The organism is Aeromonas enteropelogenes, assembly GCF_000819845.1.
Taxonomy (GTDB): Bacteria; Pseudomonadota; Gammaproteobacteria; order Enterobacterales; family Aeromonadaceae; genus Aeromonas; species Aeromonas enteropelogenes.
In genome coordinates this window covers 93287-150957 of sequence record NZ_CDCG01000040.1, presented here as the reverse complement: position 1 = coordinate 150957, position 57671 = coordinate 93287, and the positions used below count along the sequence as shown (strand labels likewise).

The window sequence follows — 57671 nt, the reverse complement described above, 5'->3', positions numbered from 1 at the left end:
ACGCCTCCCGCGGCACAGTCGTGGACATCGATGCTCTGGCTGACGTCATCAAGAGCGGCCACATCTCCGGCGCCGCCATCGACGTCTTCCCGAGCGAACCCAAGTCCAACGACGAGGAGTTCATGACCCCGCTGCGCGGTCTGGACAACGTGATCCTGACCCCGCACATCGGCGGCTCGACCCAGGAGGCACAGGAGAACATCGGTCTGGAAGTGGCCAACAAGCTCATCAAGTACTCCGACAACGGCTCCACCCTCTCCGCCGTCAACTTCCCGGAAGTCTCCCTGCCGGGTCACAAGGGCTCCAGCCGCCTGCTGCACATTCACCGCAACCAGCCGGGCGTAATGAACAAGATCAACCAGATCTTCGCCGAGGAGGGGATCAACATCGCCGGTCAATACCTGCAGACCAGCAGCCACATCGGTTACGTGGTGATCGATGTCGAGACCGAGCACAGCGAGAAAGCGCTGGCCAAGCTCAAGGAGATCGACGGCACCATTCGTGCGCGGATCCTGCACTGATGGCGTGAGTCTCGCCCAGCAAAAAGCCCGTCATGATGACGGGCTTTTTTTATTTATATGCATCTCTACACATGTCAAATTCAACTAAATAAAATTTTCTTAGCAATCAATGTTTATTCACATCTATGTTATTACAAATGCCGTCAATCTCTTTAATTAGTTTTTCATACAATTCTCTGAGTTGCTGCATTGTCAGATCGTCATGAACTCTATGAGTATAAACCCAGTCAACTAGATTCTGATTTACATCGGATATTGCTGGACCTTTATGACTAAATATATATGGCAATACTAAAAGATCCTCATTAAAGGATAGATGCCCCTTTGATCTAGCCCAATGAACCTCAGAAAATTTTATAGCAAGCTTCCTGTACTCTGCCCATGCTGGAAATATCATTCTTTTACCAAATTCAAAGTGGTCTTTCTCATCAGCAATGATCTCACACAGAATGTCCCTGTGAATTGGAATCAAATCTTCATCAGACCAATAACATTTGGATTGGCAAGGTGGTGTTGCGGTCTGCTCTTGCCAATAAAAACCATCTTTGGTTGCCAACAATTTAATTAGCTTAAGACTTACTCCTGGCGCACCATTAATTAATACAACGGTGTCAGATGGGTATGCATAATGTGCACTTTCAGATGGAGAAGACTGAAAATTATCAATCCTATGCAACTCGACATATTTAATAGATTTGTTTTTTATTAATTCTAAAAAATGCAAGATGCTCATGCTTTCTTTTTTTTCAATCTCGACTTTGAAATCCATCAAGTCTTTATTATATATTGCGCTATCAGAATCCTTTTGTGAATATAGATAATAAAAAGCAGCAGCACATTGACGCTGAGAATCATCTAACTTTTTAAAATTATCCTCAATAAATGAAAGCAACGCATCCTTTACATCATCGGCAGCTTGTGACCTCATGTGAGGCAATATTTTATCTCTGTTGTAAGTAAGAAAGTTGATAGCGTCATAACCATAAAAATCAACGTCACAATGAACTAATGGTATATTAACACTTAGGCCTGAAAAGCTCTGCCCTCTAAATGACGTGGAAATTCTACTATAATCAGAATAATTAAAGACAATGTTACTTAAACACATATTTTGTTTACGAGAAAAATATATGTCTTTTCTTTCCCTCGGTAAGGTATGCTGAACTGAAGATATTTTCACAGGGCTGCCATCATTAAATTCTCGTATGGCTGAAAAAATTTTTAATTGCTCGTAGACTTTTAAATCTGAACCTGGCTCAGTAAAATCATAGCTACTCATATTCTCCATGAGAATAGAGTGGTCTTCCCCCCATGGAATACTAATTGTTTTAGGGAAATCTTCAATTGTGATATCGATTGAAATAGTTGCACCATAATCAACTTTTTGTTGATCAATGCTCTCTACAATTACGGAAGTACCCGCTCCCATGTCAAATGTTATATTGAATGCTTCATTGGTAGCTCTACTTTTTGTAATAATAGTAAATCGCTCTGATAGCAAACTAATACTCTGTAAACCAATCCCAAAATTTCCAGATGGTTTAAACCATTCAGGCATCTCTCTTATCAATCGAGAACGGTTGCTATTTTTTGTTGAATTACCAACCTTTAACATACGTTCCAAGTCAGTTTTACTAATACCTGTTCCAGAATCTTTGACTGTTAGAGTGAATTTATCACTGCTGGACTTGCTTGGCAAAAAATCAACAACAATCGGCTTTTGATCATAGTACTCTAATAAGCGTTTAGAGGTTGGTTCCATATTAACGATCTCGTCTTTATGTTGTTCCCATATTGCGATAATCGTTGAGTCAACTGCATTTTGCAAAACTTCGCGAATACAATCAGCCTTAGATGTATATAGTCCAGTTCCTCTGAGGAGCGTTAGCATAGCCGTTTGATCTACTTCAAAACTCGGCCGTTTCCCTTCATTCAATATTAAATAAGGGGCTTGAAGAGTTACTTTCGGTGGTGATAATGTTGGAAGTCTGCCCAACTTTTTATTAGGTACTATCTTTGGCCAATGCTGCGATTGACTATGATATTCTTTTTCTAACCACTTAAACCAGTCATGAGCAACTTCATAAGATTCTGGAGAAGGACAAATTACTTCAATCTTAATTCGCTCTGAATCTAATCGAAAGTGCTTTATCCCTTGATGCTTTTCGAGATGAATATGACTGCTAGGAGGCAATGATGATCCATTCATCCGCATCATAACTGGACAAAATCGATTGTCATCCACATCCAATAGATCGGCCATTCTCAATAAAAAAGCTACATATCGAGGGTGACAATCTTCAGTTGCCATACCTGCTTCAGAAAATGGAAGCGACATGACCTCCTCAAAAGTCGAACCATGAGCATTACAAATCGCAGCCAACGCTCCAAACAATCTCTTAGGTAACAATTCATTGCGAGGTGAAGATAATCCTATTTCATCCAATGGATCTCGTATTATTTTCGCCGCATTTTGCGGGTGTTTTCTACGATACCACTCTGCAAGTATTTGTCTGTACTCGTTAAAAAAAGACTGCGCCGCAGATCCACTAGGAAGATTTGCTTCGCCATTTTTCCATTTTACTGCAAAATCGTGGAGTTCGTGTTCTGACTGCGCAGCAATATCATTCACAAAAATCTTAAACTCTGGCGTATCCATATCTTGGATTTGCTTATGAGTTATGACCATTCCGATATCATGACAGTATGCTGATTCTAAAATCAACCACATATCTGTTGCAGTTAAGTGATATATACGTTCACCAAGCATCCTTTCAATGTTGACTATTATTTGTTTTGAGTGCGATGCATCATGTCTACTGTAATGAGGAAATACTGAGCTTATGTTTTGCAACGCTTTTGCTATTAGCTCTCTATCAAATCGCCATTGAGATTGCAGAAGCTTTAGATGTTCATGTTTTTCACATGCCTCTTCAAATATTTTTTCCAGCCCTATTAATCGCATCCCCATCCCCTATACCATCAAAGTCATTTCTAGATAATCCAATAAGTCAAATGACAAATAAGTTACTAGGCTATCATAGCTATGACTTGACATAAAGTATTTCAAATGCAGTCAGAAATTATCAATCAGCCTATTTGATTTTTGGGGAAGATATAACTCTCACGTAAGTACATGTATTTGTTATCTAACACTGAACGAACCACTACAGCTCTAAATTTCAGCTGTTTCATGGTCGTTGAAACGGCGGGCTTACCCATTCAATACCATTACCACCAACCCAACAGATTACGGCCAACCAGCGCTCCCCACACCAGGGCGTTGAGGGCCAGCGCGATAAAGACGGCGGCGGAGCCCAGATCCTTGGCGCGGCCGGAGAGTTCATGGTGCTCGGGGCCGATGCGATCCACCACCGCCTCGATGGCGGAGTTGAGCACCTCGACGATCACCACCAGCCAGCTGATGATGACCAGCAACAGGATCTGGTTGAGGGTCTCCCCCACCCAGAACGTCAGCGGCATCAGCAACAGAATAAGCATCAGCTCCTGACGAAATGCGGCCTCGTTGACCCAGGCAGACTTGAGCCCTTTCATGCTGTAACCGGTTGCCTTGATGATACGGGTGACCCCGGTTGCCCCTGGCTTTGCCACGCTATCTACCTCATTTGGTATCGATTTTGGCCTCACATCCTATCAGAGCCCCCCAAGGTTTCAATCGGTGGACTTTTGCTTTATTTTATCCCTTTGCATTTTCGCCCCTGCGGCTGACACCACCCACTCGAGACTTGAGTTGTATGTCCATTCACACAGATGAATTGCGCACCCGTCGCCTGGAGTCACTGATCACTCCGAGCGAGCTCGCACACGCTTTCCCGATCAACGATACCATTGCCCAGAATCTGCTGGATGCCCGTCGCGAAGTGGAAGCCATTCTGGCCGGAGAGGATCAGCGCCTGCTGGCCATCGTCGGCCCCTGCTCCATCCATGATCCTGCCGCCGCCCACGAGTATGCCCGTCGCCTCAACCGCCTGCGCGAGCAGTATAAAGAGAGCCTGTGCATCGTGATGCGCACCTATTTCGAGAAACCGCGCACCATCGTCGGCTGGAAGGGGCTGATCAACGATCCGCGCCTCGACGGCAGCTTTGACGTCAATGAAGGGCTGAAGCTGGCCCGCAAACTGCTGGTCGACATCAACGAGATCGGCCTGCCCACCGCCACCGAATTCCTCGACATGGTGACCGGCCAGTACATTGCCGACCTCATCACCTGGGGCGCCATCGGTGCCCGCACCACAGAATCCCAGGTACACCGCGAGATGGCCTCAGCCCTCTCCTGCCCGGTCGGCTTCAAGAACGGCACCGACGGCAACACCCGCATCGCCATCGATGCGGTGCGCGCCGCCCGTCACAGCCACATCTTCTATTCCCCGGACAAGGACGGCAAGATGACCATCTACCGTACCGCCGGCAACCCCTATGGTCACGTGATCCTGCGTGGCGGCCACCGCCCCAATTACGATACCGCCAGCATCGACGAGGCGTGCGAAGCCTTGGCCGACGTGGGACTGCCTGAACGTCTGGTGGTGGATTTCAGCCACGGCAACAGCATGAAGGATCACCGTCGCCAGCTGCTGGTGGCTCAGGATATCTGCGATCAGCTGCGCCGCGGCCGCACCGGCATCGCCGGCATCATGGCCGAAAGCTTCCTGGTGGAAGGGCGCCAGGATGTGGAGAACGGCTGCGCCGCCACCTTCGGCCAGAGCATCACGGATGCCTGCCTCTCCTGGGACGATACCGAGACCCTGCTGGCCATGCTGGCCGAGGCCGCCCAGGTGCGTCTGCACAAGTTGGGCTGAACCTCGTCAGAACGTAAAATAAATAAAAAAGGGCCAGACATCCTGCATGTCTGGCCCTTCTCTTATTAGGCAAACCCCGCTTACAAACTGGGCATAAACCAGACCCGGCCACCCGCCTCTATGCGCTCTGTTCTTATCTGGAACACCTGCTCCAGCAGCGCCTGGTCCACCAGCTCGACCCCGCCCTCGCTCACCACACGCCCCTGCTGCAGGCAAAGGATGCGATCCGCCCAATCGATGGCCAGATTGATGTCGTGGATGGCGATCACCACCAGCAGCCCCTGACGAGCCACCGTCTTCAGCAGCCGCAGCAAGGCCAGCTGATGGTGCAGATCCAGCCCTGCCAGAGGTTCATCCAGCAGCAGGATGCGCCCCGCCGGGTTGAGCCCAGGCCACACCTGCAGCAGGGTACGGGCGATCAGCACCCGCTGCTGTTCGCCGCCGGACAGCTGGCTGAAATCCCGCGCCAGCAAATCATCCAGCTCCAGTGCCTCGCACAGGGCCTGGATCGCCTCGCGCTGACGGGCGGGCTCGCCCCCCTCGTCCAGCCCCAGGCTCAACACCTGAAACACCGGGATATGAAACAGCTGGGGCTGGCGCTGGGGCAACATGGCGCGGCGACGGGCGAGCGCCTGCCAACCAAGGTCAGTAAGCACTTCCCCATCCAGCAAGACGTCTCCTTGCGCGGGCAAAATGCCGGCCAGGGCGCCGAGCAGGGTAGATTTACCGCTGCCATTGGGGCCGAGCAGGGCCACCAGCTGGCCGCCCGTCCAGGCGAGATTAAGAGGGGCCAGCCGCGCTGGAATGGCGAGGGCGCGGGCCTCAATCAGAGGCGCGGCATCATTGTGGCACTCAGGTGTTGGCATGGGCATCTTGCCTCAACAGCAGATAGATAAAGAGCGGGGCCCCGACCGAGGCGGTGATGACGCCAATAGGCAACTCACCGGCACTCAAGGCCGAGCGGGCAACCAGATCGGATGCCAGCAACAGGGCGCCGCCCCCCAGCGCCGAGGCAGGCAGCAAGAAGCGCTGATCGCTGCCGCCACACAAGCGCAGCAGATGGGGCACCACCAGGCCGACAAAACCGATGACGCCGCACAGCGACACCGCCACCCCGGTGAGCAGACAGACCGCCAGCACCAATCGCACTCGCATCCTGTCCACATCCAGCCCCATCAGGCGGGCCTGGGTCTCTCCCAGCAGCAGTTGCTGCAGCGCCTTGCCCTGCCAGCAGAGCCAGCCCAGGGTGAGCGGCAACAGCAGCCACCACCAAGCGATCTGCTGGCTGCCATAAGAGAGACTGCCCATCATCCAGAACATGAATTCGCGCAAAGAGGCATCGTCGGCAAAGTACATCAGCCAGGTCATGGCCGCATTGGTGAGGATGCCGATGGCGACCCCGAATAGCAGCAGCCTGGCATGGCCAAGCCTGGCACGGCGCGCCAGCCGGATCAGCATCATGGTCACCAGCAGTGCCCCGCCAAAGGCGGCAAGGGACAAGCCCCAACCCGGCAGATAGACGCCGAGGGATTTGGCAACCGCCATCGATACCATGGCCGCCAGCCCCGCCCCGCTCGAGACGCCGAGCAGGCCGGGTTCGGCCACCGGGTTGTGCAGCATCACCTGCAGCACGGCGCCGCCACAGGCGAGCGCGGCTCCCGCCAGCAGGGCCAGCAGGGCGCGTGGCAGGCGCAGCTCCAGCAGGATGCGTTGCTCCAGCTCGCCAAGGGGTTGCCAGGGCAGCAGCACAAACTCCCCCCAGGCGAGGGAGCAGACAAAGAGCAGCAGGGTCAGCAGGGCGAGGCCAAAGAGCCAGCGCCGCTGCCAGCGCTGCTGACGGGCGAGCAAAGAGAGGTACACGCAAGATCCCCGAACATGAAGGCACAACCTTGCCACCGCTGTCGGCCAGACAGGGCAAGGTTGCAGGAAAAGGGCATGATAACAGTGGCTTGCCACCCAAGGTCAAGGCTGGTAGTGACTGGCCATCTGCTTTATATCGCCGCTCTCCACCAGACGCTGCAAGGCGGTGCTCAGGGCGGACTTTTGCGCCTGATGGGGTGAGCGCTTGCTCATGCCAAGGTAGAGGGTCACCGGACTGTCCGGGCGGTAGTCCGCCTTGCCAAGGGGCTTCCCGTCCCCCTGGCGCAGGGCGTAATCAACCTGGCAATCGGTGCCTATCATCAACGGCAGGTGGCCCCGCTGCACCATGCGCAGCAGCTGATCCTCGGTCGGCACCCCGTGCTTGTTGAGTGCGGGATCGGAGTCAAAGGGTTCGAAGTAGGCGGACTTGAGCACATAGCCCACCTCCATTCCTGCCAGGTCCCGATACTGGCGGATACCGGCCACCGTGGCGGGCTTGCCATAAAAGGCGGGCCAGCACTGGTAATAGGCGGGTTGCAGATAATCGATGAAGGCGGCGCGTTCGGCGGTATGAGCCAGACCAATCATGAGATCGACCTGGCCGGATTCCATCTGCTTGAGAGCCCTGCCCCAGGGCATGCGCCGGATCTGCAACTGGATGCCGCTCTCCTTCTGCAGACGCCGCAGGATCTCTACATCGAGTCCTTGCAACTCGCCATCCGGTTGCAGGATCCGAAAAGGGGGCCAGAGATCGGTGGCGACCGTCAGGGTCGGAGCACCTTGAGCCAGGCAGGCAAACAGCAGACCAAGCACACCCCAGCTTGTCTTGCCCATTCGGTTGGATCCTTGTGTTGCGCTATCCATGATTGACTAAAAATACCCTGACCGCCCACTTATGAAAACCCATGGTTCGGAGATAAAATGCAATTGATTTTAAAGGAGAACCTAATGAACCCAATCTTTACCAGTATCGGTCTGTTGCTGTGCAGCAACGTTTTCATGACCTTTGCCTGGTATGCCCACCTCAAGAGTATGAACCACAAACCCTGGATCATTGCGGCGCTGGTGAGCTGGGGCATCGCCCTGTTTGAATACCTGTTGCAAGTGCCCGCCAACCGCATCGGCCATACCGTCATGAGCGTGGGGCAGCTCAAGATCCTGCAGGAGGTGATCACCCTCACCGTATTCGTCCCCTTCTCTATCTTCTATCTCAAGGAAGATCTGAAATGGGACTACCTCTGGGCCGGGCTGTGCATCCTGGGGGCGGTCTTTTTTGTTTTTCGCGAGAAACTCACCGGCGCCTGACGCTGTACACTCAATAACATCCCCGTTAACGGCATCTCCTTGATAGACGAGGCAAAACAATGGAATTGCGAGACATGCTACAGATCCTGGCCAAGCAGGATGGCTCAGACCTTTATCTGTCAACCGGCGCTCCCCCCTGCGCCAAGTTCAACGGGGTGTTGCGCCCGCTGACCGAGACGCCCCTCAATCCGGGAGATGTGGCGAGCATCGCCGACGCCATCATGGACAAGGAGCAGAAGGAGCAGTTCGAGCGGGAGCTGGAGATGAACCTCGCCATCTCCCTGCCCCAGGTAGGCCGCTTTCGGATCAACATCTTCAAGCAGCGTAACGAAGTCTCCCTGGTGGCACGCAACATCAAAACCGAGATCCCGCGCTTTGAAGATCTCAAACTCCCCCCCGTGCTGCTCGACACCATCATGGAAAAACGGGGCCTGGTGCTGTTCGTCGGGGGTACCGGCTCGGGCAAATCCACCTCACTGGCGGCCCTTATCGATCACCGCAACCGCAACAGCGGCGGCCACATCATCACCATTGAGGATCCGGTAGAGTTCGTTCACCGCCACCGCAAGAGCATCATCAACCAGCGCGAGGTGGGGGTCGATACCCGCAGCTTCCACGCCGCCCTGAAAAACACCCTGCGCCAGGCGCCGGACGTGATCCTCATCGGGGAAATTCGTGATCGCGAGACCATGGAGCATGCCCTGGCCTTCTCGGAAACCGGTCACCTCGCCATCTCCACCCTGCACGCCAACAACGCTAACCAGGCGCTGGACCGCATCATCAACTTCTTCCCGGAAGAGCGGCGCCCGCAATTGCTCAACGATCTCGGCAACAACCTCAAGGCGTTTGTCTCCCAGCGGTTGGTGAAGACCACGGACGGCGGTCGCCGGGCGGCGGTGGAGATCATGCTCGGCACTCACACCATACGTGACATGGTCAAACGGGGTGAATTTGGCGGTCTGAAGGAGGTGATGGAGAAATCCAAGGCCCTCGGCATGGTCACCTTCGACAGCGCCCTGTTCGATCTGGTGGTGGAAGGGGTGATCGATGAAGAAGAAGCGGTGAAGAACGCCGACTCGGCCAATAACCTGCGCCTCAAGATCAAGTTGTGGCGGGAGAAGGGCCAGATCGCCAGCAGCAGCGATGCCACCGGCTGGAGCCTCGAACCCACCAAGGACGAGAAAGACGACCTCTTCTGATCCAGCGCCGTTCAAGCACAGCCTCGTCAACCAAGGGGTTGTGCTTCTTTCCTCTTCTGTCACCGCCGCCCTAGCACCAGCGCCGCACCCGCTGACAGTAACGGGCATACTCATCCCCAAAGCGAGCCTGCAACAACCGCTCTTCCGGGATGATCTGGAAGCGGGTCAACCAGGCCACCAGCAATACCGGTCCCAGCCAAACCCAGACGCCCCCCAGATAACAACCCCAGGCCAGCAGCCAGCAGAGCAGCCCCAGGTACATGGGATTGCGGCTGATGCGATAGACACCGCAGGTGACCAGATGGCGGGTATGATGCGGCCGGGTCGGACTGACGGTGGTCTGGTGGTGGCGAAAGCGCTGCAGGGCCCCGAATCCAAACAGGGCGCCCAACGCTACCAGCAGGGCCCCCAAGCCCCATTGCCAGCCCGCAGGCTCCCCACCACCGCGTATTCCCCACATGGCAGCAGCAGATAGGGTAAAGATCAGCGGGGGTGGCAGACGTAACTCCAAATTGACCATTTTATTCCTCTGACAAGTGTCGCACGACGCTCGGTTGCGATAGACTCTCCATCACTCGGCAATCGCCGAGCCGTCGCCAAGATCATAATAATAACAACAAGTTGTCGCTAAACCGCTACGCTAGTATCGGCACTATCCCAACTCGAATAAAAAAGGAACGTCTATGCACAAGAAAACCCTACTCGCTACCCTGATCTTCGGTCTGCTGGCTGGTCAAGCCGTCGCCGCCCCCTATCTCCCTCTTGCCAATGACCATCGCAACGGTCAGGAGCAGACTGCCGCCAATGCCTGGCTGGAAGTGGATCTGGCCGCCTTCGAGCACAACATCCAGACCCTCAAAGAGCGCCTGGGTGACAAGGGCCCGCAGATCTGCGCCATCATGAAGGCCGACGCCTACGGTCACGGCATCGATCTGCTGGTGCCCTCCGTGGTCAAGGCGGGCATCCCCTGCATCGGCATCGCCAGCAACGAAGAGGCCCGCGTGGCCCGCGAGAAGGGCTTCGAGGGTCGTCTGATGCGGGTCCGTGCCGCCACCCCGGATGAGGTTGAGCAGGCCCTGCCCTACAAGATGGAAGAGCTGGTTGGCAGCCTGGCCAGTGCCCAGGGGATCGCCGACATCGCCAAGCGCCACAACACCAACATTCCGGTGCATATTGGTCTCAACTCCGCCGGCATGAGCCGCAACGGCATCGACCTGCGTCTGGCCGATTCCAAGGAAGATGCGCTGGCCATGCTCAAGCTCAAAGGGATCACCCCGGTCGGCATCATGACTCACTTCCCGGTGGAAGAGAAAGAGGACGTCAAGCTGGGGCTGGCCCAGTTCAAGCTGGACTACCAGTGGCTGATCGACGCCGGCAAACTGGATCGCAGCAAGCTCACCATCCACGCCGCCAACTCCTTCGCCACCCTGGAAGTGCCGGAAGCCTACTTTGACATGGTGCGCCCGGGCGGCATCATCTATGGCGACACCATCCCCTCCTACACCGAGTACAAGAAGGTGATGGCGTTCAAGACCCAGGTTGCCTCCGTCAACCACTACCCGGCGGGCAACACCGTCGGCTATGACCGCACCTTCACCCTCAAGCGCGACTCCCTGCTCGCCAACCTGCCGCTGGGTTACTCCGACGGCTACCGCCGTGCGCTCAGCAACAAGGCCTATGTACTGATCCAGGGCCAGAAGGTACCGGTCGTCGGCAAGACCTCCATGAACACCATCATGGTGGACGTGACCGATCTGAAAGGGGTCAAACCCGGTGATGAGGTGGTGCTGTTTGGCCGCCAGGGTGATGCCGAGGTGAAACAGGCGGATCTCGAGGAGTACAACGGCGCCCTGCTGGCGGACATGTACACCGTCTGGGGCTACACCAATCCCAAGAAGATCAAGCAGTAAGCATCGACCTTAAAACAAGGGCTCCCTAGGGAGCCCTTTTTACTTGTGCCTTTTGATATACCTTACGCCGTCTTCTTACGGGTCACCCAGAAGCTCAGCCCCATGGAAGCCAGCAGGATCAGCGCTACTACGCTCAGTGCGATGCCACTCAGGGGGATCTTGAACAGATCCCCCCAAATTATTTACAGCGCCTTCAAGCGGTCTTTTTACGAGTCACCCAGAGACTCAGTCCCATGGAAGCCAGCAGGATCAGGGCCACGACACCCAGCGCAATACCGGTCGGGATCTTGAACACATCCAGCAGCAGCATCTTGACCCCGATAAACATCAGGATCAGCGCCAGGCCATATTTGAGCAGGGCGAAGCGCTCGGCGACACCGGCCAGCAGGAAATACATGGCGCGCAGCCCCATGATGGCAAAGATGTTGGAGGTGAGCACGATGAAGGGATCCGTGGTCACCGCAAAGATGGCCGGGATGCTGTCCACCGCGAAGATAAGATCGCTCACCTCCACCAGCACCAGGATAAGCAGCAAGGGCGTCGCGTAGCGCACGCCATCACGCCAGACGAAGAAGTGCTCCCCCTCCAGGGTCTCGGTCACCTTGAAACGGCGGCGCATCCAGCCGAGCAGGGCATTGTTCTCGAGATCCGGCTCCTTGTCGGCCGCCCACAGCATCTTGGCACCGGTCAGCAGCAAGAATGCGCCGAACAGATAGAGGATCCAGTGGAACTGCTCGATGAGCCAGCTGCCCGCGAATACCATGCCAGCGCGCATGACGATGGCACCCAGTACCCCGTAGAGCAGTACCCGGCGCTGCAGCTCGGCCGGAATGGCAAAGTAGCCGAACAGCATCAGCCAGACGAAGACGTTGTCCACCGCCAGCGCCTTCTCGATGAGGTAGCCGGTGAGAAACTCCAGCCCCTTCTGGTTGGCGATTTCGCGCCCGGCACTGTGATCCAGCCAGAGCCAGATGGCCAGGTTGAACAAGAGCGCCACGCTCACCCAGACGAGGGACCAGATACCCGCCTCCTTGAGGGATACCTTGTGTGCCTTGCCGCCGCCGACAAAACGAATGTCAATCCATAACAGGACCAGCACTATGCTGAAGAAACCGGTCCACATCCACCATTCACCCATGTTCACTTCTCCCCAAAACGACAAAACCCACGGCCGGGAGGCAGTGGGTTTGCGTCTGGAGCAGATACACCTTGCCTCTCGGCAAGGTCTCACTTACAGCCAATTTGCATCGACTGCCCGGCTGCCGGGTGCACTGCAGGAAAAGGTGTGCACCGTAATGACGACAAACCGGCGAGAAGTTACTCCCCTTGTTGCGGCGGATAGTAACAGCCTCGAAAGGTAACGCCAAGAGGCATCTTCACCCCCACACAAAAAATAAAAAGGGCGCCACATGGGCGCCCTCTTCTCATGCTCCAATCAGAGCGGATCCACCTTGAGGCAGGAGACCGCGTGGTCAAAATTACCTTCAAGCTGGGGACGGGTCTTGGCACATTCGGGGCCCGCCACCGGGCAGCGGGTGCGGAACACACAGCCGGACGGCGGGTTCATGGGCGACGGCAGATCCCCCTCCAGGATCTGAATGGTCTTGCTGCGCTCCAGATCCGGGTCCGGGACGGGCACCGCCGACATCAGTGCCTTGGTGTAAGGGTGCAGCGGATTGGCGAAGATCTCCTTGCGGGTTCCCAGCTCAACCGCGTTGCCCAGATACATCACCAGCACCCGATCCGAGATATGTTTGACCACCGACAGATCGTGGGCGATGAAGATGAGCGACAGTCCCATCTCCTTTTGCAAGGATTTGAGCAGGTTCACCACCTGGGCCTGGATCGAGACGTCGAGTGCCGAGACCGGCTCGTCACAGATGATCATCTTGGGCTCCAGGATCAAGGCCCGGGCAATCCCGATGCGCTGGCACTGGCCACCGGAAAACTCGTGGGGATAGCGGTTTACCAGGTTTGGCAACAGGCCCACCTTACTCATCATGGCGCGCACCCGCTCCTTCACCTCCTCCTTCGCAAGATTTGGATAAAAGGTGATGAGGGGTTCAGCGATGATGTCGCCTATGGTCATGCGCGGGTTGAGGGAGGCCAGCGGGTCCTGGAAGATCATCTGGATCTCTTTACGCTTCTCCCGCAGCGCCTTCTGGTCGAGCTTGGTCAGATCGTTGCCAAGCCACACCACCTTGCCGTCGGTGGCCGGCACCAGGCCGATGATGGCGCGAGCGAAGGTGGACTTGCCGCAGCCCGACTCCCCAACCACCCCCAGGGTCTCCCCCTCGTACAGGCGCAGGGTCACTCCGTCCACCGCCTTCAGGGCCGAGGGTTTGGCCCAGGGCCATGCCTTGCCGCTCTTGATGCTGAAGTGAACCTTGAGGTCGGACACTTCCAGCAGCAGTTTCTTGTCAGTACCCATTTAGTTCACTCCCTTGATGATGGCATCCGAAACCCAGTGGCAAGCCCGCTCCCGCCCGTTGTTGAACGGGGTCAGGATGGGAGATTGCTGGCCGCAAATCTCGCTCACCCGGTGGCAGCGCTCCTGGAAGGGGCAGCCGGTGGGCAGACGCAGCAGGTTGGGCGGATTGCCCGGGATGGTGGGCAGCTCCTCCCCTTCGGTATCGAGGCGGGGAATGGCGCGCAGCAGACCTTCGGTATAGGGGTGGCTCGGGCGATAGAAGATATCGTCCACCTTGCCGTACTCCATGGTGCGACCGGCATACATCACCAGCACCTTGTCACAGATGCCGGCAACTACCCCCAGATCGTGGGTGATCATGATGATGGCGGTGTTGAACTCGCGCTTGAGTTCGTTCATCAGAGTCATGATCTGGGCCTGCACCGTCACGTCGAGCGCCGTGGTCGGCTCGTCGGCGATAAGCAGCTGGGGCCGGCACAAGAGAGCCATGGCGATCATCACCCGCTGGCGCATGCCGCCGGAGAACTCGTGCGGGTACATGCCCATGCGCTTGCGCGCCTCTGGGATCTTCACCGCATCCAGCATGCGCACCGACTCTTCAAACGCCTCGGCCTTGCTCACCCCCTTGTGCAGCATCAGCACTTCCATCAACTGATCCTGCACCTTCATGTAGGGGTTCAGCGAGGTCATGGGGTCCTGGAAGATCATGGCGATCTTCTCGGCGCGGATCTTGTTGAGCTTGGCCTCCGGCAGGTTGAGGATCTCGTCGCCCTGAAACTTGGCGGAGCCTGTGATGACGCCGTTCTTGGCGAGCAGCCCCATGATGGCAAACGCGGTCTGTGATTTGCCCGAGCCGGACTCGCCGACGATGCCCAGGGTCTCGCCCGCCGCCAGTGAAAAGTTGAGGTCGTTGACCGCCACCACATTGCCGTCCGGGGTCTTGAACTCGACCCGCAGATCTTTTACATCCAGTAACTTCATAAAAACTCCTTATCGATCTTTCGTGACGTATTCCTGTCGATCCGGTGCGCTGCCAGCGTATTAGCCGCTGTCTTGGCGCTCTCTCGCCATTTTCTCAGCGCTCCTTCGGCGCTTTTTTTAGCGATCCTTCGGATCGAGGGCGTCACGCAGACCATCCCCGAGGAAATTGAAACAGAACAGGGTCACCACCATGAAACCGGCGGGGAACAGGAGTTGCCAGATGGCCACTTCCATCGACTTGGAGCCTTCATCCAGCAGGGCACCCCAGCTGGTCATGGGCTCCTGGACACCGAGGCCCAGGAAGCTCAGGAAGGATTCAAACATGATCATCCCCGGCACCAGCAGGGTAGCGTAGACCGCCACGATGCCGAGCACGTTTGGCACTATGTGGCGGGTGATGATCTTCCACTTGGAGACGCCGCAGACATGGGCCGCCTCGATGAACTCCTTGCTCTTGAGGCTCAGGGTCTGGCCACGGACGATCCGCGCCATGTCGAGCCAGCTCACCGCCCCGATGGCGATAAAGATAAGTGCCAGATTGCGGCCGAAGAAGGTCACCAGCATGATCACGAAGAACATGAAGGGGAAGGCGTTGAGGATCTCGAGTACCCGCATCATCAGGCTGTCGACGCGACCGCCGATAAAACCGGAGGCGGCGCCATAGAGGGTGCCGATAATGACGGCCACCATGGCCCCCATGATGCCGACCATCAGCGAGATGCGCCCGCCGAGCAGGGTACGCACAAACAGATCGCGCCCCAGGCTGTCGGTGCCAAAGTAGTGACCCGCCTCCATGTCAGGACCGGTCTGCATGGCGCCCCAGTCCGGATCGTCGAAGGTGTATTGGGACAGGTGCGGCCCGAAGATCACCGCCAGGCCAATCAGGCTCAGGATGATGAGGCTGGTGAGCGCCGCCTTGTTGCGCAGGAAACGGCGGCGGGCATCCTTCCACAGGGAACGCCCTTCCACCACGTCCACTTTCTGGGCGAACGCCTCGACGGCCTCGCGTTTTTCAGTTGAAACAACCATGGTCTACTCCCTGATTAATAACGGATCTTCGGATCGATAAAGGCATAGAGAATATCGACCACGGCGTTAAAGGTGATGGTGAGGGCACCGACCAGAATGGTCAGGCCGAGCACCATGGAGTAGTCACGGTTCAGCGCTCCGTTGACGAACAACTGACCTATCCCCGGCAGGCCGAAGATGGTCTCGATCACCACTGAGCCCGTAATGATGCCCACAAACGCCGGCCCCAGGTAGGAGACCACCGGCAGCATGGCCGGGCGCAGGGCGTGTTTGAGGATGATGTGGCGCAGGGGCAAGCCCTTGGCGCGAGCGGTGCGGATGAAGTTGGAGTTCATGGTCTCGATCATGCTGCCTCGCATGATGCGCGAGATGGCCGAGATGTAGTACATCATCATGCCGAACACCGGCAGCACCATGAACTGGATGCCGCCCCCCTGCCAGCCACCGGCCGGGAACCAGCCCAGATAGATACTGAAGAAGAGCACCAGCAGCGGCGCCAGCACAAAGCCGGGTATCACCACCCCCGCCATGGCCGACGACATCAGCAGATAATCGATAATAGTGTTCTGTTTCAAGGCCGCTATAGTGCCGAACGTCACCCCCAGTGTCACCGCGAACAGAAAGGCGAAGGAGCCTATCTTGGCCGAGACCGGCAGGGCCTGGCTCACCAGATCGTTAACGGTGAAGTCCTTGTATTTGAAAGAGGGCCCCAGATCACCTTGTACCAAGTTGCCCAAGTAGGTGAGGTATTGCATGCCGATGGGCTTGTCGAGGCCGTACTTGGCTTCGATATTGGCAATGACTTCGGGGGGGAGCGAGCGTTCGCTGGTGAAGGGGTTACCCGGGGCGAAACGCATCATGAAGAAGGAGACGGTGATCAAGACCAGCAGAGTCGGGATCGCTTCCAGTAGACGTTTTAGAATAAATTTCAACATAGACAATTCCTGTCCTGTACTGCTTCCAAAGGGTCGCGATTGTAATAAAGGCCCGCCGTCTGGCGGGCCCTGCTTGTTATGCGACTTGTTGCTTTACATCATCAGTGGGCGACGATGTACATGTCCTTGCTGTAGAGGTTGTCCAGCGGGTTGGCCGGGTAGCCACCCACATAGGGTTTCACCATGCGGGCAGTCACGTACTGGTAGATGGGGGCGATCGGCATGTCCTTGGCCAGGATCTCTTCGGCCTGGACATAGAGCTTGTTGCGGGCTTCCACATCCACCTGATCGCGGGACTCGCTCATCAGCTTGTCAAACGCCGGGTTGGAATATTTGCCGTCGTTGTTGCCATGGGTGGTCTGCATCAGATCCAGCATGGAGGAGGCTTCGTTGTAGTCGGCGATCCAGCCGGCACGGCCCACGTCAAACTGACCCTGTTTCTTGGTCTCGAGGTAGGTTTTCCACTCTTGGTTGACCAGGCTCACCTGCACGCCAAGCTTCTTCCACATGGAGGCGACGGCCACAGCCACTTTTTTGTGGTTGTCGTCGGTGTTGTAGAGCAGCTCGAACTTCAGCGGCTTGCTGGCATCGAAACCGGCTTCGGCCAGCAAGGCTTTCGCCTTGGCATCGCGCTCGGCCTGGGTCATCTTGGACCACTCGGGCGCCACCGGCTTGAAGCCGTCCACGAAATCAGGCACCAGGGTGTAACCCGGGGTCTGGCCCTGGCCCATCACCTTGTCGGCGATCACGTTGCGATCGATGGCGTAGGAGAGCGCGGTACGCACGCGCACATCGTCAAACGGCTTGCGCTTGACGTTGTACTGGTAGTAGTAGGTGCCCACATAACCGGTCACTTTCAGCTCGTCCGGCTTCTCTTTCTTCATCTGCTTGAAGCGCTCGATGGGCATCTGGTAGGTCATGTCCACTTCACCGGCCAGGTAGCGGTTCAACTCGGCGTTGGTGGACTGGATCGGCAGATAGGTCACCTTGTTGATGACGGTCTTGGCGTCGTTCCAGTAGTTTTTGTTGCGCTCCACATCGACGCGCTCGTTGACCACCCAGTCTTTCAGCACATAGGCACCGTTGGACACCATGTTGCCGGGCTGGGTCCACTTGTCACCAAACTTCTCGACCACTTTCTTCGGCACCGGGTAGGTGGTGGTGTGGGAGAGCATGCTGACAAAGTAAGGGATCGCCTTCTCCAGTTGCACCTCGAAGGTATAGTCATCGACCGCCTTCACACCCAGGGTGTCGGCAGGCTTCTTGCCAGCGATGATGTCGGAGGCGTTGACGATAGTCGGGATCTCCAGATACCAGGAGTAGGGAGAGGCGGTTTTGGGGTCGACGGCACGCTTGAAAGCAAATTCGAAATCGTGAGCGGTGACCGGATCACCGTTGGACCACTTGGCGTCTTTACGCAGGTGGAACACATATTTCTTGTTGTCCGCGGTTTCCCAGGACTCGGCCACGCCGGGCAGCACTTCGCCCTTGGGACCGGAGGCGACCAGACCTTCGAACAGATCGCGCAGGATATTGGATTCGACCGTTCCTTCGGTCTTGTGCGGGTCCAGGGTGGCGGGCTCGGAGCCATTGCCTTTGACCAGCTGCTGCACCTCGGCCAGCTTGGTACCGGCGGGTACATCGGCGGCTTGTGCCATTGTGGCGCCACCAAACAGCGCGGCCACCAGGAGGGTGTTAATCATTGTTTTTTTATGAGTCATTTCCATACTCCAACAAGAACATTCCATGCAATTTTTTCAATGACGGGGTAACAACCCGCTCCCAGCATAATTCCCTGCTTATTGTGATGATGCAATAGATATTATCAGGAGCAACGGCCATCCATGGTCAAAAAAACAGCTTTTGACAAGAATTTCAGTATTTAAACGCCCCGTAACCGACGCTTTTTTATACAAATCGCTCGATTCTAGAAAATGGCATTCAAAAAGCAACCAATAAAAAGCCGGTCACGAGGACCGGCTTTCATAAAACGGATCTGGCTCACATCAGGCTGGGGAAGACACCCTTGATCCCGGCCACCATGATCTCGATACCCAGCGACATCATGATAAGACCCATGATACGGGTCACCACGTTGATGCCGGTATTGCCCATGATCTTGAACAGCAGGGGGGCGGCGCGAAAGATTAGCCAGGAGCAGAACGAGAACACCACCACCACCAGCGACATGCCGAGCATCTGCTGCCAGTGGCTCTGGCTGGCGTAGACGATGACCGACGAGATGGCCCCCGGTCCCGCCATCAGTGGCAGCGCCAGCGGCACGACCGCGATGGATTCGCGCACCGCCAACTCCCCTTTCTCCTGCTTGTTGTGCTTCACCTCACCCAGCTTGCCTTGCAGCATGGACCAGGCGATCAGGGTGATAAGCGAACCGCCGGCGATGCGAAACGACGCCAGCGAAATACCAAAACCGTCCAGGATCAGCTGCCCCATGGTCATGGAGACCAACAGGATCACCATCACGGCGATATTGGCGGTCGTGTTGGTCTTCATTCTTTCGGCCGGGGTATGGTGACTGGTCAGACTGACAAACACCGGCAACAGACCAAGCGGGTTGATGATCGCAAACAAACCGACAAAAAACTTCAGATATAAAGAGACGTCAATTGCCGCCATAGACCCCTTCCAATAGTGTGCAAGCCCGCGGGCTACTCCATATCAATGCGTGCGTAAATTTACACCATAGCCAGGATCCGCACCAATTAAATAATCTCACCAATATCGGGGTTTTTTAGTTAGTTCCGCTAATGATTCCCCCTCTTCCCAACAGATAAGCCAGTGCGAAACGATCTCCGCGGCGCAAGTCGCTACCTCCTCTAATCCGTGGTCCAGGTACACCCCCCTGTCGCCGCGGCTGTTTTTCCGGCTCCTGTTCCGACGTTTTCCTGACGCGGCGTTCAACACCAGAAACCGAGGGTCATGATTGCCTATCAGATACCAGCCACACATCCGCCTGCCAGCCACTAAACCGCCTTTGCAGAAGCCCGGCAAGGAGGGGCATCCCAACCACTTCGCACCACGATAAAGGTAATAACGAGCTCCTTACGGGTCATACCTCTTCCCCCTCTATCCAAGGTAAAGGAAATGCGAAATTGCGTGTAAAAAAGCGCCAAAAACGGTGGGGAGAAACGGCAAACCAAACGGTCAAAATACACAAATCGATAACAGACAGTGGAAAATCTGCCACCACTCCAGTGTCAAAGGTTAAGTTTGATCACAATGACTGTGTGATGGCCGTCATGCAGCGGTTTCCTCCAAATTGTTTATCAAGCCTTAACTTGATGAAAAATCTGGACTAAAACCGTTCATTCCGGGTTCATAAAGGATTTGTTCAACTCCACAACTTGATAACATCCGACCAGAAAAAAATTGTGAAATAAAATTTCTTTTGTTCTTTTGCAACACTTGATCGAGATCAAGTTTTTCTGGGTCTACCCCGCTCTATAATCGACTCGGAAAACAATTTAGTAAGGCATGTAAATACCCCTGTTGCAGTAATTGTCGCCTTGACAGGCCAACTATAATTGCCGGGCATTGCCAACGTCTTACTAAACAGTTTTCAAATAATCAGGAGATAAACATGGCAGTAACCAATTTGGCAGAACTGGATGCACTGGTCGCCCGCGTTAAGGAAGCACAGCGTGAATTCGCCAGCTTCTCCCAAGAGCAGGTAGACAAGATCTTCCGTGCCGCCGCCCTGGCCGCCAACAACGCCCGTATCCCTCTGGCCCAGATGGCCGTCGAAGAGTCCGGTATGGGTATCATCGAAGACAAGGTTATCAAGAACCACTTCGCCTCCGAATACATCTACAACAAGTACAAAGAAGAGAAGACCTGCGGCATCCTCAGCGAAGATGACGAGATGGGTACCATCACCATCGCCGAGCCGGTAGGCATCATCTGCGGTATCGTACCGACCACCAACCCGACCTCCACCGCGATCTTCAAATCCCTGATCTCCCTGAAGACCCGCAACGCCATCATCTTCTCCCCGCACCCCCGCGCCAAAAACTCCACCAATACCGCAGCCAAGCTGGTACTGGATGCAGCCGTTGCCGCCGGTGCGCCGAAAGACATCATCGGCTGGATCGATCAACCGTCTGTTGAACTCTCCAACGCCCTGATGAAGCACAACGACATCAACCTGATCCTGGCCACCGGTGGCCCGGGCATGGTGAAAGCCGCCTACTCCTCCGGCAAGCCCGCCATCGGCGTGGGTGCCGGTAACGTACCGGTGGTCATCGACGAAACCGCCGATGTGAAGCGTGCCGTCGCCTCCATCCTGATGTCCAAGACCTTCGACAACGGCGTGGTCTGTGCCTCCGAGCAAGCCGCCATCGTGGTTGACTCCATCTATGACCAGGTCAAAGAGCGTTTCGCCACTCACAACGGCTATGTGCTGAGCAAGGACGAAGCTGACAAGGTTCGTAAAGTCATCCTGATCAACGGCGCCATGAACGCCAACATCGTGGGCCAGCCTGCGGTCAAGATCGCCGAAATGGCCGGTGTCACCGTGCCTGCCAACACCAAGATCCTGATCGGCGAAGGCGTGAAGATCTGTGAAGAGGAAGAGTTCGCTCACGAGAAGCTCTCCCCGACTCTGGGTCTGTTCCGTGCCAAGAACTTTGAAGAAGCCGTTGAAATGGCCTGTGACATGGTCAACCTGGGCGGTATCGGCCACACCTCCGGTCTGTACACCGACCAGGACCGCAACGCCGACCGCATCAAGTACTTCGGCGACAAGATGAAGACTGCCCGTATCCTGATCAACACCCCGACCACCCAAGGTGGTATCGGTGACTTGTACAACTTCGCGATGGCACCGTCCCTGACCCTGGGTTGCGGTTCCTGGGGTGGCAACTCCATCTCCGAAAACGTGGGTCCCAAGCACCTGATCAACAAGAAGACAGTCGCAAAACGGGCAGAAAACATGCTGTGGCACAAACTTCCGAAATCCATCTACTTCCGTCGTGGTTCCCTGCCGATCGCCCTGAGCGACCTGGAAGGCAAGAAGCGCGCCATGATCGTGACCGACCGCTTCCTGTTCAACAACGGCTACGCCGACGAAGTGGTTCGTCTGCTCAAAGGCCTGAAGATGGAAGTGGAAGTGTTCTACGAAGTAGAAGCCGACCCGACCCTGACCGTGGTACGCAAGGGTGCCGAGATGGCCAACTCCTTCAAGCCGGACGTGATCGTCGCCCTGGGCGGTGGTTCACCGATGGATGCCGCCAAGATCATGTGGGTGATGTACGAGCATCCGGACACCGCGTTCGAAGATCTGGCCATGCGCTTCATGGACATCCGCAAGCGTATCTACAAGTTCCCGAAAATGGGCGTGAAGGCCGAGCTGGTCTGCATCACCACCACTTCCGGTACCGGTTCTGAAGTGACCCCGTTTGCGGTCGTGACCGACGACGCCACCGGCGTGAAATACCCGCTGGCCGACTACGAGCTGACCCCGAACATGGCCATCGTTGACGCCAACCTGGTGATGGGCATGCCGAAATCCCTGTGCGCCTTCGGTGGTATCGACGCCGTGACTCACGCCATGGAAGCCTATGTTTCCGTGCTGGCCAACGAGTACTCCGACGGTCAGGCACTGCAAGCCCTGAAACTGCTGAAGGACTACCTGCCCTCCAGCTACCAGAACGGTGCCAACGACCCGGTCGCCCGCGAGAAGGTGCACAACGCCGCCACCATCGCCGGTATCGCGTTCGCCAACGCCTTCCTGGGTGTGTGCCACTCCATGGCCCACAAACTGGGTGCCGAGTTCCACATCCCGCACGGCCTGGCCAACGCCCTGCTGATCAGCAACGTCATCCGCTACAACGCGAACGACAACCCGACCAAGCAGACCGCGTTCTCCCAGTACGACCGTCCGCAGGCTCGTCGTCGCTACGCCGAAGTGGCTGACCACCTGGGTCTGACTGCCGCCGGTGACCGTACCGCCGCCAAGATCGAGAAGCTGCTGACCTGGCTGGACGAGCTGAAAGCGACCTTAGGGATCCCGGCTTCCATCCGTGACGCAGGTGTCGCCGAAGCCGACTTCCTGGCCAAGGTTGACCAGCTGGCCGTTGAAGCCTTCGATGACCAGTGCACCGGCGCCAACCCGCGCTACCCGCTGATCAGCGAGCTGAAAGCCATCCTGCTGGATACCTACTACGGCCGTCCCTTCTCCGAAGAAGCTCAGGTAGCTGACAAGGTGGAAGTGAAAGCCGAAACCAGCAAGAAAAAATCCAAGGCCTGATCACCGGTCCCGAGATTAAAAAAGCCCGCGCCACTGCGCGGGCTTTTCTTTGTCTGAAAGCCGGCACCTTCTTTACCGGACAACAGAACCTCCCCTCCCCCCGCATTGCCAGCCGTATGCTCCCATTGGTCGCCATGACATCCGCAGCCAGTGCCAGGTGCAGCCCGTCCCCCACAGACAGGTCACAGCATTTGCCCCCCTCTCAATCAGACGAAGGCGAAGGCACAACCACGACGAGCGCATCTACCGCCAGCGGGCAAGAAGAGTCCGTAGGACTGGCATGTTAAGCGGGGGATAAAAAAGGAGAGCAGGCGTTACCGGCGGGATAAAAAATGGCAGCCATCTGGCTGCCATCGGGAGAGCATGATCGGGCGATCAGAGGGTCGCGGCCACTTCGTCGGAGATGGAACCGTTGTGGTACACCTCCTGCACATCGTCCAGATCTTCCAGCATGTCGATGAGGCGCATCAGCTTGGGCGCGGTCTCGGCATCCAGTTCGGCTTCGGTGGAGGGGATCATGGTCACTTCGGCATTCTGGGCCTTGAAGCCGGCGGCTTCCAGACCGTCGAGTACGGTACCGAAATCGTTCGGGGTGGTGTATACCTCGATGGAACCATCTTCTTCGGTCACCACGTCGTCGGCACCCGCTTCCAAGGCGGCATCCATCAGGGCATCTTCATCGACGCCCACGAAGGTCAGCAGGCCCTTCTTGGTGAAGAGGTAGGAGACGGAACCATCGGTACCCAAGTTGCCACCGCTCTTGCTGAAGGCGTGACGCACTTCGGAGACGGTGCGGTTACGGTTGTCGGTCAGGCACTCCACCATGACGGCGGTACCGGCCGGGCCGTAGCCTTCGTACACGATGGTCTCGAGCTGCTCGCCGTCACCACCGCCAGCGCCACGCTGGATGGCACGGTTGATGGTATCGCGAGTCATGTTGTTGGTCAGGGCAGCCGTTACCGCCGCACGCAGACGCGGGTTGTTGGCCGGATCGGCATCACCCAGACGCGCGGAGGTGGTGATTTCGCGGATCAGCTTGGTGAAAATCTTGCCACGCTTGGCATCCTGAGCTGCCTTGCGGTGTTTGATGTTGGCCCATTTACTGTGACCTGCCATAGGGACTCTCCGTTATATTTTTAACTTTCAGTAACACAAGGGGAAACGTGAAAGGCCGCATTGCTGCGGCCTTTGGTGCCGGATTACGGCTTATTCATCACCCTTGACGGTGGTCGCAATCGCCAATTCACCCAGTTGTGCCGGGTTGGCGAAGCTGGGGGCGTCTGTCATCAGACAGGCGGCCGCGGTGGTTTTCGGGAAGGCAATCACGTCCCGAATGTTGTCGGTACCGGTCAGCAGCATGCTGAGACGGTCGAGGCCAAAGGCCAGACCGGCGTGGGGCGGGGTACCGTATTTCAGGGCATCCAGCAGGAAGCCGAACTTCAGGCGCTGTTCGTCCGGGGTAATACCCAGGATGTCGAACACGGTGGCCTGCATTTCGCTGTTGTGGATACGCACGGAGCCGCCACCTACTTCATAGCCGTTGATCACCATGTCGTAGGCGTTGGCGTAGGCACCCAGCGGATTGGCTTTCAGCTGTTCCGGGCTCAGGTTGCTCGGCGCGGTGAAGGGGTGGTGCATGGCAGCCAGACCGCCTTCGCCATCTTCCTCGAACATCGGGAAGTCGATGACCCACAGGGGCTTCCAGCTGTTCTCCAGCAGGCCCAGATCGCGGCCCACTTTCAGGCGCAGGGCGCCCATGGCGTCGCACACCACTTTCTTGGAGTCGGCGCCGAAGAAGATGATGTCGCCATCGGCCGCGCCGGTACGGGCCAGGATCTCGCGCACGATCTCGTCGGAGAGGAACTTGGCAACCGGGGACTGTACGCCTTCGATGCCGTTGGCCGCCTCGTTGACCTTCATCCAGGCCAGACCCTTGGCACCGTAGATGCCAACGAACTTGGTGTACTCGTCGATCTGCTTGCGAGACAGCTCGGCGCCGCCCGGCACTTTCAGGGCAGCCACGCGGCCTTTCGGATCGTTGGCAGGGCCGGCGAACACGGCGAACTCGACGGCGGTCAGCAGATCTGCCACATCAACCAGCTCCATCGGCAGACGCAGATCCGGCTTGTCGGAGCCAAAGCGGCGCATCGCCTCGTCGAAGGTCATGATCGGGAAGTCGCCCAGATCCACGTTCAGGATATGCAGCCACAGTTTGCGGATCATCTCTTCCATCACCTCACGCACCTGCGGCGCGGTCATGAAGGAGGTCTCCACGTCGATCTGGGTGAATTCCGGCTGACGGTCGGCACGCAGGTCTTCGTCGCGGAAGCACTTGACGATCTGGTAGTAGCGATCGAAGCCGGACATCATCAGCAACTGCTTGAACAGCTGCGGGGACTGCGGCAGGGCGTAGAACTTGCCCTTGTGCACACGGCTCGGCACCAGGTAGTCACGGGCCCCTTCCGGGGTAGCCTTGGTCAGCATCGGGGTCTCGATGTCGAGGAAGCCGTGTTCGTCCATGAAGCGGCGCACGAAGGCACTGGCCTTGGCGCGGGTCTTCAGGTACTTGGCCATCTCGGGGCGACGCAAGTCCAGGTAGCGGTACTTGAGGCTGATCTCTTCGCTGTTGACCTGGTTGAAGTCAAGGGGCAGCGGCTCGGCGCGGTTGATGATGGTCAGCTCGTGAGCGAACACCTCGATGGCACCGGTGGCCATGTCGCTGTTGCGCTGGGACTCCGGACGGGTGCGCACCACGCCGGTCACCTGGATGCAGAACTCGCCACGCAGCTCGGAGGCCAGAGCGAACGCTTCCGGCTTGTCCGGATCGAAGAACACCTGCACGATCCCTTCGCGATCGCGCATGTCGATAAAGATCAGACCGCCGAGATCACGACGACGGTGGACCCAACCGCACAATGTAATGGTCTGCCCTTCATGGGCCTCATTGACCTGTCCGCAATAGATAGAGCGCATGGACTTCTTCCTTCGAAATTGTAGAGAGACGGTTAACCTTGGGCCGCCGGGCACGACTGGCAAGCACCGTCTGTCTCACAGCTGGCCAGATTCTTTTTCTTACCCGGTTTGAAATCAGTCTCGTACCATCCGGTTCCCTTGAGCCGGAAGCCTGCCGCCGATATCAGCTTGACCAGATTCGGCTTGCTACAGGCCGGGCAGTCGGTCAGGGGGGCATCGGAAAGCTTTTGCAGTTTTGCCAATTCATGGCCACAGACGTCGCAACGATATTCGTAGATAGGCATGGGTCACAAGAAATTGAAAAACAAAAGGGCTGGCATTATAGAGGAAAACCCCCATTTGGGTAAAATGGCCAGCAACCCCCTTTGCCCAGTTTTTTTGCCTCCGATGACAAATTTCGGCCAAAAAAACGTCGCACCTTCTCCATGAGCGGAGCAAACAACCAGCATGAGCCTCTATCTGGGCCTGCCGCAATGGTCCCACCCCGCCTGGCCGGGGCAACTGCTTGGCCTGGGCGCCAAACCCGCCGAGCACCTCGCCCACTACGCCAGCGTGTTCGACTCGGTGGAAGGAAACACCACCTTCTACGCCCTGCCGGCACCCGAGACGGTGCAGCGCTGGGCCGATACGGTGCCAGCCCGTTTTCGCTTCAACTTCAAGTTTCCGCAGACCATCAGCCACCAGAGCGATCTGGTGAGCGTGGACAAGCAGGTCGCGGACTTTATCGCGCTGCTCGCCCCGCTGCACGACAAGCTGGGGCTGCTCACCCTGCAGCTGCCCGCCCGCTTCGGCCCCGAGGGGCTGCACCGCCTGCAGGCCTTTTTCAACCGGCTACCGGGCGAATTTCGTTATGCCCTTGAGGTACGCCATCCCGATTTCTTCGCCAAGGGTGAGGCCGAACGCGCCCTGAACAGGATGTTGATGGAGAAGGGCATCAACCGCATCATGCTGGATAGCCGACCGCTCTTCTCGGTACCGGCCACCACAGCTGCCATGATCGATGCCCAGAGCAAGAAGCCCAGGCTGCCGGTCCATCTGCTGGCCACCGCCCAGGCCCCCGTGGTGCGCCTTATCGGCCTGCCGGATCCGGCGGCCAATCACCCCTTCTTGCCGGGCTGGCTCCCCCACTGGCAGCAGTGGCTCGCCGAGGGCAAGGATCTCTACCTGTTCATCCACACCGCCGACAACGCCAGAGCCCCGGAGCTTGCTCGCCAGATCAGCCATCTGCTTGGTCAGGAGATGGCCTCCTGGCCGGGGGAAAACGATCGCGCACGCCAGGGAGTGCTGCCCTTTTGAGCGCCATCGGCTGACGCGTAAAAAAAGCCGCATTTTTCTGGTCTGGCGGGGCCTGGCGCCAAGACAAATGGCCTGCAATCCTCTACACTAGCGCCCCAAGCGAGGGGCCCGAATGTTTCGCATTGCAATCCGTTGCAACCGACGACGGGACTCCGGTTCAAGGGTCCGGAACATGACCCGTACGAACAGGGCCGGTCCAGGGAGCTCATGACCCGTCACCCGTTCGTAAAGCAGGTGATATATCAACTCTGATGGCTATCACTCAACGACTCAATTGAACAATGCCGTCGGTTTATTCAACGACGGTCAGGTTGCGCCAGCATGCATACCAAAGATCAAATTTTTGCCGCCCCCATCGCCCGACTGGGGGATTTCTGTTTTGACGAGCAGGTCGTCGACGTCTTTCCCGACATGATCCAGCGATCGGTACCGGGTTACAGCAACATCATCTCCGCCATCGGCATGATGGCCGCCCGCTACGCCCAGCCCGAGAGCCGACTCTACGATCTCGGCTGCTCCCTCGGGGCCGCCACCCAGGCGATGCGCCGCCATGTCAATCAACCGGGTTGTCACATCACGGCGGTCGATCTCTCCCACCCCATGATCGAGCGGGCCCGCGCCCACCTATCGGGCTTCAAATCCGAGGTGCCGGTGGAGCTGGTGGAGGCGGACATCTGCGACATCGAGATCGAGAACGCCTCCGTGGTGGTGCTCAACTTCACCCTGCAGTTCGTGGATCCCGAAAAGCGGGCCGCCCTCATCCAGCGCATTCACGACGGCCTGCGCCCGGGCGGCATCCTGATCCTCAGCGAGAAGTTCCGTTTCGAGGACGAACCGGTCAACGAGCTGCTCATCGACCTGCACCTCGACTTCAAGCGGGCCAACGGCTACAGCGAGCTCGAGATCAGCCAGAAGCGTACCGCCCTCGAGAACGTGATGCGCACCGACAGCCTGCCGGTACATCAGGCCCGCCTGCGGGAGGCGGGCTTCGCCCATCAGGATCTCTGGTTCCAGTGCTTCAACTTCGGCTCCATGATCGCCATCAAATCGAGCGGGAGCGAACAGCCATGATCGACTTTGCCAACTTCTATCAGCTGATCGCCAAGAACCGCCTGAGCCACTGGCTGCATACCCTGCCCGCCCAGCTGCACGCCTGGCAGCATGACAACCAGCACGGGGATCTGCCGCGCTGGAATCGGGCCCTCAACAAACTGCCCCAGGTTGAACCTGGCCAGATCGAGTTGAACGCGCGGGTCGAGATTGGCTCGGCCGAGAGCCTGGGGGAAGGCGAGCGCAAGAAGGTCGAGAGCCTGCTGCGCCACTTCATGCCCTGGCGCAAGGGCCCCTTCACCGTGCACGGCATCCACATCGATACCGAATGGCGTTCCGACTGGAAGTGGGATCGGGTGCTGCCCCACATCAGCCCGCTGGCGGGACGTTATGTGCTGGATGTTGGCTGCGGCAGCGGCTATCACCTCTGGCGCATGGTGGGTGAAGGGGCCAAACTCGCGGTCGGCATCGATCCGAGCCCACTGTTCCTCTGCCAGTTCGAGGCCATTCGCCACTTCGCAGGCAATGACCAGCGTGCCCACCTGCTGCCCCTTGGCATCCAGGAGCTGCCGGAGCTGCGTGCCTTCGATACCGTCTTCTCCATGGGGGTGCTCTATCACCGCAAATCCCCCATCGAGCACATCGAGCAGCTGCGCAACCAGCTCAAAGACGATGGCGAGCTGGTGCTGGAGACCCTGGTGATCAACGGCGGCGTCAATGACGTGCTGATGCCCACCGACCGCTACGGCAAGATGCGCAACGTCTGGTTCATCCCGTCCAGCGCGGCGCTCAAGCTCTGGGTTGAACGCTGCGGTTTTACCGATGTGCGGATCGTCGACGAGAATATGACCAGCACCGACGAACAGCGTCGTACCGACTGGATGATTAATGAATCCCTGAGTGATTATCTGGATCCGGACAATCCGGCGCTCACGGTAGAAGGACACCCGGCTCCCAAGCGGGCCGTACTGATTGCGCGCAAGGCCAAAGACTAGCCGATGGCTGCTGTGGACGTTACACTGACCAAATTCCAGGAAGCACAGTTAAATGAATGACATGAAAAGCAAATTAAAAGGAATGACCCTGCTCTCCCTGCTTAGTCTCGGCGGGTGTGTCAATATGGAAAAACCTCCCCAGGTCCCCGCTCTGACCCTGGCCGAGCTGCGTAGCGAGCTCAGCCAGAGTGAACAGCGCCTGCAAACAGCCATGGAACAGCAGCAGAAGCAGTATGCCCAGCAACAGCATCTGCTGGTTCAGCTCAACACCGATGTCACCAAGATGAAAGAGTCCGTCAAGCACGTAGATCACAAGCTCGCGAGCCTCCCGACCGAACCGCCCAAACCCCTGCCAATTCCGGCGGCAAAATGCCCCGCCCCGGATCAGGGCCACACCATAGATGGCAAACTGCTGGTGGGTGAAGCGGAGTGGATCTGGGTCGATGCCGCCAACGACGCCTTCCAGGCCCGGGTCGATACCGGTGCCACCACCTCCTCCATCAGTGCCCAGGAGATCACCATCTTCGAGCGCAACGGCAAGAATTGGGTGCGCTTCTTCCTGAGCCATCAGGAGATGGACGACAAGATCCAGATTGAAGCACCGCTGGTGCGTCACGTGCGGGTGCGTCAGGCCTCCGCTGACGATCTGGACCGTCGCCCCGTGGTTCGTCTGGCGGTGCGTATCGGCGATATGACCGAGAAAGCCGAGTTTACCCTGAAAGACCGCAGCGACATGACCTTCCCCGTGCTGCTGGGTCGTGAGTTCCTCAAGGATATCGCCGTGGTCGACGTGGCCCGCGAATATATCCAGCCCAAACCCAAGCTCAAGGATGTGAAATAATCCATGGTTTCTCGCAAGCCGTTCTATTTGCTGGTTGCCCTGCTGTACATTGTCGGCCTGGGGATGACCCTCTATCACCACATTGCTCTGGACGTGCCCCTGACGCCGGGTGAAAAGCGCCAGATTTGGTCCATTGAGGCCAAACTGGAGTTCGATGCCACCGGTGAGCCGGTGATCGCTTCCCTGGCTATTCCTGGCACCCAGCCCGGTTTCACCCTGATGAACGAGAATGCCGCGAGCCCGGGCTACGGTCTTTCGTTTGTTGAAAAAGATGGCGATGCCCGTGCCGAGTGGTCAATTCGCACTGCTTCCGGCCGTCAGGAGCTCTACTACCGCGTCGACATGATGGCGGATGCTCACGCCAAGCCGGCTGCCAACCCGCAGCCGCCCGCCATCGAGAAGCAGATCGAGAGCGAGCCCTATGCCACCGCGATGAAGCAGATCCTGGAACGTGCCCAGGAGCGCTCCGCCGACGGCTATACCCTGACTCGCGAGATCATCAAGGAGATCGAGAAGCAGGAACAGAACGCCGAGCTGCTGAAAAAGAACAAGTCTCGTGCCAACCTGATCGCCGAGCTGCTCAACAACGCCGACATTCCGGCCCGTGTGGTCCATGCCCTCAATCTGGAAGACGGCCGCCGTCGTCAGGAGCTGGTGGATTACCTGCAAGTCTTCAATAGTCCGACCGACTACAAGCTGTTCAACCCGCAGACCGGTGAACAAGGCCGCCCGGCCAACCTGCTGCTGTGGGAGTACAACTCGGGCGCCCTGCTGGACGTGACCGGCGGTCACAACTCCCGCGTCACCTTCTCGATGATCGAGCAGGAGCAACCGGTGAGCGTGGCGCTGGCCCAGAAGTTCGAAAAATCCGAGATGTTGAACTTCTCCATCCACAGCCTGCCGCTGGAAGAGCAAGCACTGTTCAAAGGCCTGCTGCTCATTCCTATCGGCGTGCTGATGGTGGTGTTCCTGCGGGTACTGGTAGGGATCAAGACTTCGGGCACCTTTATGCCGGTGCTGATCGCGGTCGCCTTCATCCAGACCTCGCTGGTGACCGGTCTGGTTGGTTTCCTGCTTATCGTGGGCACCGGCCTTATCATCCGGTCTTACCTCTCAAGGCTCAACCTGCTGCTGGTAGCTAGGATATCGGCGATCATCATCATGGTGATCTCGATGATCGGCATCTTCTCCGCATTCGCCTTCAAGCTGGGGCTGACCGACGGCATGAAGATCACCTTCTTCCCGATGATCATCCTCTCCTGGACCATAGAGCGGATGTCCATCCTGTGGGAAGAAGAGGGTCCGAAAGAGGTGTTCCGCCAGGGCGGCGGTTCCCTGCTGGTGGCCGTCATCGCCTACCTGGCCATGGATAACGAACTGATCCGTCACCTCACCTTCAACTTCCTCGGTCTGCAACTGGTGCTGATGGCGACCGTGCTGCTGATGGGTAACTACACCGGTTACAAGCTGAGCGAGCTCAAGCGCTTCAAGCCGCTGGTGGACGAGATGAAGTCTGGCGCCACGCCGGGTAAGGACAAGTAACAGATGTGGTTCTGGGAAAAGTACACCACCCCGTGGAGCCTGTCTCAGTCAGGCATCCTCGGCATGAACAAGCGCAACCACTCCTACATCAGCCGCTACAACCCGCGCCGTCTCTACCCGCTGGTGGATGACAAGCTGCAGACCAAGCGCATCGCGCTGGATGCAGGCGTGACGGTGCCGGATCTCATCGGCACCATCCGCGAGCAGCACGGGGTGGGACAGATCACCGAGCTGGTGAAAGAGTGGCCAGGCTTCTGTATCAAGCCGGCCCGGGGTTCCGGCGGCAAGGGGATCCTGGTGATCCTGCGTCAGGAAGATGGTCTCTTCTACAAACCCAACGGCAGTGCCTGCAATGGCCAGGATCTGGAGCGCCATGTCTCCAACATCCTGGCGGGGCTCTACTCTCTGGGGGGCAAGCCGGACGTGGCGCTGGTAGAAGGGCTCATCAACTTCGATGACGTGTTCGACGGCTACTCGTTTGAAGGGGTGCCCGACTCCCGGGTCATCATCTTCAAGGGCTTCCCGGTGATGGCCATGATGCGCCTCTCCACTTCTGCCTCCGACGGCAAGGCGAACCTGCACCAGGGCGCCGTGGGGGTGGGTTTGTGCCTGCGTACCGGTCGCGCCCTGCGGGCTGTGCAGTTTGGCTCACCCATCCGCCACCATCCGGATACGGGACTCGACCTCTACGATCTCAGGGTGCCCCACTGGGATACCCTGCTGACCCTGGCCGCCTCCTGCTACGAGATGTCGGGGCTCGGCTATATCGGGACCGACATGGTGCTGGACAAGTTCCGCGGCCCTATGCTGCTGGAGCTCAACGCTCGTCCGGGCCTTGCCATCCAGATCGCCAACGGCCGCGGCCTGGTGCCCAACCTCAAGACCATCGAGAAGCTGGGGCAGGTCAAGATGAACGTGGATCAGCGGGTCAACTTCGCCAAGGATCACTTCGGGATCTTCGACGAATAATCCGGTTGCTACCCGATGCCAAAAGCGCGCCCATGGCGCGCTTTTTTATACCTGCCCTACAAGCTGTTACTGCATCCACCATCCAAATAACAGGCATAAAAAAAACCGGCGCCTTGGCACCGGTTTTTTACTTCGCATCAACCCATTACAGGGCGTCGGCGTTCTCGGACAGGTATTTGGCCACGCCATCCGGAGAGGCCTGCATGCCTTTCTTGCCCTTTTCCCACTGAGCCGGGCACACTTCGCCGTGCTCTTCGTGGAATTGCAGAGCGTCGACCATGCGCAGCATTTCGTCGATGTTGCGACCCAGCGGCAGATCGTTCACCACCTGGTGACGAACCACGCCGTTCTTGTCGATCAGGAAGGAGCCACGGAAGGCCACACCGGCTTCCGGATGCTCGACATCATACGCCTTGCAGATCTCGTGCTTCACGTCGGCGATCAGCGGGTACTTGACCTGACCGATGCCGCCATCTTCCACCTTGGTGTTGCGCCAGGCGTTGTGGGAGAACTGGGAATCGATGGAAACACCGATCACTTCCACGCCACGCTTCTGGAACTCTTCATAGCGATGATCGAAGGCGATCAGCTCGGACGGGCAGACGAAAGTGAAGTCGAGGGGATAAAAGAAGACAACGGCGGCTTTGCCTTTGATGTGGGATGACAGGTTGAAAGAATCAACGATTTCGCCATTACCCAGAACGGCTGCGGCAGTAAAATCGGGTGCGGGACGGCCTACCAATACCATATTCAATTCCTCTTTTGTGAAGTGAACAATCCGCTCAGGATTGGGCCACCTTGGGCCTGGTCCATCTAATTCAAGCGACAAACTATATGCCCGATGGTAGATTAGTCAAATCAAATTAAATAGATAGCATTAATCGGGTTTTTCTATGCAACGTTGGCCCAGCCTCAAACAGCTGCAATATCTGGTTGCTCTCGACGAGCACAAAAACTTCAACCGCGCCGCCAAGGCTTGTCATGTCAGCCAGTCGACCCTGAGTACCGGGATCCAGACCCTGGAGGACATGATGAACCTGCAACTGGTGGAGCGGGACCACAAGAGCTTCATTATGACCCCGGTCGGCATGGAAATCGTCGAGCGGGCTCGCAATTTGCTCTCCGACGCGCGGGATCTGATGGAGCTCGGTCAACATCAGGGGGGAGTCATGCAGGGGACAGTGCGCCTCGGCTGCATCCCCACCATTGCCCCCTTCCTGCTCAGCAAGCTGCTCAAGGTATGCAGCAAGACCTATCCTGACCTCGAATTGTTGCTGCGTGAAGACACCACCAGCAATCTGCTCAAACAGCTGGAGCAGGGTCAGCTCGATCTGCTGATCCTGGCCCTACCCATCGAGATCGGCGGCTTTCACTGCAAGACCGTCGGCCAGGATCCCTTCCACATGGTGATGCCTGCCAGCATGGCGGCCGGGTTGCATACCCCGTTCGACTACAAGGAATTGCCCAACCAGAGCATCTTCCTGCTGGAGCGGGAGCACTGCCTCACCGAACATGCGGTCAGCGCCTGTCGCCTGCGGGACAAGAGCAAGATCAACCCGTTCGCGGCCACCAGCCTGCACACCCTGGTGCAGATGGTAGAGGCGGGCCTGGGCACCACCTTCCTGCCCCAGATGGCCATAGATGCCGGCATTCTCGACAACTCGGATCTGGTGGCCATCCCGCTGCCCGGCGAAAAATCCTACCGCGAGATAGGCCTGGTGTGGCGTCCCAGCACCACCCGGGTGCAGACCTTCTACAAGCTGGCCGAGCTGCTCACCCCGCTGATCAGCCCGGCCAAATAAGCTCAAACGCCAGCCCTCCGGCTGGCGTTTTTTTTAACGCAGCCCCGCATTTTTGCCATTTGAGACTAGGTCTTGGGCCAGATCCCTGTTTATGATGGAAAAGTTGTCGTGCCGGTCATCTTCTGACGCCGGTGTCCAAGCCTGATCTGTAGAGAGAGCACCGATGTATCGTTTCTTGCTGCTATCCATACTGACCCTGCTGCTGGCTGCCTGCTCCAGTACTCCCGAACCCACGCCACCCGCCCCTCGCCAGAGCAGTGCCTTCGACGGCTTCTACCAGCAGTGGCGCGGCGTACCCTATCGCATGGGGGGCTCGACCCGGGCCGGCCTCGACTGCTCCGCCTTCACCCAGCTGGCCTACCAGCAGGTAATGGGGTTTTCCCTGCCCAGAACCACAGAATCCCAGGCCACCCTCGGCACACCGGTCGAACGTTATCGGCTGCAACACGGGGATCTGGTCTTCTTCAAGACCGGCTGGCGCCAGTACCACGTCGGGGTCTACACGGGATCGGGGGAGTTTATCCACGCCTCCACCAGCAAGGGGGTGATCCGCTCCCGTCTCGACAATGTCTACTGGAACAGCCGCTACTGGCAGGCTCGCCGCCTGACCCAATAAGGTACCAAGCCCACTTACCAGTCCTTTCATCTTCCCGTGAAGGGCCATGGATCATTGCTTATAACCCAATTGAACCCAAAACCTGCGTTTCTGCTCATTTTGTGATAAAGTGGTGACCCTTTTTCAGGCATAGCCCTGTTGCGCCGGGTTTCTCTTCGTATGAAAACAATGCCCCAGACAGGCAAACGCAACAGCTGTGGTGTGGCAGGAGCAGCCACGCAGCGTCAGCGCGGGACGAGCGACTGGCCACACAACACGGGTTTCAATCGTCAATTTGATAAGGAGATCGTGCAATGAAGCAATATCAAAGCTGGTTGGGACAATACCTGATGAGCCGTCGTGACGGTGACCATGCCATGGCTTCCGAGCTGGCCAGCTCCATCTGCGAGTTCTGGCAGCAGCAAGGAGATGAGGCCGAGCTGGACAAGTGGCAGCAGATCTACCAGCACCATCTGGAAAGAACCACTTAATCATCCGATTCCTTGCCTTGCAGCACCCGAGCTGCAAGGCTTTCTTTTGTTTACCCTTGCCAGCTCCCCTCTTCATCTCCGTTTTATTGCCAATCGCGGCAACCTGATGTCGATATCATCCCTGTGCCATCAGTTCGCACCAGATGACAGAAGCCTCGGCTCTAGCCCTTGCATAGCCAACGCATACAACCATGAAACTCTCTTTCGCCTCTCCTGCGGCATGTCGCCTCAACGGTTCAACTACCCAAACACGATTGAAATGAGCGGTACGCCGCCACATCCCCCCACTTCCGCCTTGCCCCTGCCCCTCCCCTTTGTTAGAGTCGCGCGCCGCGCGGCGACCGCGCCCATAACGACAACGCGTGCCCAGAGCGCCAGCAACGAGCGAAAACAATCCATGCGTGAGCGCATCAGACAAGAGTGGTTTGGCAACGTCAGGAGGGATCTGCTGTCGGGCACGGTCGTAGCCCTGGCCCTGATCCCGGAGGCCATCGCCTTCTCCATCATCGCCGGCGTCGATCCCAAGGTGGGGCTCTACGCCTCCTTCTGCATCGCCGTCATCATCGCCTTCACCGGCGGCCGCCCGGCCATGATCTCCGCCGCCACCGGTGCCATGGCCCTGCTGATGGTGACCCTGGTGCGCGAGCACGGGCTGCAATACCTGATGGCCGCCACCCTGCTCACCGGCTTGCTGCAGATCCTGGCCGGCTACCTGCGCCTCGGCGCCCTGATGCGCTTCGTCTCGCGCTCGGTGGTGACCGGCTTTGTCAACGCCCTGGCCATCCTCATCTTCATGGCCCAGCTGCCGGAGCTGACCGATGTCAGCTGGCAAGTCTACGCCATGACCGCAGCCGGGCTCAGCATTATCTATCTGTTCCCGCGTCTGCCGCGCATCGGCACCCTGCTCCCCTCGCCGCTGCTGTGCATCGTGCTGCTCACCGCGGTGAGCGTCGGCCTCGGCCTCGAGGTGCGCACGGTCGGCGACATGGGAGCCCTGCCGGACACCTTGCCGGTCTTCATGTGGCCCGAGGTTCCCTTCAATCTCGAGACCCTGGCCATCATCTTCCCCTACTCCGCAGCTCTGGCTGTAGTGGGACTGCTCGAATCCCTGATGACCGCCGCCATCGTCGACGATATGACCGGCACCCGCAGCGATCGCCACCGCGAGTGCAAGGGCCAGGGGCTGGCCAACATCGCCGCCGGCCTGATGGGCGGCATGGCGGGCTGCGCCATGATCGGCCAGTCGGTCATCAACGTGAAATCCGGTGGCCGCGGCCGCCTCTCCACCCTGGTGGCGGGGGCCCTGCTCATCGTCATGGTGGTATTTCTGGACGAGTGGATCCGCCAGATCCCCATGGCGGCCCTGGTGGCGGTGATGATCATGGTATCCATCGGCACCTTCTCCTGGGGCTCCTTGCTGCGTATGCACAAGACGCCGCTGGCCACCAACCTGGTGATGCTGAGCACGGTGGCCGTGGTGGTGGTGACCCACAATCTGGCCCTCGGGGTACTGACCGGCGTGCTGCTGGCCAGCCTCTTCTTCGCCCACAAGGTGGCGCGTACCCTGCTGGTGCACAGCGACAGCGAGCGCCACGGTGCCACCCGCACCTACCGGGTGCACGGTCAGGTCTTCTTCGCCAGCACCGAGCAGTTCTGCGCCGGCTTTGACATCGGCGAATCCCTCGAGCGGGTGGTGATCGATGTAAGTGATGCCCACTTCTGGGATCTCAGTTCCGCCGAGGCCCTGGCTACGGTGCGCCGCCGCTTCGAGGCGGCCGGCACCGAGGTACAGCTGACGGGGGTGAGCGACGCCAGCGCCGCCCTGCTCGGCCGTTTCGCTCCGGCGACCTGACCGCGCGCCTCTTCAGGCGCCACACGCCCATAAAAAAGGCCAGCCCCATGGGGCTGGCCTTTTGCATCTGTACAGACTTACATCTGGTCGATCATGTCCTGAGCGAACTGGGAGCAGGAGCGCAGGGTAGCGCCTTCCATCAGACGCTCGAAGTCATAGGTGACGGTCTTGTTGGCGATGGCCGCTTCCATCCCCTTGACGATGAGGTCAGCTGCCTCGGTCCAGCCCAGGTGGCGCAGCATCATCTCGGCAGAGAGGATCAGCGAGCCCGGGTTGACCTTGTCCTGACCGGCGTACTTCGGCGCGGTGCCGTGGGTTGCTTCGAACAGGGCCACACCGTCGCCGATGTTGGCGCCCGGGGCAATACCGATACCGCCGACCTGGGCCGCCAGGGCGTCGGAGATGTAGTCACCGTTGAGGTTCATACAGGCGATGACGTCATACTCGGCCGGACGCAGCAGGATCTGCTGCAGGAAGGCATCGGCGATGACGTCCTTGACGACGATGGTCTTGCCGGTCTTGGGGTTCTTGAAGGAGCACCAGGGGCCGCCGTCGATGAGCTGGGCGTCGTACTCTTTCTGGGCCAGGGCGTAGCCCCAATCCTTGAAGGCACCTTCGGTGAACTTCATGATGTTGCCCTTGTGCACCAGGGTCACGGAGTCGCGATCGTTGTCGATAGCGTACTCGATGGCGGCACGGACCAGACGCTCGGTACCGGCCTTGGACATGGGCTTGATGCCGATGCCGCAGGTCTCGGGGAAGCGAATTTTCTTCACGCCCATCTCGTTTTGCAGGAAGGAAATCACCTTCTTGGCTTCATCGCTGTCGGCCTTCCACTCGATGCCGGCATAGATGTCTTCGGCGTTCTCGCGGAAGATCACCATGTCGGTCAGATCAGGACGCTTGACCGGGCTCGGGGTGCCCTCGTAGTAGCGTACCGGGCGCAGGCAGACGTAGAGATCCAGCTCCTGGCGCAGGGCCACGTTGAGGGAGCGAATACCGCCGCCGACCGGGGTGGTCAGGGGGCCCTTGATGGCCACGCAGTATTCACGAATGAAATCCAGGGTTTCGGCCGGCAGCCAGGCACCTTCGCCATAGACGTGAGTCGATTTCTCGCCGGTATAGATCTCCATCCAGGCGATCTTGCGCTCGCCTTTGTAGGCTTTCTCGACCGCGGCATTCACCACATTCAACATGGCCGGGGTCACGTCCACGCCGATACCATCCCCTTCGATAAACGGAATGATGGGATTGTGGGGAACCTGCAGCTTGCCGTTGGCATCGACTGTGATTTTCTGGCCCTGGGTCGGGATAACTACTTTGCTTTCCATCGGCATCTCCTAACTTCCGTTTGTTATCAATCTGATCGTTGCGCGCGGCCATCTTAGCCCATTCATTTTCATAATAAAATGGCGATCACCCATGTCAGACCAAAGAGGTAGCCCCCGGGCGATCCGGGTCACAATCCCGCCCCGGCCGCGGCTCTGGCGCCAGTCGCTATCCTTCGGCCTCGCAGGCCAATGTCTGGGGCTGGCTCAGGGCGCGGTATTGGGACGGCGTCAATCCCGTCTTCTGCTTGAACACCCGGCAGAAGTAATTTACATCGGTGTAACCACAACGGCTGGCCACCTCCTCCAAGCGGAAGCGGTACTTTTTCAGCATGAATTTGGCCCGGTCGATGCGCACCCAGCTGATGTAATCGGCCAGGCGCATATGGCCCTGCTCACGAAACAGGTGGGAGAGATGGCTGGCGGAGACATTGAAGCGGTGAGCGATGGAGTCGCGGGTAATGGGGCGGTGAAAATTTTCCTGAATATAGATGCAGATGCCGTGGAACAGATCCGCCCCCCGCGGCCTGTCCACGGCGGACTCCGCCAGCAACTGACGTGTACTGGTGAGCAGCGCCTGCAGCAGCAGATCGTCAGTGGGCGCACGACCGGGATCCTCGGCCAGCACATTGAGCGCTCCCAGAATATGCTCCGTCACATGACCCGCCCGAGCCATGATGCTGTGTTTTTGCACGTCGAAAAAATCAGGTTCTTCCCGGCGTTTGCTGACCAGACTGAACCCTATCTGGCGCTTGCCAAACAGCAGGCTCAATACGGAGCAGTCGGTGGTCCAGAGCGGCTTGTTCCAGCCGTTGGGAGGGATATAGAGCGCCTGCCCGGGCTGCACACCAATCTCCTTGCTGCCAGCCTCCCTGTCCCACACCTGGTTAAGGTACTCGCCGCTGAACACCAGCTCGAGGCGGGGAAAGTTGACCTGATAGCTGAAGCTTGGGGGCAGACCCTGTTCACTGGCGAACCAGATTTGGTCGAACGGAACCTGTTCACCGAGGGCACCATCAAGCAACTGGCTGAAAATGAGTGACATGCTGATCCTGATCAAGAGAGAGGCAAGCGGTTGCGGCGCACGCAATGGCCCATGTTATAGTCCGGCTCGGACTATCAATGCCACCCTTTTCTTCACCCGCTCCTCTTCATCTTAAAACGAGGCATTCTTATGAGCAGTAGCGTCTTGCCCTCCTTTCTGTTGATGCAAAACCCGATTCAAGGCTACGACTGGGGCAGTCATGACTCCCTCACCACCCTGTTCGGGATCCCCAATCTGGAGGGCAAACCCCAGGCCGAGCTGTGGATGGGGGCACACCCCAACGGCTGCTCCGAGATCACCTGCGGCGATCAGGTACAAAAGCTCTCCACCCTGATAGAGAGCGCCCCGGCCGCCGTGCTGGGTGAGGCAACCCTCGCCCGCTTTGGCAGCCTGCCGTTCCTGTTCAAGGTGCTGTGCGCCGAGAAGGCTCTCTCCATCCAGGTGCACCCGAGCAAGGCGCAGGCCGAAGCCGGTTTTGCCAAGGAGGAGGCCGCCGGTATCTCGCCCAAGGCAGCCAATCGCAACTACAAGGATCCCAACCACAAGCCGGAACTGGTGTTCGCGCTCACCCCGTATCAGGCGATGAACGGCTTTCGCTCCATTCCCGCCATCCTGGCGCTGTTCGAGCGGGTCAAGCTGGCGGCTATCGCCGATCTGACCGGGGCCCTTGCCGCCGCTTACGCAGCCAATCAGGGCGAAGCCGGGTTGCAGCACTTCTTCCAGCAGTTGTTGATGCTGGAAGGGGTACGCAAAGAGGCGGCGCTGACCGATCTGCTGGCTTACGCCAATGAGCATCAGGACGAAGAGACCTTTGCCCTCATTACCGCCCTCGCCGCCCAGTATCCGGGGGATGTGGGGCTCTTCTCGCCGCTACTGCTCAACGTGGTAACCCTCCAGCCCGGTCAGGCGATGTTCCTTGATGCCTGCACCCCCCACGCCTATGTGCGCGGTACCGGCCTTGAGATCATGGCCAACTCCGACAATGTGCTGCGCGCCGGGCTCACCCCCAAGTACATAGACGTGGACGAGCTTTTGGCCTGCACCCGCTGCCTGCCCAAGCCGGACGACCAGATCCTGCTGGCCTCCCGCCGCGAGGGTGCGGTACAGCACTTCGACGTGCCGGTGCCGGACTTTACCTTCAGCGTCTATCCGGCGGGTGAGCATGCGCTCACCACCGCCAGCGCCGAGATCCTGTTTGCCATCGACGGCCCCGTCATCCTCAAACGCGGTGATGACACCCTGCGTATCGAGAAGGGACAATCCGCCTTTATCCCCGCCGCCACTGGTCACTACCAGCTGCTGGCCGAAGGCCGGGTCGCCCGCGCAGGCAACCGCAACTAAGGCACGAACCGGCGAGTTCAAGAGCCGATACACGCACAAGGGCCATCATGGATGGCCCTTGCTGTTGTTCTCTGCGTTACTGCTCACCTGACTTAACTGATATGCCCTCGCCCCATCGACCACACAGGAGGGGCGTCTTTTGACCCATGTTTAGATACTGCCGGGACTATTTTCTGGATCAACCAGCGGCCATTAACTGTCAGCGTTTTGAACCGGGATATCGCCGTTTTTGCCAAGCGACATCTAATGATGACCCTATCCATGGCTGCGACCTAAAATAATACGTTAGTTAATAACAGACAGCTCCTGTTAATCCATATTATTCCTGCCGCATCATTGTAAGAGCTGGCTCACGCTTTCGACTTCAACGTATCGACAGCATGAGACATTTAATTATTTCCAATCAGAATAAGACCCCGTCCAATATAACTCTCAAAAAAACTCATAAATTAATATATCCATCTATTAAAAATCAATATAAAACAATGTGTTATATCAAAAAAATGATAAAAATATCAATATAAGAATTCCACACAAAAGGAAGAAGTATATAGCTGCACACTGCAATTACATGAAAAACCCTCTCTATCCATTTGTCGCATTAAAACCAATATTTGTAGTTATTGTGATAATAATGACTAGATGCGATAATCAAAGACATAGATTACACCTTTATTTGTTTTAAATAGAGTGTGATCCTACTCGCAACCAAATACTATCTGACTCCTATACCCTGCATCTGAAAAAGTTTTCAGCCCCCCTATTTTCCATCACACACCAATCACAATATAACGGAGTTTATTATGAAACAGGCTCCTCTCCTGCTCGCTTGTACGACCCTCGCCGGGTTGATGGTCATTGCCGGATGCAAGGAGGACACGCAAGATCCTGTCAGCCCTCCTGACGCGGGTGTCACCCGCTACGTCAATCCATTAATCGGTACGGGTAACCTCGGCAATACCTATCCTGGCGCAACCACCCCTCACGGCATGATCCAGCTCTCCCCGAATAATGGGGCTGTTGGCTGGGAATATACGTCCGGCTATTACTATCACGACAGACGCATCGCCGGTTTCTCTCATACCCATCTCTCTGGGGCGGGTGCCACCGACTTGAATGATATTCTGGTGATGCCCATCAACTCGCGATCCGATTACAAGATAGAGAAGGGGGGCAATCTCGAAGCATCCCGTTATCGTCACAAGGATCAACAGGCGACGGCGGGCTACTACAAGGTGGATCTGCTCGATTACGGCATCAAGGCTGAATTGACTGCAGGCGATCGCGTCGGTGTCCATCGTTATACCTTCCCTCGCGATGAGAGATCCGAAATAGTGATTAACCTGGGTGTCAGTTTTATCGACGGCACATCAGAAACAGAGATGAAGTGGGACAAGGAGAATAACCGCATCGAAGGCTATCGCTTCTCTTATGGCTGGGCCCCCAGCCAGAAAGAGTTCTTCGTGATGGAGTTCAATCAGCCAATCAAAAACATCCGGTTTGCTTACTACGACAAAGAACGGGATCGCTATATCGACGCGAGGCAAAGCACCACGGAAATGGCCAACGAGGCGATCGAAAATTATCAGCCTGTCCGCGCCTATGTGGAATTTGATACCTCGACGACGGGCTTGACCGTTGAGGCCAAGGTAGCCCTCTCCAGCGTCGAAATAGGCAAGGAGGGCAAATCAGGCGCCTCGCTCAACATGACCAAAGTGGCAGGCATGACATTTGATGATGTCCGGCAAGCCGCCACCCGGAAATGGGAAAACGAGCTGGGAAAAATCCGGGTTAGCGGTGATGAAGAGTACAAACAGACCTTCTACACGGCGCTCTATCATGCCTACCTGGGCCAGACTATCTACTCCGATTTGGATGGTCGCTACCGCCAGGTGCATCAGGGAAGCAGCGCAAATCCCGATGGCCGCACCCAAGACGGAAAGCTGGCCGAGACGCTGAAAGAGTCAGTTCGTACCGCCGATGCCAACAGAGACGGTAAAGCCGACTTTACCCGCTATGACACCTTCTCCCTCTGGGACACCTATCGCGCCGTGCAACCTCTCTCCTCCATCCTGGAACCGGATCGTCTCGCGGATGTCGTCCTCTCCATGCTCTCCTATGCAGAAGAGGAGTGGATCGACGATGAGGGCAACATGCGTAAAGGGCGCTTGCCAGAATGGACTCTCAAAGGCAATGAGACCGGCATGATGATGGGCATGCATTCGACCCCTGTCATCCATGACGTTTTATCCAAGGGCTCCCTTGATAAACGCATGATTGACCTTGGTTTTAATGATACAGAGCGCCAGCAGATCAAGGAACGCCTCGTGAATGCCATGGTGACCGATGCGCGCGCTTCGACCAGCCAGGGAGTGGCGTGGATCAAGGAGTACGAAGAGCAGGGCTATGTACCGGCCCAACTTCACGATCAACCCCCCTCTGACCCCTGGGCGGCCCATTCTCCCTTCAAAGACTCCTGGACTGCATCCTATTCGCTGGAGTACTCCATGAACGACTGGGCCATCGCCCAATCCGTCAAGACCGTATTTGGTGAAGACGATCCTCGTTATCAAGAGTTCGCGGATCGCTCCAATAACTGGCAAGCGCAATTTGACTTTGGTGGCCAATACAAAGGCTGGTTCAAGGCTCGCGATTATGCTGGCAACTTTATTGACGCCAACTGGGTAGACCCGAAAACGGGACGGAAAGTCGGCAAAAACTGGCGTCCGGAGATGTTCAACTGGGCATTTACCGAGTCCAACGGCTGGCAATATTCGTTCAGCGTCCAGCACGATATTTCAGGCCTGATCGACCTGATGACCCGCTTCGACCAGAAGCAGGACCCTTCGGCGAAACGTGGCGACTTGTTTGTCAGGCGGCTGGACGAATACTGGACCACCTACCCGGATCGCAACGCCGCGGACAACCAGTTCCCCATCTTCAATACGGGCAATGTGGGTCAGCATGTGCAGGGCAACGAGCCGGATATCCACGTGCCCTATCTCTACAACTATGTTGGCCAACCCTGGAAAACCCAGGCCGTCATCGTCGACACAACCAACGTCTGTTACAAAAACACCCCTGACGGTATTTGTGGCAACGATGACTTCGGCACACTGTCAGCCTGGTTCGTGTTCCGTGCGCTGGGTTTCTTCCCGGTCAATGCATCGTCCGGCATCTACGAAATAGGGACGCCCATGTTCGAAACGGCGTCCATTGATGTAGGCAATGGCAAGAGATTCACAGTCAAGGCGCAAAATGTCAGCCGCGACAATATCTTTATTCAGTCGGCACGACTCAATGGCAGCGAATTCACGCGCACCTACCTGACCCATGACGACATCATGAATGGCGGTGAGCTTGAATTTGTGATGGGAGATACCCCCAACAAGGAGTGGGGAGCCCAACCCGAAGATCTGCCACCGGCACAAGGCATCGGCACCTTCCTGCACGAAAGCGATATGCCCGAAGGATCCCGTTGATCCGGTTTTAAGGGGGGAAGAATCCCCCCTTCTGGCGATAAATCGCTTTCATATCATATTTGTGGAGGGCCAATCTGATGGTCTTCCCCGCGCAGACCGCGCCTCTTGCAACCATCAGCCGTATTATGTGGAAATAATCTTCCAGGCAATGCCTCGGCCTTCAAAGAAATTAAGGAGAGCACTATGGATCTTTTTCAGGAGTATAAAAAACAGCAATGCTGGAGAGACTGGGAACGTTATCTTGATATCATACCGTACCGTCATGATGATTCAGTACTTGATCTTGGCTGCTCAGTCGGAAATGTTTCAAAAATGTTTTCCCTGCGCGTTGATAGGGTGACTGGTGTTGACATAAACCAAGATTTTATCGACGTTTGCGAATCAGACAAAAATTTTAATGAAAGGTTCATCTGTTGTGACTTCTCAGGTCTTAGTGCATTTCAACTTGGTCGAATAAGTGGCGTTTGGAGTAGTTTTTCTCTGTCTTATTTATGTAATCCACTTGACTTTATAACCTACCTATATTCATTGCTTGATGATGATGGCTGGATTGCACTTCTGGATATATCTTGCTTTATCTCAGGAAATCTTCCCCAAGCAAGTAAATATCATCTTCAGGTTCTGAACTTTGAACTTGATTCATACAAGCATGGTGCTTATGACTTTAATTTTGGGGAGAGAATGCAAAATATACTGCAAGAGGCTGGATTTGAAACAATCTATCTTGATCATGATGTGACCGATCCCGAGTTGAATTTCAATGGTGCAGCATCACAAGAAATCATTGACAGTTGGGTTGCAAGACTTAATAGAATGGCAAGATTAAAAACCATGCTAGGTAACGACTATTCGGATTTCTGTCATGAACTACTATTCAATCTAAAATCTGACACTCACACAAAACGAAACAACGTGAGATTTGTCGTAGCTAGAAAACCTAAAATATAGGAAATAACTATATTGTTTTACATACTTTGGTCGATTAAAAAATGCCCCATACCATTAACTTATCATTCATCCAACATGTTATTTTTCGATACCCACACCAAGCTATCAATGCTATCGATTACAATATTTTTTAGATAGAGCGAGCCGCATCAATAAGACACTTGATTTAAAAAAATTAATAAATAACAATCCACTTATCTACACAAATCAGGTCAGGTTAGGTTAGGTTAGGTTAGGAAAAACGATATGAAACTACATCCTGGGTTCGTTATTTTATTTTTGGCCTTATTTACTGGCCCAGGTTACGCCGCCTGTGACAATTCAGCCGCGGTCAAGCTGGCCAAGGCTTTTTGGAGTGAACACAGAGATTTCTATTACGCAGAACCGGCAAAGGTGAAAGCGCTGCTGACCCCAGCATTTTTTGCCGTGCTGAGCGAGGAAGCCAAGTGTAATGGCGAAGGGGAAGTGTGCGCCATCGATGCCGATCCCTGGATCAGTGCGCAAGATGGCGAGGTCACCGGGCCCATCACCTTCCGCCTGGCTGGCCAGCAGGATGGCATCGTCTCGGTCAGCATGGATTATCGCTTTATGCTCTCGGAGGCCCGGCAAGAGCCACGAGCCGTCACTTTTCAATTTAAAACTGCCGGCGATCGCCGCTGTTTTCTGCTGGATGATTTTATCAGCCCGGGCGAGGGTTCACTGAAACGGCGCCTGCAGCAGTGGCAGGCACAAAACGGTGCCGGGCCGCAATAATTAACCCCCACGGCCCGCTGGGCGGTGGGGGTTGGGTTATTCTGGCGATCCTTTCTCTATGTCAGAAAAACGAACTGCGACCATCAGAGCGGGCTAATACTCGGCCTCTTCAGAGTGAGGCTCAGAGGAGCGGATGCGCTCCAGTTCATCGACCCGGGCTTGCCACTTGTCATGGGCCTGTTTCAGACCCTGCAGCTCCAGCTCCTGACGCATGGTGTCGATCTCTTGGTCTAGTTTTTCCATCAGAATGTCTCCTTCATTCATAGAGTTACACACTGGCTGACGGCACTTGGCCAACCTGCTCTCCCCTATTCTGACATCCGGAATCGCGCAACTGCCCAACGAAATAAACGATTGATTGTGGTAAAACCAATCTAAAATTTTGTTTTATTTTCCATATGAGCCCCACTTGGCTCACTCACGGCTGTCGCCTATTTCTGTCTATCCGCTCACATTTCGCTCACGCCTTGGCCATCACACAATTCTCCATCCCAGTTTTTTATCCCAATTGAATCATTGCTCAGCAGTTGATTCCCTATCTATAGAATCTGCCTTCAACTATCTGTTTTTAAATGCAATTAATTAAGATAAATGAACATTAACCGGTGCAAAAAAAGTGCGAGCAGGGTCACAGGGTGGGGCATGGCGCACAAAAATCCAGTGAACTGCACATTTGTCCGATTTCGGCAGGCCGGCAAGGGGAGAACAATATTCGGGACAACTGACCCCACCTCATGACGCTCGGGAAGAGCAAGGAGAGTGAAATGTTACCCACCATGACTAATGACGGACTCATCTGCCTGGCATTGCGGGCTACCAGCAAGGAGGCCCTGTTTGACGAGATGGCCGAGCTGCTGGTGCGCGATGGCGCCGTGTCGGATCGGCAGCAATTTATCAGCGATCTCTGGGCCCGGGAGCAGCTTGACTGCACCGGCTTCGAGCAGGGTGTGGCCCTGCCCCATGCCAAGAGCAGCGCGGTGCACCGCCCGGCCATTGCCATCGGGATCAGCCAGCAGGGGATCGAATACGGCTCCGAAGATGGCCAGCCCGCCCAGCTGTTTTTCATGATCGCCTCCCCCGAGGGCGGGGCCAACCACCATATCGAGGTGTTGGCCGAGCTCTCCACCCGCCTGCTGGCGCCGGGTTTTATCGAGCAGATGAAGGCAGCCACCAAAGTCGATGAGGTGCTGTCGCTGCTCTCGGCAGGATCCTGCGCGGCGCAACCCGCCAAGGCGGCCCTCCCCACCGAAGAAGAAGAACCTGCCAGGGAGCGTGGCTTCAAGGAGCGGCTCGCGACCCTGAAACAGCACCTGCTGTTTGGTACCTCCCACATGATCCCCTTCATCGTGGCGGGGGGCGTGCTGCTGTCGCTCTCCGTGATGATGAGCGGCAAGGGCGCCGTGCCAGAGACAGGTTTTCTCAAGGACATGGCGACCATGGGGATCGCCGGACTCACTCTCTTTACTGCCGTGCTCGGTGGCTATATCGCCTATTCGTTGGCCGACAAACCGGGCCTGGCCCCTGGCATGATCGGCTCCTGGGTGGCGGTACAGCACTATCAGACCGGTTTTCTTGGGGCCATTCTGGTGGGCTTTATCGCCGGCTTTGTGGTCAACCAGCTCAAGCGGATAAAGCTGCCTGACTCCATGAGTTCCCTCGGCTCCATCTTTATCTATCCGCTGATCGGCACCTTCCTGGTGTGCGGCATCGTCATGTGGGTAATTGGTGCACCGATTGCCGCCATGATGGAATCGATGAACCAGTGGCTCTCCGGCATGGCGGGCTCCGGCAAGGTGATGCTGGGCACCATTTTGGGGGGCATGACCGCCTTTGACATGGGCGGCCCGGTCAACAAGGTGGCGACCCTGTTCGCCCAGACCCAGGTCGATACCCAGCCCTGGCTGATGGGCGGCGTCGGTATCGCCATCTGCGTGCCGCCACTCGGCATGGCATTGGCCACCCTGATGTCCCCGAAAAGATACAAGAAAGAGGAGCGTGAATCGGGCAAGGCGGCGGCCATCATGGGGATGATCGGCATCAGCGAGGGGGCCATTCCGTTCGCCGCCGCCGATCCGGTGCGGGTCATTCCGGCCATCGTCGCAGGGGGCATAGTCGGCAACGTCACCGGCTTCATGATGAACAGCATCAACCATGCCCCCTGGGGGGGATGGATCGTACTGCCGGTGGTCGAGGGCAAGATAGGCTATATCGTCGGTACCCTGCTCGGCGCCCTGACCACCGCCATCATAGTCAACCTGCTGAAAAAGCCGGTGACCGAGGAGGAAGAGGAAACGAGCACAGCAGATGACTACCAGGCCATCGAGGCGGAAGGTGAAGCGGACGTACTCGCCATCACCGCCTGCCCCTCCGGCGTGGCCCACACCTTCCTCGCCGCCAAGAGCCTGCAGAAGGCAGCCGCCAGGGCGGGGATCAAGCTCAAGGTGGAGACCCAGGGCGCCAATGGCATCATCAACCGCATCACCGCCAAAGATGTGGCCAACGCCCGCTGCGTCATCCTGGCCCACGACGTGGCCATCAAGTACCGCGAGCGCTTCAAGGATATCGAGGTGATCGACACCAAGATCCGGGAGGCGATCCATGACCCGGACGGGCTGCTGGCCCGCACCCAGGCAAGCACGGGGCAAGATGCGGCCTAATCCGCCGTGACATGCTTTGCCACCAGCAGCAGGGGCCAATTACGGGCCCCTGCTCTGTTAGCGGCGACCAACTTTTCATCATCTCATATGGCAAGCCACTGATTTAAAACACATTAACTACCCTTCCCCCAAATCCCGGCGCGCCGTCACAAATCCGCTTCGTGTAAAAAAACAGCAATTGAATAGCTGGTCAGATCTCATGTCAAATGGCTCCGCCTACTAAACTGGAGCATCACAAAAATGATAAAAATCAATAGATTGGTTCTGGCTATCACCCTCGGTGCCGCACCCAGCTTTGCCGCTGGCTTTGTCTGCGGCGATCACGTGCGCTTCGGCGCCCCGGCCGGCTCGGATCAGGAGTTGTGCCGTCAGGGATACGCAGCGGGCTACAACTACGACTACAAGGTAGCGAACTGGGTCTCCTACCGGATGACGGCCGAGAGCGCCCAGGGCAAGGTCAAACGCAAGGATGCCTTTGCCGAAGACAAGGAGGTACCGGTCGCCTTTCGCGCCACCCTGGCTGACTACAAGCGTTCCGGCTATGACCGTGGCCACCAGGCTCCGGCAGCCGACATGGCCGCCACCGAGGTGACCATGAAGCAGAGCTTCCTGTTGACCAACATGACGCCGCAACTGCCCGCCCTGAACCAGAAGGCGTGGCGCATCCTGGAGGAGAAGGTGCGCCAGTGGGCCATCGCGCGCGAGGATGTGCAAGTGATCACCGGCCCCCTCTTCACCCACTCGGAGGAGTCCATCGGCAACGGGGTGATGATCCCGAGCGCCTACTACAAGATAGTGATGGACCCGGCCAGGCTGCAGGCCATCGCCTTCATCATGCCGCAAGAGGATATCCCCACCAGCCAGATCGCCAACTACCGCGTCTCGGTGCGCGAGGTGGAAGAGCAGACCCAGCTCGACTTCTTCAGCGACATGCCCTACGAGCAGCAGGAGACGCTGGAGGCCAGGGTCTCCCCCATGTGGAACTGATTGCTGCCGATGCGCTCACGCAGGCCATGCCATCTGGCTGGCCTGCACTCCCGCCCTTCCCGGGGGCGGGTTCAATCCCCGGCCTTGCCGGCCTGTCTCACAGTTTGCTCTCCCCTTTCCTGTTATATTTCTCACTTTGCTTTTAATGCCAGGTTTTATTGATAACCCGATGAATTATCACGCATTTATAAGCAGCACACGGCATCTGATAGCAAATATGGCGCCTGATGGCGCCCACACAGAGGAATCACAGATGAAACAGACCCTGATTGCCCTGACGTTAGGCGGCTTGCTGGCCCTCTCCCCCCTCCCCCTGCTCGCGGCCGACAGCACGATGCAGATGGAGAGCGATCTCAATACCCTGGTCAGCAAACGCCAGGCGGTGGACATGCTGCTCGGCGAAGCGCTGCAGATCTACAAGTCCCCGGCCAAGATCTCCCACGCCGGATTTACCGCCAAGATGCCGAGCAACATGGAGCTGGTGACCGAGCGACTGCTGGCCGCCTACCAGCTGGAGCCCTATCGTACCGATCTGCTGATCTCGGCGGCCAATGCCCAGATTTACAACGGCAACCTGACCCGGGCCATCGCCCTGTTCGAACAGGCCCAGGCGGTGGCGCCCGATGATCTCGACATCAACTCCTATCTCGCCATCTGGCAACTGGTGAAGGGCAACAAGGAGGCATCGCGCACCTATCTGGCCAGGGTGGCCAATCGCAACGGCGGACGCGCCGCCGATCTGGAGGAAATCATCGCCCGGGTGCAGCGGGTGACCACCACGCCGCTGCAGACCAAACTGACGGACGATCAGATCAAGGCGGCCAAAGAGGGCAAACGGGCCATCGTCACCCTGGGCTATGCCCTGAATCCGGACGGCAGCATGGACAAGATCCTGCTGGGCCGCTTGCAGACCACCCTGGAGCTGGCCAAGGCGGATCCGGATGCCCTCATCATCCTGACCGGCGGGGTGCCGCAGAATCGTCAGACCGAGGGCAAGCTGATGGCCGACTGGCTGGTGAAGCACGGCATCGACCGCAGCCGCCTCATCGAGGAGAACTACGCCACCAGCACGGTGGACAACGCCCTCTACAGCGCCTATGCCCTGGCCCGTCACCAGATTGACCAAGCAGTGCTGGTCAGCTCGGCGAGCCATGTGCGCCGTGGCCAGACCCTGCTCGAGATTGCCTGCGATCAGATTGGCCCGGCCGGGATCAAGGTGGTGAGTGTCAGCTACCCGGACAAGCCCCTCAAGGAGCTGGCCACCCCGAGCGAAAGCGAGCTGCTTGGCATCTACCGCGACGCCCTGCGTACCTACGGCATGTGGAGCTACCGCTCCGCCCCCCTGCTGGAGCGCTGATCCCCCGGCTTCAAGCCGAACCATCCGTGATGGACAATAAAGCCCGCCCCTTTGGCGGGTTTTATTATTGCCAAAAAAGGGCTCTCTTTTTGCCGCTATCGCTCATTGAACCATCTCTTGTCTGATAAAGAGAAGTGGCCATTCCTCAATTTATCGGACGTTCTATCTCACGCCGGGAAATATATTCAGACGCTATTTCCCGCTTGATAAATATCGACTTCGATGATTGAGATATATAAATAAACACATTGAATTACCGTTCTTTTTCTAAGAACCATTGCTCACCATAACAATATTTTCGTTCTTTCATTGTCAGTCAGATAAATGGGAAAACAGCTGCTCCACTCTCCTGATAACGGAATAGCATCATGACAAGGAAAGGATATTCTCTCTGGCTGGCGGCCCTCGCCATCATCAGCCTGCAGGCCAACGCCATCGAGGTAACAGTGGCCTACCAAACTTCCGCTGAACCGGCCAAGGTGGCCCAGGCCGACGGCACCTTTGCCCGCGCCAGCGGCGCCACGGTGAAATGGCTCAAGTTCGACAGCGGCGCCAGTGTGGTACGGGCGCTCGCCTCCGGCGACGTGCAGATCGGCAATATCGGCTCCAGCCCGCTGGCGGTGGCGGCAAGCCAAAACGTGCCCATCGAGGTGTTTCTGCTCGCCTCCCAGCTCGGCAGCTCGGAGGCGCTGGTGGTCAAACAGGATCTTCCCTCCCCCGCCGCCCTGGCCGGCAAGCGCATCGCCGTCCCCTTTACCTCCACCACCCACTACAGTCTGCTGGCGGCGCTCAGGCATTGGGGAGTGGATCCGGCCAGCCTGCAGATCATCAACCTACAGCCGCCGGCCATCATCGCCGCCTGGCAGCGGGGCGACATCGATGGCGCCTATGTCTGGGCGCCGGCCCTCAATGAGCTGAGCAAGGAGGGCAAGGTGCTGACCGACTCGGCTCAGGTGGGCAGGTGGGGGGCCCCCACCCTGGATGTGTGGGTGGTGCGAAAAGAGTTTGCCAAGGCCCATCCCGAGCTGGTGCAGGCCTTCGTCGACAGCACTCTGGCGGCCCAGCGCGACTACCTGGCCAACCCCGACGACTGGCTGGCAAAGCCAGACAACCTCACCAAGCTGTCAACCTTGAGCGGCGTGCCCGAGGCGGACGTGCCCGGCCTGGTTCGCGGCAACACCTACCTGAGCGCCAGCCAGCAGAGTGCAGAGCTGAGCAAGCTGGTAAACCAGACCATCATCGACACCGCCCGCTTTCTCCAGGAGCAGGGCAAGGTGCGAAGCGCCGGCAGCGACTATCGCGATTACGTGACCGACCGTTTCGTCAAGGCACAACCCCACTGACCCTGCATCACAAAGGAGGTAGCCATGTTGCAGCTCACTCACCTGTACGCCGACTATGACGGGCGCAGAGTCCTCGACAACATCAACCTGACCCTGGATGCGGGGGAGCTGATGGTGGTGCTTGGCCCCTCCGGCTGCGGCAAGACCACCCTGCTCAATCTCATCGCCGGATTTCAGCCCCATCAGCAGGGGAAAATAACCCTGCACGGTAAACCTGTGACCGGCCCCGGCGCCGAGCGAGGGGTGGTCTTTCAGCACGAGGGGCTGCTGCCCTGGCGCAACGTGCTGGACAACGTGGCCTTCGGGCTGCAACTGGCCGGCGTGCCACGCCGCGAGCGCGAGGCCAGGGCGCTGGCCATGCTGCGCAAGGTGGGGCTGGAAGAGGCCAGTCACGCATTCATCTGGCAGCTCTCCGGCGGCCAGCGTCAGCGGGTCGGCATCGCCCGGGCGCTGGCCAACCAACCGCAACTGCTGCTGCTCGACGAGCCCTTCGGCGCCCTCGATGTCTTTACCCGCGAGCAGATGCAGACCCTGTTGCTGCGCCTGTGGCACGAGCAGCGCCGCCAGGTGCTGCTCATCACCCACGACATCGAGGAAGCGGTGTTCATGGCCACCGAACTGGTGCTGCTCTCCCCCTCACCGGGGCGGGTGATGGAGCGGCTGACCCTGGATTTTGGCCGCCGCTTCGCGGCCGGCGAGCCCTGCCGCAGCATCAAGTCGGATCCCGCCTTTATCGAGCGGCGCGAGTACGTGCTCGGCCGGGTCTTCGCTGAGCGGGAGGTGTTTGCATGAGCCTCGCCCTCTCCCGTTCCCTGAACCCGGCCCGCCATGCCCTGCGCCGCAGACTTCGCTGGCCGCTGCCGCGCCGGCTTGGGGTGAGCCTGCTTACCCTCGGCGCCCTGTTGACCCTCTGGTGGCTGGTAGCGCGCCTTGGCTGGATCAGCCCGCTGTTCCTGCCGCCTCCTGGCCAGGTGCTGCAGCAGTTGCTCACCATCGCAGGGCCACAGGGCTTCATGGATGCCACCCTCTGGCAACACCTCGCCGCCAGCTTGCAGCGCATCCTCATCGCCCTCGTGGCCGCCACCCTGTGCGGCGTGACGGTGGGCATGGCCATGGGGCTCAACCCCACCCTGCGCGCCATGCTCGACCCGCTGATCGAGCTCTACCGACCGGTGCCACCGCTCGCCTACCTGCCGCTCATGGTGATCTGGTTTGGCATCGGCGAAACCGCCAAGGTGCTGCTCATCTATCTGGCCATCTTCGCGCCGGTCGCCATGGCGACCCTGGCCGGGGTGCAGGGCGCCAAACAGGTGCGACTGCGGGCCGCCCGGGCGCTGGGTGCCAACCGCTGGCAGGTGCTGTGGCACGTCACAGTGCCCGGCGCCCTGCCGGAGATCCTCACCGGGCTGCGCATCGGGCTCGGGGTCGGCTGGTCCACCCTGGTGGCGGCCGAGCTTATCGCCGCCACCCGCGGCGTGGGCTTCATGGTGCAATCCGCCGGCGAGTTTCTCGCTACCGACGTGGTGCTGGCGGGCATTCTGGTGATCGCCCTGATCGCCTTCATTCTGGAACTTGGTTTACGTGCGCTGCAGCGTCGCCTGACGCCGTGGCATGGAGAAGGACTATGAGCAATTCCCTGCGCATCACCCCCCTCGGCCCCCATATCGGTGCCGAGATAAGCGGTCTCACCCTGGCCGAGCCCCTGAGCGGGCAGCTGTTCGAACTTATCCAGCAAGCCCTGCTGACCCATCAGGTGCTGTTCTTTCGAGAGCAGCCCATCACCCCGCTATCACAGCGGGCGCTAGCCCACCGCTTCGGCGATCTGCACATTCACCCCGTGTACCCCCACGCGCCGGAGGCCGAGGAGATCATCGTGCTCGACACCCACCACGACAACCCGCCGGACAACGACAACTGGCACACCGACGTCACTTTCATCGAGACGCCGCCAGCACTGGCCATTCTGGCCGCCAAGCAGCTGCCGCCGGTGGGGGGCGATACCCTGTGGGCCAGCGGCATCGCCGCCTTCGAGGGGCTCTCCCCCCAGTTGCAACAACTGTTGGCAGGGCTGGAGGCCGAGCACGACTTCACCAAATCGTTTCCGGCCCATCGCCATAACGCCAGCCCGGCAGAATACCGGCGCTGGCAGGAGGCGGCGGCCCGCCACCCACCGCTGCGCCACCCTGTGGTCCGCACCCATCCCTTGAGCGGCCGCCAGGCGCTGTTCGTCAACGAGGGCTTCACCACCCGCCTGCCCGACTTGCCGGCGCAAGAGAGCGAGGCGCTGCTCGCCTTCCTGTTTCGCCATATCGCCAGGCCTGAGTATCAGGTGCGCTGGCGCTGGCGGGAGAACGACATCGCTATCTGGGACAACCGGGTCACCCAGCATTACGCCAACGCCGACTATCTGCCGACCCGGCGTATCATGCACAGGGCGACCGTGCTCGGTGACAAGCCTTTCTGGCGCGCCTCTTGACGTCCGCCAACGAAAGAGGGAGGCATCGGCCTCCCTCGTCTCATGGCTAATGGCAACAGCCATTCCCTAGCTGATAAACCCCTGGGGCGCTGGCGCCCTGGGATCTTCCCCGAAACGGTTGGGGCCGCTATTCCCCTGACAGACCAGGAAGTAGATCAGCACCAGGGTACCCACCACGGGGATGAGGCCGATGAGCAACCACCAGCCGGTGCGATCGGTGTCGTGCAGGCGGCGAGCCGCCACCGCCAGGGCCGGCAGCAATACGGCCAGGGAGTAAATGGCGCCGAGCAACTCGTTGCTGCCCAGCACCTTGTCCAGCGTCTTCATCAACAGCACGGCCAGCAGGTTGAACAGCACGAACATCCAGTATTCGGTGCGGTGGGCCCGCCCGCTGAATACGGCATATTTTTTGAGTACGGCAAGATACCAGTTCATTGCACCTCCAGGCTCAAGTGAAAACAGAATGCATAGGGCCAGAGCTTAACGAGTTCGCGGGCGGGGTGCGAGCAAAAAGACCCGCCGCAACGACTGCCTGCCTATCAGACCAGGCAGAGCGCTCTGGCAAGCCTCTTTGGGGCCGCTATCTCTTGCGCGCCTGGGGACCGGGCCGCCGCGCCACGGGCTGATGGTAATCGCCATAGGGGAAGACATTGCGAAAACGCTGGGCGACCGGATCGGGAATGGATCGGGAAAACACCAGCCTCACCCTGTCGCCATCAAGCTGGCCGAGGATCCGTCCGCGCACCGTCTCGTGACGCAGTATCTGCTTGATCTGCTCAAGAAACGCGGGAGGCACCTTGCCCTCCTTGACCACCACCTTGCCAGGTTGCAGCCGGATCTCGAACAGGGCGCCACGCCCCAGCTTCATCAGCCACCAGATAAGGGCAAGTGCCACTCCCAAGGATAACCAGGCCATGTCGTTTCCTCCCAACGTCTTGATATCTGGCAGTATAACCACCAAGAGAGTGCCTTTTATGGGGCCGGGCTCACACCCCCGGTGTCGATTCCCCCCAAGTGGCAAACAGGCACCCATCTTGCTTGCGGGTAGACCTTTTAAGAAAACGACCAATCTTTGACGGAGACCTCATGACTGCGCACCAGTTCACCCCCAGGTTTTATGCTCAATTTCAATGTATTGGCGATCAGTGTGAAGACAATTGCTGCCATGGCTGGCACATCAACATCGACAAGAAGACTTACCGCCACTACCTCGCACACCCGGATCCGCTGATCCAGCACATCGCCGCGGGTTCTCTGACCCAGATCAGACGCTCGAACGAGGAGTGGGCCAGCATCGACCTTGACGACACCGGGCACTGCCCATTCCTGAGCGAGGGGCTGTGCCAGATCCACAAGCGAGCCGGGACGCAGGATCTGAGCCTCACCTGCCAGAGCTACCCCAGGGTCTCAAGCCGCTTGGGCAGCCATCACAAGCTGAGTCTGGCCCTCTCCTGCCCAGAGGCGTGCCGCCAGGTACTGCTCGACCCCGCCGCCATGGTGATGGAGGTCACCCCCTTCAATGGCTATTACAAGGAGCAGATCCTGCCGCCCCGAATCGAGCAGTTGCACAGCCATATTCTCGACGTGCTGCTGGCTAGCGGGATGAGTGTGGAGGAGAAACTCTGGGTCATTGGCCTGCTGATCCACCGGGATCCCGGCCCCCTCTCCCATGACGCTTTTCTGGCCCAGATTGGGCAGCTGGTGGAGGCGGGGCAGCTCTCGGCCGCCTTTGCCCAGCTTCCCTTCATCAGCCAGGTACAGTGGTCAGCCCTGCATCACCTGACCTGCCTGCAGGTGGTGAATGCCGGGGCGAGAGCCGGACGGGGACTGGCCACCATGCAACGATGTCTGGAGCAGATCCAGCGGCTGCTGAGCGGGGACTTCAATACCGGGCAGCTGGCTCAGCTACACGAAATCTGGCACCACCAGGTCGCCCCGTTTCTGGCGGCGCGCCCCCATATCCTGCACAACTATCTGGTCTATTACGTCTATCACCACAATTTTCCCTACCACCCGGAGCGCACCCCGCAGCAATGCTATCAGCTGTTGGTCGCCGACTACTTTCTGCTGCGCAGCTACCTCTGCCTGCTGGCCATGGAGAACAAGCTGAGCGAGCAGGATATCGTGGATCTCTTCTACAGCTACCACAGCCTGCGCCAGCACAATGGCGACTATGAAGCAGCCATCGCCAGGGTGCTGAGCGAAGGGGGCGAGCACAACGATGTCGCCCTCTACGCGCTGCTGCAGACCGCGGTGGCACCGGATAGCGCCATGTGAAGAGAGTGTGGCGGG

General features: G+C 57.8%; 50 protein-coding genes (1 of these 50 cut by a window edge). 28 read left to right on the top strand and 22 right to left on the bottom strand.

What is annotated here, in order from left to right:
• Positions 1-521, top strand: the final stretch of a protein-coding gene (gene serA / locus BN1123_RS17455) for a phosphoglycerate dehydrogenase (protein WP_026456869.1). 712 nt of this gene lie to the left of the window's left edge; the window shows 521 of its 1233 coding nt (coding positions 713-1233); its start codon lies off the left edge, out of view; its stop codon occupies positions 519-521.
• Positions 522-627: 106 nt separating this feature from the next.
• Here serA and BN1123_RS21040 read toward each other — a convergent pair whose 3' ends face one another.
• Both BN1123_RS21040 and BN1123_RS17445 read right to left on the bottom strand, forming a co-directional pair.
• Positions 628-3492 (bottom strand): HD domain-containing protein, encoded by a 2865-nt coding sequence (locus BN1123_RS21040; protein WP_156130686.1) that lies wholly within the window; start codon positions 3490-3492, stop codon positions 628-630.
• Positions 3493-3752: 260 nt separating this feature from the next.
• On the bottom strand, positions 3753-4133 hold the full coding sequence (locus BN1123_RS17445; RefSeq protein ID WP_042028589.1) for a diacylglycerol kinase: 381 nt from the start codon (positions 4131-4133) through the stop codon (positions 3753-3755).
• Between the two features lie 143 nt (positions 4134-4276).
• Between BN1123_RS17445 and BN1123_RS17440 the strand changes: the two genes are divergently transcribed.
• Positions 4277-5338, top strand: a complete 1062-nt coding sequence (locus BN1123_RS17440; RefSeq protein ID WP_026456871.1) for a 3-deoxy-7-phosphoheptulonate synthase — start codon at positions 4277-4279, stop codon at positions 5336-5338.
• 80 nt (positions 5339-5418) lie between these two features.
• Here the strand turns inward: BN1123_RS17440 and BN1123_RS17435 are convergent, their stop codons facing one another.
• The 3 genes from BN1123_RS17435 to BN1123_RS17425 form a co-directional block, all read right to left on the bottom strand.
• On the bottom strand, positions 5419-6204 hold the full coding sequence (locus tag BN1123_RS17435) for an ATP-binding cassette domain-containing protein (RefSeq protein ID WP_042028586.1): 786 nt from the start codon (positions 6202-6204) through the stop codon (positions 5419-5421).
• Complete coding sequence (gene btuC, locus BN1123_RS17430; RefSeq protein ID WP_042028584.1) at positions 6191-7198, bottom strand: vitamin B12 ABC transporter permease BtuC; 1008 nt, start codon at positions 7196-7198, stop codon at positions 6191-6193. Before btuC ends, BN1123_RS17435 begins: the two co-directional genes overlap by 14 nt.
• Before the next feature lie 102 nt (positions 7199-7300).
• Entirely contained in the window at positions 7301-8032 is a 732-nt protein-coding gene (locus BN1123_RS17425) for a substrate-binding periplasmic protein (protein WP_042028582.1), read from the bottom strand.
• Between the two features lie 114 nt (positions 8033-8146).
• Between BN1123_RS17425 and BN1123_RS17420 the strand changes: the two genes are divergently transcribed.
• Both BN1123_RS17420 and tapW read left to right on the top strand, forming a co-directional pair.
• Positions 8147-8503 (top strand): DMT family protein, encoded by a 357-nt coding sequence (locus tag BN1123_RS17420; RefSeq protein ID WP_005337656.1) that lies wholly within the window; start codon positions 8147-8149, stop codon positions 8501-8503.
• 59 nt (positions 8504-8562) lie between these two features.
• Entirely contained in the window at positions 8563-9702 is a 1140-nt protein-coding gene (gene tapW, locus BN1123_RS17415; RefSeq protein ID WP_026457954.1) for a type IVa pilus ATPase TapW, read from the top strand.
• A gap of 70 nt (positions 9703-9772) precedes the next feature.
• Here the strand turns inward: tapW and BN1123_RS17410 are convergent, their stop codons facing one another.
• A complete protein-coding gene (locus tag BN1123_RS17410) occupies positions 9773-10222 on the bottom strand; it encodes a methyltransferase family protein (RefSeq protein ID WP_042028581.1) in 450 nt (149 codons plus the stop codon).
• A gap of 163 nt (positions 10223-10385) precedes the next feature.
• Between BN1123_RS17410 and alr the strand changes: the two genes are divergently transcribed.
• Positions 10386-11612, top strand: a complete 1227-nt coding sequence (gene alr, locus BN1123_RS17405) for an alanine racemase (protein ID WP_042028580.1) — start codon at positions 10386-10388, stop codon at positions 11610-11612.
• A 193-nt stretch (positions 11613-11805) separates the two neighbouring features.
• On the opposite strand, the gene BN1123_RS17400 is transcribed toward alr, so the two are convergent.
• The 7 genes from BN1123_RS17400 to BN1123_RS17370 all read right to left on the bottom strand — a co-directional run bounded on the left by BN1123_RS17400 (position 11806) and on the right by BN1123_RS17370 (position 19625).
• Entirely contained in the window at positions 11806-12750 is a 945-nt protein-coding gene (locus tag BN1123_RS17400) for a TerC family protein (RefSeq protein ID WP_042028579.1), read from the bottom strand.
• Positions 12751-13047: 297 nt separating this feature from the next.
• On the bottom strand, positions 13048-14043 hold the full coding sequence (oppF, locus tag BN1123_RS17395; protein WP_042028578.1) for a murein tripeptide/oligopeptide ABC transporter ATP binding protein OppF: 996 nt from the start codon (positions 14041-14043) through the stop codon (positions 13048-13050).
• Positions 14044-15024 carry an ABC transporter ATP-binding protein gene (gene oppD, locus BN1123_RS17390; RefSeq protein WP_042028576.1) on the bottom strand — a complete coding sequence of 327 codons (981 nt, stop codon included), beginning with the start codon at positions 15022-15024 and terminating at the stop codon, positions 14044-14046.
• Between the two features lie 117 nt (positions 15025-15141).
• On the bottom strand, positions 15142-16053 hold the full coding sequence (gene oppC, locus BN1123_RS17385) for an oligopeptide ABC transporter permease OppC (RefSeq protein WP_042028575.1): 912 nt from the start codon (positions 16051-16053) through the stop codon (positions 15142-15144).
• A 14-nt stretch (positions 16054-16067) separates the two neighbouring features.
• Entirely contained in the window at positions 16068-16988 is a 921-nt protein-coding gene (oppB, locus tag BN1123_RS17380; protein WP_042028574.1) for an oligopeptide ABC transporter permease OppB, read from the bottom strand.
• 101 nt (positions 16989-17089) lie between these two features.
• Positions 17090-18709 (bottom strand): ABC transporter substrate-binding protein, encoded by a 1620-nt coding sequence (locus BN1123_RS17375; protein WP_042028571.1) that lies wholly within the window; start codon positions 18707-18709, stop codon positions 17090-17092.
• 280 nt (positions 18710-18989) lie between these two features.
• Complete coding sequence (locus BN1123_RS17370) at positions 18990-19625, bottom strand: YchE family NAAT transporter (RefSeq protein WP_042028570.1); 636 nt, start codon at positions 19623-19625, stop codon at positions 18990-18992.
• Between the two features lie 964 nt (positions 19626-20589).
• Here BN1123_RS17370 and adhE point away from each other — a divergent pair.
• Positions 20590-23256: a bifunctional acetaldehyde-CoA/alcohol dehydrogenase gene (gene adhE, locus BN1123_RS17365; RefSeq protein WP_042028569.1), complete on the top strand. Its 2667-nt coding sequence runs from the start codon at positions 20590-20592 to the stop codon at positions 23254-23256.
• Positions 23257-23631: 375 nt separating this feature from the next.
• Here the strand turns inward: adhE and BN1123_RS17360 are convergent, their stop codons facing one another.
• From BN1123_RS17360 to BN1123_RS21035, 3 genes are all read right to left on the bottom strand, one after another.
• Complete coding sequence (locus BN1123_RS17360) at positions 23632-24372, bottom strand: YebC/PmpR family DNA-binding transcriptional regulator (RefSeq protein WP_026456893.1); 741 nt, start codon at positions 24370-24372, stop codon at positions 23632-23634.
• A 90-nt stretch (positions 24373-24462) separates the two neighbouring features.
• A complete protein-coding gene (aspS, locus tag BN1123_RS17355; protein ID WP_042028568.1) occupies positions 24463-26229 on the bottom strand; it encodes an aspartate--tRNA ligase in 1767 nt (588 codons plus the stop codon).
• A gap of 32 nt (positions 26230-26261) precedes the next feature.
• The gene (locus BN1123_RS21035; RefSeq protein ID WP_005337686.1) at positions 26262-26513 is read right to left on the bottom strand and encodes an FmdB family zinc ribbon protein; all 252 of its coding nucleotides are present in this window, start codon (positions 26511-26513) and stop codon (positions 26262-26264) included.
• Positions 26514-26676: 163 nt separating this feature from the next.
• Between BN1123_RS21035 and BN1123_RS17345 the strand changes: the two genes are divergently transcribed.
• The 6 genes from BN1123_RS17345 to BN1123_RS17320 all read left to right on the top strand — a co-directional run bounded on the left by BN1123_RS17345 (position 26677) and on the right by BN1123_RS17320 (position 32922).
• On the top strand, positions 26677-27525 hold the full coding sequence (locus BN1123_RS17345; protein WP_042028566.1) for a DUF72 domain-containing protein: 849 nt from the start codon (positions 26677-26679) through the stop codon (positions 27523-27525).
• Between the two features lie 321 nt (positions 27526-27846).
• On the top strand, positions 27847-28596 hold the full coding sequence (gene cmoA, locus BN1123_RS17340) for a carboxy-S-adenosyl-L-methionine synthase CmoA (RefSeq protein WP_042028565.1): 750 nt from the start codon (positions 27847-27849) through the stop codon (positions 28594-28596).
• Positions 28593-29570: a tRNA 5-methoxyuridine(34)/uridine 5-oxyacetic acid(34) synthase CmoB gene (gene cmoB / locus BN1123_RS17335; RefSeq protein WP_042028564.1), complete on the top strand. Its 978-nt coding sequence runs from the start codon at positions 28593-28595 to the stop codon at positions 29568-29570. Before cmoA ends, cmoB begins: the two co-directional genes overlap by 4 nt.
• A 52-nt stretch (positions 29571-29622) precedes the next feature.
• On the top strand, positions 29623-30411 hold the full coding sequence (locus BN1123_RS17330) for an ATP-dependent zinc protease family protein (RefSeq protein ID WP_042028562.1): 789 nt from the start codon (positions 29623-29625) through the stop codon (positions 30409-30411).
• 3 nt (positions 30412-30414) lie between these two features.
• Positions 30415-31953 carry an inactive transglutaminase family protein gene (locus BN1123_RS17325; protein WP_042028561.1) on the top strand — a complete coding sequence of 513 codons (1539 nt, stop codon included), beginning with the start codon at positions 30415-30417 and terminating at the stop codon, positions 31951-31953.
• Between the two features lie 3 nt (positions 31954-31956).
• Entirely contained in the window at positions 31957-32922 is a 966-nt protein-coding gene (locus BN1123_RS17320) for an alpha-L-glutamate ligase-like protein (protein WP_026457189.1), read from the top strand.
• 145 nt (positions 32923-33067) lie between these two features.
• Here the strand turns inward: BN1123_RS17320 and BN1123_RS17315 are convergent, their stop codons facing one another.
• Complete coding sequence (locus tag BN1123_RS17315) at positions 33068-33670, bottom strand: peroxiredoxin C (protein WP_026457190.1); 603 nt, start codon at positions 33668-33670, stop codon at positions 33068-33070.
• 145 nt (positions 33671-33815) lie between these two features.
• Between BN1123_RS17315 and BN1123_RS17310 the strand changes: the two genes are divergently transcribed.
• The 4 genes from BN1123_RS17310 (at position 33816) to BN1123_RS17300 (ending at position 37662) form a co-directional block, all read left to right on the top strand.
• A complete protein-coding gene (locus BN1123_RS17310) occupies positions 33816-34724 on the top strand; it encodes a hydrogen peroxide-inducible genes activator (RefSeq protein ID WP_042028560.1) in 909 nt (302 codons plus the stop codon).
• A gap of 163 nt (positions 34725-34887) precedes the next feature.
• Positions 34888-35340 (top strand): C40 family peptidase, encoded by a 453-nt coding sequence (locus BN1123_RS17305; protein ID WP_042028559.1) that lies wholly within the window; start codon positions 34888-34890, stop codon positions 35338-35340.
• A 293-nt stretch (positions 35341-35633) separates the two neighbouring features.
• Positions 35634-35810, top strand: a complete 177-nt coding sequence (locus BN1123_RS21505) for a hypothetical protein (protein ID WP_124240153.1) — start codon at positions 35634-35636, stop codon at positions 35808-35810.
• 397 nt (positions 35811-36207) lie between these two features.
• A complete protein-coding gene (locus tag BN1123_RS17300; RefSeq protein ID WP_042028558.1) occupies positions 36208-37662 on the top strand; it encodes a SulP family inorganic anion transporter in 1455 nt (484 codons plus the stop codon).
• Positions 37663-37739: 77 nt separating this feature from the next.
• Here BN1123_RS17300 and icd read toward each other — a convergent pair whose 3' ends face one another.
• Complete coding sequence (icd, locus tag BN1123_RS17295) at positions 37740-38993, bottom strand: NADP-dependent isocitrate dehydrogenase (protein ID WP_026458529.1); 1254 nt, start codon at positions 38991-38993, stop codon at positions 37740-37742.
• Positions 38994-39159: 166 nt separating this feature from the next.
• The gene (locus BN1123_RS17290) at positions 39160-40035 is read right to left on the bottom strand and encodes a helix-turn-helix transcriptional regulator (protein WP_042028557.1); all 876 of its coding nucleotides are present in this window, start codon (positions 40033-40035) and stop codon (positions 39160-39162) included.
• Positions 40036-40164: 129 nt separating this feature from the next.
• Here BN1123_RS17290 and manA point away from each other — a divergent pair, with 129 nt between their 5' ends.
• From manA to BN1123_RS17275, 4 genes are all read left to right on the top strand, one after another.
• Positions 40165-41376, top strand: coding sequence for a mannose-6-phosphate isomerase, class I (gene manA, locus BN1123_RS17285; RefSeq protein WP_042028555.1), 1212 nt, complete (start codon positions 40165-40167; stop codon positions 41374-41376).
• Between the two features lie 803 nt (positions 41377-42179).
• Positions 42180-44858 (top strand): GH92 family glycosyl hydrolase, encoded by a 2679-nt coding sequence (locus tag BN1123_RS17280; RefSeq protein ID WP_042028554.1) that lies wholly within the window; start codon positions 42180-42182, stop codon positions 44856-44858.
• Positions 44859-45041: 183 nt separating this feature from the next.
• Positions 45042-45806 carry a class I SAM-dependent methyltransferase gene (locus tag BN1123_RS21030; protein ID WP_082037563.1) on the top strand — a complete coding sequence of 255 codons (765 nt, stop codon included), beginning with the start codon at positions 45042-45044 and terminating at the stop codon, positions 45804-45806.
• Positions 45807-46199: 393 nt separating this feature from the next.
• Positions 46200-46559 (top strand): hypothetical protein, encoded by a 360-nt coding sequence (locus BN1123_RS17275; protein ID WP_224212357.1) that lies wholly within the window; start codon positions 46200-46202, stop codon positions 46557-46559.
• Between the two features lie 93 nt (positions 46560-46652).
• Here BN1123_RS17275 and BN1123_RS21730 read toward each other — a convergent pair whose 3' ends face one another.
• Positions 46653-46802, bottom strand: coding sequence for a hypothetical protein (locus BN1123_RS21730; RefSeq protein WP_167335316.1), 150 nt, complete (start codon positions 46800-46802; stop codon positions 46653-46655).
• A 521-nt stretch (positions 46803-47323) separates the two neighbouring features.
• On the opposite strand from BN1123_RS21730, the gene BN1123_RS17270 reads away from it, so the two are divergent.
• The 7 genes from BN1123_RS17270 (at position 47324) to tauD (ending at position 55379) form a co-directional block, all read left to right on the top strand.
• A complete protein-coding gene (locus tag BN1123_RS17270; RefSeq protein WP_042028552.1) occupies positions 47324-49216 on the top strand; it encodes a PTS fructose transporter subunit EIIC in 1893 nt (630 codons plus the stop codon).
• 240 nt (positions 49217-49456) lie between these two features.
• Positions 49457-50203 (top strand): DNA/RNA non-specific endonuclease, encoded by a 747-nt coding sequence (locus tag BN1123_RS17265; protein WP_042028550.1) that lies wholly within the window; start codon positions 49457-49459, stop codon positions 50201-50203.
• A 253-nt stretch (positions 50204-50456) separates the two neighbouring features.
• Entirely contained in the window at positions 50457-51560 is a 1104-nt protein-coding gene (locus BN1123_RS17260; protein WP_042028548.1) for a YdcF family protein, read from the top strand.
• 368 nt (positions 51561-51928) lie between these two features.
• Positions 51929-52903: a taurine ABC transporter substrate-binding protein gene (gene tauA / locus BN1123_RS17255; protein ID WP_042028546.1), complete on the top strand. Its 975-nt coding sequence runs from the start codon at positions 51929-51931 to the stop codon at positions 52901-52903.
• Between the two features lie 24 nt (positions 52904-52927).
• Positions 52928-53695, top strand: coding sequence for a taurine ABC transporter ATP-binding subunit (gene tauB, locus BN1123_RS17250; protein WP_042028544.1), 768 nt, complete (start codon positions 52928-52930; stop codon positions 53693-53695).
• Positions 53692-54531 (top strand): taurine ABC transporter permease TauC, encoded by an 840-nt coding sequence (gene tauC / locus BN1123_RS17245; RefSeq protein WP_042028542.1) that lies wholly within the window; start codon positions 53692-53694, stop codon positions 54529-54531. The genes tauB and tauC overlap by 4 nt, the downstream gene beginning before the upstream one ends.
• Complete coding sequence (gene tauD, locus BN1123_RS17240) at positions 54528-55379, top strand: taurine dioxygenase (RefSeq protein ID WP_042028541.1); 852 nt, start codon at positions 54528-54530, stop codon at positions 55377-55379. The genes tauC and tauD overlap by 4 nt, the downstream gene beginning before the upstream one ends.
• A gap of 66 nt (positions 55380-55445) precedes the next feature.
• Here the strand turns inward: tauD and BN1123_RS17235 are convergent, their stop codons facing one another.
• Together BN1123_RS17235 and BN1123_RS17230 are read right to left on the bottom strand one after the other, a co-directional pair.
• Positions 55446-55814 (bottom strand): DUF805 domain-containing protein, encoded by a 369-nt coding sequence (locus BN1123_RS17235; RefSeq protein WP_042028537.1) that lies wholly within the window; start codon positions 55812-55814, stop codon positions 55446-55448.
• 145 nt (positions 55815-55959) lie between these two features.
• A complete protein-coding gene (locus BN1123_RS17230) occupies positions 55960-56295 on the bottom strand; it encodes a DUF3634 family protein (RefSeq protein ID WP_042028534.1) in 336 nt (111 codons plus the stop codon).
• Positions 56296-56465: 170 nt separating this feature from the next.
• On the opposite strand from BN1123_RS17230, the gene fliB reads away from it, so the two are divergent.
• Complete coding sequence (gene fliB / locus BN1123_RS17225; protein ID WP_042028533.1) at positions 56466-57656, top strand: flagellin lysine-N-methylase; 1191 nt, start codon at positions 56466-56468, stop codon at positions 57654-57656.
• Positions 57657-57671: the final 15 nt, after the last annotated feature.

Coding starts and splice junctions, on each gene's coding strand:
- BN1123_RS21040 (WP_156130686.1), bottom strand. CDS start 3,492: ATGGGGATGCGATTAATAGGGCTGGAAAAAATATTTGAAGAGGCATGT.
- BN1123_RS17440 (WP_026456871.1), top strand. CDS start 4,277: ATGTCCATTCACACAGATGAATTGCGCACCCGTCGCCTGGAGTCACTG.
- BN1123_RS17435 (WP_042028586.1), bottom strand. CDS start 6,204: ATGCCAACACCTGAGTGCCACAATGATGCCGCGCCTCTGATTGAGGCC.
- BN1123_RS17425 (WP_042028582.1), bottom strand. CDS start 8,032: ATGGGCAAGACAAGCTGGGGTGTGCTTGGTCTGCTGTTTGCCTGCCTG.
- BN1123_RS17420 (WP_005337656.1), top strand. CDS start 8,147: ATGAACCCAATCTTTACCAGTATCGGTCTGTTGCTGTGCAGCAACGTT.
- tapW (WP_026457954.1), top strand. CDS start 8,563: ATGGAATTGCGAGACATGCTACAGATCCTGGCCAAGCAGGATGGCTCA.
- BN1123_RS17410 (WP_042028581.1), bottom strand. CDS start 10,222: ATGGTCAATTTGGAGTTACGTCTGCCACCCCCGCTGATCTTTACCCTA.
- alr (WP_042028580.1), top strand. CDS start 10,386: ATGCACAAGAAAACCCTACTCGCTACCCTGATCTTCGGTCTGCTGGCT.
- BN1123_RS17400 (WP_042028579.1), bottom strand. CDS start 12,750: ATGGGTGAATGGTGGATGTGGACCGGTTTCTTCAGCATAGTGCTGGTC.
- oppF (WP_042028578.1), bottom strand. CDS start 14,043: ATGGGTACTGACAAGAAACTGCTGCTGGAAGTGTCCGACCTCAAGGTT.
- oppD (WP_042028576.1), bottom strand. CDS start 15,024: ATGAAGTTACTGGATGTAAAAGATCTGCGGGTCGAGTTCAAGACCCCG.
- oppC (WP_042028575.1), bottom strand. CDS start 16,053: ATGGTTGTTTCAACTGAAAAACGCGAGGCCGTCGAGGCGTTCGCCCAG.
- oppB (WP_042028574.1), bottom strand. CDS start 16,988: ATGTTGAAATTTATTCTAAAACGTCTACTGGAAGCGATCCCGACTCTG.
- BN1123_RS17375 (WP_042028571.1), bottom strand. CDS start 18,709: ATGACTCATAAAAAAACAATGATTAACACCCTCCTGGTGGCCGCGCTG.
- BN1123_RS17370 (WP_042028570.1), bottom strand. CDS start 19,625: ATGGCGGCAATTGACGTCTCTTTATATCTGAAGTTTTTTGTCGGTTTG.
- adhE (WP_042028569.1), top strand. CDS start 20,590: ATGGCAGTAACCAATTTGGCAGAACTGGATGCACTGGTCGCCCGCGTT.
- BN1123_RS17360 (WP_026456893.1), bottom strand. CDS start 24,372: ATGGCAGGTCACAGTAAATGGGCCAACATCAAACACCGCAAGGCAGCT.
- aspS (WP_042028568.1), bottom strand. CDS start 26,229: ATGCGCTCTATCTATTGCGGACAGGTCAATGAGGCCCATGAAGGGCAG.
- BN1123_RS21035 (WP_005337686.1), bottom strand. CDS start 26,513: ATGCCTATCTACGAATATCGTTGCGACGTCTGTGGCCATGAATTGGCA.
- BN1123_RS17345 (WP_042028566.1), top strand. CDS start 26,677: ATGAGCCTCTATCTGGGCCTGCCGCAATGGTCCCACCCCGCCTGGCCG.
- cmoA (WP_042028565.1), top strand. CDS start 27,847: ATGCATACCAAAGATCAAATTTTTGCCGCCCCCATCGCCCGACTGGGG.
- cmoB (WP_042028564.1), top strand. CDS start 28,593: ATGATCGACTTTGCCAACTTCTATCAGCTGATCGCCAAGAACCGCCTG.
- BN1123_RS17330 (WP_042028562.1), top strand. CDS start 29,623: ATGAATGACATGAAAAGCAAATTAAAAGGAATGACCCTGCTCTCCCTG.
- BN1123_RS17325 (WP_042028561.1), top strand. CDS start 30,415: ATGGTTTCTCGCAAGCCGTTCTATTTGCTGGTTGCCCTGCTGTACATT.
- BN1123_RS17320 (WP_026457189.1), top strand. CDS start 31,957: ATGTGGTTCTGGGAAAAGTACACCACCCCGTGGAGCCTGTCTCAGTCA.
- BN1123_RS17315 (WP_026457190.1), bottom strand. CDS start 33,670: ATGGTATTGGTAGGCCGTCCCGCACCCGATTTTACTGCCGCAGCCGTT.
- BN1123_RS17310 (WP_042028560.1), top strand. CDS start 33,816: ATGCAACGTTGGCCCAGCCTCAAACAGCTGCAATATCTGGTTGCTCTC.
- BN1123_RS17305 (WP_042028559.1), top strand. CDS start 34,888: ATGTATCGTTTCTTGCTGCTATCCATACTGACCCTGCTGCTGGCTGCC.
- BN1123_RS21505 (WP_124240153.1), top strand. CDS start 35,634: ATGAAGCAATATCAAAGCTGGTTGGGACAATACCTGATGAGCCGTCGT.
- BN1123_RS17300 (WP_042028558.1), top strand. CDS start 36,208: ATGCGTGAGCGCATCAGACAAGAGTGGTTTGGCAACGTCAGGAGGGAT.
- icd (WP_026458529.1), bottom strand. CDS start 38,993: ATGGAAAGCAAAGTAGTTATCCCGACCCAGGGCCAGAAAATCACAGTC.
- BN1123_RS17290 (WP_042028557.1), bottom strand. CDS start 40,035: ATGTCACTCATTTTCAGCCAGTTGCTTGATGGTGCCCTCGGTGAACAG.
- manA (WP_042028555.1), top strand. CDS start 40,165: ATGAGCAGTAGCGTCTTGCCCTCCTTTCTGTTGATGCAAAACCCGATT.
- BN1123_RS17280 (WP_042028554.1), top strand. CDS start 42,180: ATGAAACAGGCTCCTCTCCTGCTCGCTTGTACGACCCTCGCCGGGTTG.
- BN1123_RS21030 (WP_082037563.1), top strand. CDS start 45,042: ATGGATCTTTTTCAGGAGTATAAAAAACAGCAATGCTGGAGAGACTGG.
- BN1123_RS21730 (WP_167335316.1), bottom strand. CDS start 46,802: ATGGAAAAACTAGACCAAGAGATCGACACCATGCGTCAGGAGCTGGAG.
- BN1123_RS17270 (WP_042028552.1), top strand. CDS start 47,324: ATGTTACCCACCATGACTAATGACGGACTCATCTGCCTGGCATTGCGG.
- BN1123_RS17265 (WP_042028550.1), top strand. CDS start 49,457: ATGATAAAAATCAATAGATTGGTTCTGGCTATCACCCTCGGTGCCGCA.
- BN1123_RS17260 (WP_042028548.1), top strand. CDS start 50,457: ATGAAACAGACCCTGATTGCCCTGACGTTAGGCGGCTTGCTGGCCCTC.
- tauA (WP_042028546.1), top strand. CDS start 51,929: ATGACAAGGAAAGGATATTCTCTCTGGCTGGCGGCCCTCGCCATCATC.
- tauB (WP_042028544.1), top strand. CDS start 52,928: ATGTTGCAGCTCACTCACCTGTACGCCGACTATGACGGGCGCAGAGTC.
- tauC (WP_042028542.1), top strand. CDS start 53,692: ATGAGCCTCGCCCTCTCCCGTTCCCTGAACCCGGCCCGCCATGCCCTG.
- tauD (WP_042028541.1), top strand. CDS start 54,528: ATGAGCAATTCCCTGCGCATCACCCCCCTCGGCCCCCATATCGGTGCC.
- BN1123_RS17235 (WP_042028537.1), bottom strand. CDS start 55,814: ATGAACTGGTATCTTGCCGTACTCAAAAAATATGCCGTATTCAGCGGG.
- BN1123_RS17230 (WP_042028534.1), bottom strand. CDS start 56,295: ATGGCCTGGTTATCCTTGGGAGTGGCACTTGCCCTTATCTGGTGGCTG.
- fliB (WP_042028533.1), top strand. CDS start 56,466: ATGACTGCGCACCAGTTCACCCCCAGGTTTTATGCTCAATTTCAATGT.